Here is a 42,264-nt window from a genome sequence, read left to right as displayed (position 1 = left end):
AATCTGCCAAAGTAGTGCTAAAATCCGCACCCAATCCAGATCGATGCGTCGTTCCGAAGTCGAAATTTGTTGCGGTATTGACATGGTTCTCTGCTCCTTGACGGGACGGCAAACGCGGTTTTCGGGCCATGGCTGAGGGCCAAAATGCTCCCGAAACGGAGCGCGTCGAGACGGTTTGGGATCAGGACCGGGCGCGAGGGGATGAGGCGTCGCCCTCTGGGACGAGCGGTTGGCCCGGCGGGATCAATGGCGACTGGATGATGTTTGCTGCGATCGCAGCCGTCGCGTTCGCCATCGGCATCGTCAATGCGCTCTCCGGCGCACAAGACGCCGCCTGGCGTGGCGACAGCTATGACATTGGCCGGCGACTGTTCTGGGAGCTGTCGAGCATCATCGTCATCCTGCTGCTGGTGCCGATCCTGGCGCTGGCAGTCCGGCGCATCCGTCAGGCACGGGGCCTTGCGGCACGGATCGGAATCGCTGCGGCCGGCCTGCTCGGCTTCTCGGCCCTCCACATCACCGGCATGGTGGGTTTGCGGAAACTCCTGCTTTGGCTCGCGGGAGGCGCCTACGACTTCCACTTCTCACTGGCGACAGTCCTGTACGAGTTCCGCAAGGATGCCGTCACCGCTCTGCTGCTGGGAGCAACGCTCTGGCTGATCGAAAGCCGGCGTGAGCTGCGGAAGGCCGCGCGCGCGGCCGCGTCCATGCCGGCCGCTCCGCAGGAGCAACCATCCCCCGATCTGATCTGGCTCCGGGACGGCGGCAGCCGCATCCGCGTCGCGCCGCGTGACATCCTCTGGGTCGCCTCCGCCGGAAACTATATTGAATACATCCTCGCCAACGGCACCCAGCACCTGATCCGCGGCACGTTGGCCGCGACCGAAAGCGAGCTCGCCCGCTTCGCCATCGTGCGCGTGCATCGGACCAGGCTCGCCAATCTCGACCGGGTCAGCGGCGTGGACTTCAAGCCGTCAGGGGATTTCGAGCTCACATTCGACAATGGGCAAACACTTGGGGGCAGCCGCCGCTACCGGCCCGCGGTCGCCTCGCTTGGAGGGCGCACCGCGCCGGTGTGAATCGCTCGTCGGATCGCCCGGACGGTCGATAAACGATCGTGATTCCAATCAGTTGTCGCCACTAATGCGAGCCTGGCCATTGCCCCGCCCCACTCCGGCCGCCATGGGCATGACACCGCGATGACCAGCTAAGTTCTTGAGCACATTGGCAGATGTCGAAGATGCTTGCTTTTAGCCCCGCAGCCTATGTTAGAACGCGGCCGTCAAGTCACCGCGCGCCATTTGCGCATCACCGCGAGGCGCACGCCTTCTCGCCCTTCCATTCGCGCTCTCGCCGGCGTCGCTGCCGATGAGGCCACAATCGGTTGATTGCGGAGAACCGTCTCTCCAGGACATCAATCAAGAGATCATCCATGCCTGAAGTTATTTTCACTGGCCCCGCCGGCCGTCTCGAAGGCCGCTACCACCCGGCCAAGCAGAAGAACGCGCCGATCGCGATGGTCCTGCATCCGCATCCGCAGTTTCATGGCACGATGAATCATCAGATCATCTACCAATGCTACTACGCCTTCGCGCATCGCGGCTTCTCGGTGCTGCGCTTCAACTTCCGCGGCGTCGGCCGCAGCCAGGGCTCGTTCGACCACGGCACTGGCGAATTGTCGGATGCGGCGGCAGCGCTTGACTGGGCGCAGACCATCAATCCCGAGGCGCGCGCCTGCTGGGTCGCCGGCTTCTCCTTCGGCGCCTGGATCGGTATGCAGCTTCTGATGCGCCGCCCCGAGGTCGAGGGCTTCATCTCGATCGCGCCGCCGGCGAACCTTTACGACTTCTCGTTCCTTGCGCCCTGCCCGTCCTCCGGGCTCATCGTGCATGGCGAGAAGGACGCGGTGGTGCCGCCGAAGGACGTCAACACGCTGGTCGAGAAGCTGAAGACGCAGAAGGGCATCGTGATCGACCAGCAGGTCATCCCCGGCGCCAACCACTTCTTCGACGCCAAGCTCGAGCCGCTGATGGAAACCATCACGGCCTATCTCGACATGCGCCTCGCCAACGTGCGCTGAGATTGACATGACCGCGTTCGTAGCCCTGCTGCGCGCGGTCAATGTCGGAGGCACCGGCAAGCTGCCGATGAGCGAGCTCAAAGCGATGTGCGAAGAGCTCGGTTTCGGTGCCGTGCGCACCTACATCGCCAGCGGCAATGTGGTCTTTACCAGCCGCAAGTCGGAAGCTGCAATCAAGACCGCCCTCGAAAAGCGCCTGCACGCCTACGCCGGCGCGCCGGTTGGTGTGCTCGTGCGCAGCGCAGCCGAGATGGCGCAAATCTCGGCCGACAATCCTTTTCCAAAGGCTGCGCCCAACCGCACCGTCGCGATCTTCCTCGACAGCGCACTACCTAAAGACGCGCTTACCAGCATCCGCGGCCAGAACAACGAAGAGCTCCGCCTCGGCCGCCGCGAGATTTACGTGCACTATGGCGACGGCATGGGGACGTCGAAGCTCGTCATCCCCGCTGCCAAGACCGGTACCGCGCGCAATATGAATACCGTCGCAACGCTCGCGAAGATGGCCGCGGATATCTAGGCAAGCTTGAGCGCGGCGATCCCCATCAAGACGAGCGCGATGCCCGCAAGCTTAATCGCGCTCAAGGTCTCGCCGAACAACACGACGCCCATCACGAAGGTGCCGGCAGCGCCGATACCGGTCCACACCGAATAGGCGACGCCGACCTCGAGCACCTTCAACGCACGCCCGAGCAGGAAGACGAAGGCGGCGAGCAGCACCAGCGAAACGATGCTCCAACCGATGCGCGTGTAGCCTTCGGCGTATTTCATCGAGATCGCCCAGCCGACATCGAGTGCGCCGGCGATCATCAGCATCAGCCAGGCCACAGATGGCGACATAGCTCAGGCCGCGAGCTTGAGCAGATGCGCGTCGTGGCGCACGAGGAAGGCGCGCAGCAGTTGCGGATAGTCCGCGCCGACAGCCATGCGCACGCTCGGACGTTTCGCGAGCTCGCTCCGCCAAGCCCGCACCTTCGGCACATCGCGGAAGATGCCGTGCTCGGCCAGCTCATCGAACAGATCGAAATAGCGGAAGACCGGCGCAAACACTGCATCGACCAGACTGAACGCGTCGCCGGCGAAGAACGGGCCCGCGTTGAGTGCCGCCTCGACTCGCGCAAACTTGGTCACCAGCGCCTGGCGCTTGGTCTCGAATGTCGCGGGATCCGTCGTGGTCTCCAGGCCCCAGAGATCGCCGAGGATCGCCGAGCCGAACTCCATCCAGGCACGGTGTTCGGCTCGCTTCAACGCATCGCTCGGATGCAGCTTCGCGCCGGCTTGCGTCTCCTCGATGTACTCGCAGATCACGTTGCTCTCGAACAGCGCGACCTCGCCCTTGTCGGTTGTCACCACCAGCACCGGCACCTTGCCGAGCGGCGACAGCTTCAAGAACCAGTCCGGCTTGTTGGCGAGATCGATGTCGATCCGCTCGAACGGCACGCCCTTCTCTTTCAGCGCGATGACCGCGCGCTGCACGTAGGGGCAAAGCTTGTGGCTGATCAGTTTCAATGAAGTGGTCATGGCCATGATCCCGGCGGTTCGGTGCAACTGAATCTAAGATAGATGCAACTGCATGTACCCGTCAAGATCAATGCATCTGCATCAACCCACCGTGACCTCAGGCAGTCCTCTTTAGGGTCTGGCGATCACCCCGCCCGTCATCGGCATCGGCACGCCCGTGGTGGCCGGATAGGACAGCGGCAGGCCCTTTAGCCCGCGCGCGGCGAGGAAGCCGAAGGCCTGCGCCTCGATCGCGTCGGAGGCCCAGCCGAGAGCCTCGGCGGCCTCGACGGTGGCCGTGCCGACCCGCTCCCGCAGCATGCGCAGCATGGTGAGATTGCGGGCGCCGCCGCCGCAGACGATCCAGCTTCGGGGCCGCCGCGGCAGCAACGAAATGATGCGCGCGATCGCAGCCGCGGTGAAGGCGGTGAGCGTCGCGGCGCCGTCGGCCGGCAGCACATCGCCGAGCTTGAGCGCGGCAAAGTCGTTGCGGTCGAGCGATTTCGGCGGCGGGCTTGCGAAGAACGGCAGCTCCAGCGCCCGCGCGATCCAGGCCTCGTCGGCCTTGCCGAGCGCGGCGAACTTGCCTTCCGTGTCGAACGCCTGGTTCATGGTGCGGTACATGAAATCGTCGAGCAGCGCGTTGCCGGGCCCGGTATCGCAGGCGATCAGCGTGTCGTTGCCGTCGATATAGGTGATGTTGGAGACGCCGCCGATATTGACCACGACGATCGGCCCTTCGCGCTCCAGCGAATTGGCGAGTGCCCGATGGTAGACCGGCACGAACGGCGCGCCCTGCCCGCCAGCCTCGACGTCGGCGGCGCGGAAGTCGTGCATCACAGGGATATGGATGGCTTTGGCCAGCGCCGGCGCATCGCCGATCTGCACCGTCAGCCGCCGCTCGGGCCGGTGCAGCACGGTCTGGCCGTGGAAGCCAACGATGTCGATGTCTTCCGGCTTCATCCGGTTCTGGGCGATGAAGGCGGCAACCGCCTCGGCATGCGCCAGCGTCACCGCGCGCTCGGCCTCGGCCAGGATTCCCGGCCGGGCCTCGCGCTGCGACAGGTGCACTGCTTCGGACAGCGCCTGACGCAGCAGATTGCGCTCGGCCGGGCTATAGGGCCGGTAGCCGGACGGTCCGAACGCTTTGACCTGTTTTCCGTCGGTTTCGATCAGCGCGACGTCCACCCCGTCCAGCGAGGTGCCGCTCATCAAACCGAGTGCCGTCAACATCATGGATCAGCGTCCTCAGAACACCCCCTCCGGCATGCCGATCTTGTGCCAGAGGGACACATCTTATAATGCCACAGCGCCAAGTGGCGGGCAGCAATCGAGTTCCCAGAGAAGACCCTTAAATTGCTCCCAAAACAGTAAACCAAGAATTGTCAGGCATGCCGACAGATGACTGCATTTAAATCGGATTTCCTCAACACCCTGCAGGAACGTGGTTTCATCCACCAGTGCTCCGATTTCGAGGGGTTGGACGCCCTCGCCGCCAAGGGCGAGGCGATCGCCTATGTCGGCTACGATTGCACCGCTCCCTCGCTGCACATCGGCAATTACCTGACCATGATGCTGCTGCACTGGCTTCAGCAATCCGGCAACAAGCCGATCACGCTGATGGGCGGCGGCACCACCATGGTCGGCGATCCCTCCGGCAAGGACGAGACACGCGCAATCCGCACCGTCGCCGAGATCGAGGCCAACAAGGCTTCGATCCGCGGCGTGTTCGCAAAGGTGCTGCGCTATGGCGACGGCAAGAGCGACGCCATCATGCTCGACAATGCCGAGTGGCTGACCAAGCTCAACTGGATCGAGATGCTGCGCGACGTCGGCCGGCATTTCTCGGTCAACCGCATGCTGTCGATGGACTCCGTTCGCCTGCGCCTCGAGCGCGAGCAGGAGATGAGCTTCATCGAGTTCAACTACATGATCTGCCAGGCCTACGACTTCGTCGAATTGGCCAAGCGGACCGGCTGCCATTTGCAGATGGGCGGCTCCGACCAGTGGGGTAACATCATCATGGGCGTCGATCTCGGCCGCCGCATGGGCACGCATCAACTCTTCGCGCTGACCACGCCGCTGCTGACGACCGCGTCGGGCGCCAAGATGGGCAAGACCGCGCAAGGCGCGGTGTGGCTCAACGCCGACCAGTTCTCGCCGTATGATTTCTGGCAGTACTGGCGCAACACCGAGGACGCCGACGTCGGCAAATTCCTGAAACTGTTCACGACGCTGCCGATGAGCGAGATCAAGAAGCTCGAGGCGCTCGGCGGCTCGGAGATCAACGAGGCCAAGAAGGTGCTCGCCACCGAAGCGACCGCGCTGCTGCATGGTCGCGACGCCGCAAACGAAGCGGCCGAAACCGCACGCCGCACTTTTGAGGAAGGCGAACTCGCAGAGAGCCTGCCGACAGTGGAAATTCCGCGCGGCGAGCTGGAGGCCGGCATCGGCGTGCTCAACGCCTTCGTCAAGGCGGGCCTCGTCGCCTCCAATGGCGAGGCACGGCGTCAGATCAAGGGCGGCGGCCTGCGCGTCAACGACGAGGCCGTCACCGACGAGAAGATGGCGCTGTCAGCGGCCACTCTGACGCCGGAAGGCGTGATCAAGCTGTCCTTCGGCAAGAAGAAGCACGTCCTGCTCAAGCCTGCATAGGCGTATGAGCTTTTGATGCTTGTCAGGGCGCACTGAAGCGCGCTCCCTGACGGGCAATGGACCAGAACACGCCCAGGGAAACGGCTGCAACGCACCAAGGCGCGGTGCGGACTGCGCTCGTTGTGCTCGCACTGTGCTTCACGCTCGCTGTGCTCGGGCGGGGCTTAAGCGAAAGCTTCACCGTCTTCCTCAAGCCGATCTCCGAAAATTTTGGTTGGGACCGCGCACAGGTTGTTTCAATCTATTCGCTGACCTGGCTCATCAGCGGACTGACTGCGCCGCTGGTTGGCCGCCTGTTCGACCATTCCGGACCGCGCATCGTCTATGCGCTCGGCCTGTTGCTGCTCGGCTCGGCCTTTTTGATCGCAGGCCATGCGCAGGCGCTCTGGCAATTCCAGCTCTCGATCGGATTATGCGTCGGCATTGGCGTTGCCTTCATCGGCAACGTGCCGAACTCGATCCTGCTCGGCCGCTGGTTCGGGCCAAAGCTGCCGACCGCGATGGCGGTGGTTTATTCGGCAATGGGTGGCGGCGTACTGGCGCTGCTGCCGGCCTCGCAGCTCCTGATCGATCATCTCGGCTGGCGCGAGACCTACCAGCTGTTCGGCTTCACCACACTGGCCCTGCTGGTGCCGCTCATGCTGCTGCCGTGGCGGCTGTTCGCGACGGGCTCGCCGCATGTCGCCAAGAAGACCGATCCTGATTTCGTCGACCACGGCTGGACGCTCGTCAGCGCGATGCGTCACCACGCCTTCTGGGCGCTGTTCTCGACCTTCTTCTTCACCGCGGTCGGCATGTACTGTATCGCCGCGCAGATCGTGGCCTATCTAATCGACGCAGGCTTCCCGCCGCTGCAGGCCGCGACCGCCTGGGGCTTTTCGGGTGTCGTGCTGGTGTTCGGCATGATCGGCGTCTCCGCACTCGACGGGCTGATCGGGCGCCGGCCCTCAGTGCTGCTGAGCTACGCGATCTCGATCCTCGGAATCTGCCTGCTTTGGCTGCTTCAGTATTATCCGAATGTCATCCTGCTCACCGGCTTCGTCGTCTGCTTCGGCAGCATGATGGGCTCGCGCGGGCCGCTGATCACGGCAACGGCGATGAAGATCTTCAGGGGCAAGCGGGTCGGCACCATCTTCGGCACGATCTCGATCGGCAGCGGGCTCGGCTCGGCCTTCGGCTCCTGGAGCGGCGGCCTGATCCACGACGCCACTCATGGCTACAACGCGTTGCTTGTCTTCGCACTTGCAAACGTGATCCTCGGAATGATCCCGTTCCTGATCGTGCCCGCCTTGCGGCGCTAGGTTTCCCGGAGGTAACCTGCGCTCATTCGTGTCACCGGGGAATTACGGACGGAGGCGGCGTGAATGTGCGTAAAAAATGGGGTTGGCACGTGGCTCAAATCACGGCCTGCGGTGTTTTGTCCGACATGACAAAAATGTCAGCGCAAATTGGCCTGGCACAGCTTGCAGGGCGGAACCGAATGCGGTCCTAGTCGCAACATTGGATGGAGGGCACAAACCAATGAACTTTCCCTATCTCACTCGCTTTCAGCCGGTTCTCTTGAGCCTGTTTCGCTTCATCACTGGACTGCTGCTGTTCCAGTACGGTGTCGCCAAGCTGTTCAAGTTCCCGGTGCTCCCCTACTTCGCCGACATCCCGCCGCTGATCTATGTGGCCGGCACGCTCGAGCTGGTGCTCGGCGCGACGCTGATGCTCGGCCTGTTCACGCGGCTGACGGCGTTCATCCTGGCGGGTGAAATGGCCTTCGCCTACTTCATGGGCCACGTGATGAAGACCGGCACGCCGGTGCTGCTGCCGCTACTCAACGGCGGCACCGCCGCGATCCTGTTCTGCTTCGCCTGCCTCTACATCTCGGCAGCGGGCGGCGGCTCGGTCAGCGTCGATGCGCTGATAGGCAAGGAGAGCGACGCGCCGGGAGGCGCCTTCGCGCGGCGCTGACGCGCGCTCAACCGACCCGCAGACCGGCACTGGCGTTTCGCCGGTGCCGGTTCAGCGCAAGCCCAGCACGTTCCAGATGAGGACGAGGGCCGCCACGAGCAGCACGGACATGATGATGCGGTGAACGAATCGGTTCATCGCCCATCCAGCCAGGCTCGATCACCACCAAAGTCTGAGATCGTTCTCCTCCCGCAAGAATACGGGCGCACGGCATCGCATCGCGATTTGCCTGCACGATGGCGCATAAGGCTGCGACGAGTCGCGGACGCGGCAGGCCGCGGCATGCCTGTCTTCATGATTGGTAAGAAGTTCATGTTACGGATGATGACAATAACAACCATTTCGTAGGGGCTGTGATGACGCTGCTGAGCCACCTGAAAATCCGCACCAAGCTTGCCAGCATGGTCTGCCTCGCAGCTCTGACCGTCACAGCCATCATCGCGGTATCGACCGTCCTCAGCAAGAGCCGCATGCTGGACGACCGGGTCCAGCAGATGAAGGCCGCGGTCGATCTCGTCCACGGCCTCGCGCAGACTTTCCAGGATGACGCTGCCGCCGGCAAGATGACGGCGGACGACGCCAAGCTGCAGTTTCGCCAGCGTGCCCGCAACATGAAATTCGGCGGCGGCCAGGGCTATCCTGTCGTCTACAATTCCGACACGTCGATTCTGGTCAACGGCGCCAATCCGCAGCTCGAAGGCAAGATCACAGGCGCCACGGATTCCAATGGCATCCTGATTGCCGATGCCCAGCTCAACGCTGCCAGGCAGGCGCCGCAGGGCGGCGTCACATCCTATCTCTACCCGCGCCCCGGCCAGACCGAGCCCGTCCGCAAGACCGTGTTCGTCCGCCAGTTCACGCCCTGGAACGCCACGATCAGCTACGGCCTCTATGTCGACGATATCGACGCCGACGTACGCGCGCTCACGCTCGAGCTCGCCGCGATTGGCGCCGGCCTGATGCTGCTGATGGCGACGCTGTCCTGGCTGATTGCCCGCGACGTGCTCGGCGCACTCGACCGTCAGAAGACCCGCATGCAGGACATTGCCGACGGCGCCATCGGCAAGCCGGTCGAGGAGACCGATCGGGGCGACGAGATCGGTCGTATGGCGGAAACGCTCGAAGTGTTGCGGCAGGCCGCCTTGACGGCGCGCAAGCTGGAAGCCGAACAGGTCGCGGCCAAGGCCCGTGGCGAGCAGGAAAAGCGCGACGCTTTGATCTCCCTCGCCGATCGCTTCGATGCGTCCGTCGGCCAGCTCGTGGGCCTGATGGCCTCGGGCTCCGGCGAACTGGAAACCACGGCCAAGTCGATGTCGTCAACCGCCGAGGGCACCAACCGCCGCGCCGCCGTGGTCGGCTCGGCCGCGACCGAAGCCAGCCAGCGCGTTCAGACGGTGGCGGCTGCCGCCGAAGAGCTCTCCTCCTCCATCACCGAAATCAGCCGTCAGGTCGCGCAATCGGCCGAAGTCACCGGCCGCGCGGTCGAGAGCGCACGCCACACCGATACCATCGTGCGCGCGCTGTCGGACGGCGCCCACCAGATCGAGCACGTTGCCGAGCTGATCTCCAGCATCGCCGCGCAGACCAATCTGCTCGCGCTCAATGCCACCATCGAAGCCGCCCGCGCCGGTGAGGCCGGTCGCGGCTTCGCCGTCGTCGCCTCTGAAGTGAAATCGCTGGCGAGCCAGACCGCGGAAGCCACCCGCGAGATCGGCGACAAGATCGCCCAGATCCAGGGCGCGACCAAAGAAGCCGTGGACGCCATCGGGGGCATCACCGCCACCATCGAGGAGGTCAGCCGCATCGCCACCTCGATCGGCGCTGCGATCGAGCAGCAAGGCGCGGCCACCGCCGAGATCGCCCGCAGCGTCTCGCAAACCGCCGAGGCCACCAAGGAAGTCACCACCAACATCGGCGGCGTCAGCTCGGCGGCCAACGAGACCGGCAACGCCGCCGGCATGGTGCTCGCGGCCGCGTCGAACCTCTCCAAGCAGGCCGAGCAGCTCTCGGGCCAAGTCGGCACGTTCCTGGCGGGCGTGCGCGCGGCCTAAGCTGCGCAACTGCTGCCCCCTCCAGGTATTCACAAGAGGTCGTCATGCCCGGGCTTGTCCCGGGCATCCACGTTCTTTGTGCTGCAAGAGAAGGCGTGGATGGCCGTAACAAACCCGGCCATGACGCTGTGAGACGTCAGTGCCCGCCCCAAGAGAATAGAGACGGGCGTCGCCCTAGCGCCGCACCAGGCTGCAACCGCTCGACAACGGCCTTGCCGTTGCCGTCGGGCTGTCGCCGGACTGCGCCGACGGCAGCTCGTCGATCGGCGAGTTCTGCTTGCCGGTGTTGAACTCGAAGATCTTGCGGAACAGGCCCGGCGCCATCGCCGAGATCGGATTGACGCGCATCAACGGCGCCGCCGGCGTACCGACAACCTCGTAGGTCACGCCGATCAATCCCTCTTTGTCGCCGTTACCGAGGAAGAGGCCGAACAACGGAATCTGGCCGAAGATGTTGTTCACGCCGTACATCGGCACGAAGGTGCCGCTCATGCAGACCTGGTTGCCGGGAAAGTCGACCGAGCCTTCGATGGTGGCGCCGATCATCGGTCCCTTGACCACGCCGTCGCGGATCGTGAGCGCGCCGTTCTGTCGCGTGAACTCCGCGCGCAACGCCGTGAAGGTCACGCCGTTCTGCGCGCCGTTAGGGGCACCCGCCGCAACGCGATCAAGCTGATCCATTCCCCTGACCGCGAAGTCGCGCACATTGATCAGGCCTTCCCTCGTCGTGGGCTCTGACGTCGGCGGCTCCATCGCCACCACCATCTGGCCGCCGAAGACCTTGTTGGTCGTGTCGGTGAACTTCAGCAGCGATCCGGCATCGTTGGTCTGGAGATAGATCACCTCGCGGCTGCCCTGCGCGCGCCCGCCGCGCAGATCGGCCGCCACCGGGGTGTTTTGGCCGATCCTGCCGCTCAGCGAGAACGCCTTGATGGCCCCGCTGCGTTTCGACATCTTGGCATCGACGCTGCGCATCGTCTCGCCATTGAATCCGGCGACCGTGCCGAGCTTCACGTCGATGTCGAAATCGACGTTTTTCAGCTTGCTCTTGCTGTCATCCTTGGGATTGCCTGAGATCGCCGACTTCAGAAAGCCGCGGCCGTCGAACACGTCGCCGCGCATGGTCCCCCGGACCACGCCGTCCTGACCGCGCTCCACCTTCAGCGACGTCTTGTCGCCGTCGGACGGTGAGTAGGTCGGGAAGTTCGCATTCATCAGGTCGCCGTTCGGGTCGACTTCCAGCGAGCCCTTGATCGAGGCGCCGCCGCCTTCGATGACGATGTCCTCGAGGCGCGTCGATTGTGCCGTCGGCACCACCTTGAAGGTCGCCTTGCCCGCCTTGCCCGGCAGCTTGACCCAACCGGGAAGAATGTTGTCGAGCTTGACCGAGGTCAGGTCGGCCTCGATGCCAAGCTTCGTCGTCTGGTCGGGACCGCCGGCAATCTTGCCCGACACCTTGACCGGCACTGATCCGCTGACGGCGGGGCTGAGGTCGAAACCCAGGCGGGCACGGCTTGCGTCGTCCAGCGTCGTCTGCAGCTTGACGTCCGCATCGCCATCGGTCGCCTTGCGGTAGTCGAGCGAGGCCGCCTGTCCGTTGATCTTGACGTCGCCCTTGACCTGGTAGCCTTGGTTGTTGGCGACGATCTTGAGATTGTTGGCCTCTAGCTTCTGGTTCATCACCAGCTTGTCGGCGGCAAAGCCGTTGAGGTCGGCGGTGACGGCGTAGACGGTGTCCGCCTTGGTCAATCCACCCGTCACCGGCAGGCCGAGCTGGATGTTCGCCGTGAACGTGCCCTTGCTGGTGTTGGGATCGACGACGGTCGACGACAGATCGCTCAACCGGTCATTGGACAGCATTTCGGCCGCCGCCGGCACCGGACCATCGACACGGAAGCGGGTCCGCGAGGGCGAGGGCTTCGGCGCCATGTCCGGCACCTCGAAGGTGAAGTCGGAGATCGTGATCTTGCGGCCCGCGGGCGTATCGGCAATGCCCTGGGCGATATTCACGGTGGCGGTGCGTCCGGTGACGTGCGCCTTCAGATCGGCGTCGTGCACCACCGGCATGCCGTCAACCGGACGAACCGCGACGCCGCTTGCCACGATGTTGACCGACAGACCGTCATCGGGAATCGGCGGTCCCTTGCGCGGAAGATTCCGCGTCGGCGAGTTGATGCCGACCTCGATGCGCTGGAGCGTGCCACGCTCGATCCGCTCGATCACCCATTGGCGCAATTCGGGCACCACCAGCGTCGGCCACATCCGCTTCAGCGCGGAGGCCGACATCGGCGTCCCCGCAAAGCCCAGCGTCAGGCGCGGCTCGCCGGAATAGTCGATCGCACCAGTGCCGGCGACGCCGATTTCGCCGTTGGAGATGTCGGCCTGCGTCAGCACCATGCGCTTGTGATCGGTGTCGAAGCGGAATCCGATCGCGATACGGTTGAAAACGAGCGGCGGCTCGTTGTCGATGCCGCCGAGCAGGATCGAGCCGCCGCTGAAGCCGAGCTGCCAATCATTGGTGGTGCCGTTGGGCGGCTCGATATGGGCGAGTAGCGTCAGGCGATTGGCGCCGGAGAGGATCTTGAACGGTGCGACCAGCACTCGCCGTCCCGCGTCCCACTCGACGTTGATCTCGGCCGAGTCGATCGCCATCGGATAATCCGGCGTATCGGTGTCGATGATGTTGCCCGCACCGATCGTGACCTTGCCGCGGAAGAACGTCGGCACGCCGTCGCGGCCGAGCTCGCCCTTGAGCTCGCCGGTCAGAGGCAGATCGGCCGTATAGGTGAGGTCCTTGACGCGCAGCGCGAGCAGGATGTTGGCGGTCGACAGCTTGTCGGCGCGGATATCGATCGAGCGTACGCCATTCTCGCTCGGTCCAATCGTGGCGCGCAGCGACCACGGGCGCGCACCCTCTTCGCCGAAGCTGAGCGCGACGCCGCCATCGCTCGGCCGGCGCAGGCTGAGCGTGATGTTCTCAAACGTCCATTTGCTGCCGCGTTGCTGATCGTCGACGATCAGATTGCCGTTCTTGAGACCGATCTCGTTGAGGTTCTGTCCGTCGAGGCCGGTCAGGCTCAGGCTGTCGAGCCAGTCGAGGCCCTGAAGAATTCCACTCTGCGCGGCGGGTTGAGCTGTGGCCTGGGACGCGTCCGGAGTTGCAGGCCCTATCCCGAACGGTGGCGGCGGAACGCCGTTACGCGGGAATGTCGGCGGCAGGCCCGCTTCTCTCTTGGACGCGACGCCGGTTGCGAGCGGCTTCGCCGTGTCGCCGGCGGACACCGTGACGGTGCCGTCGGGTGCGATCCGGATCGCGAGCTCGGCATCGACGAGGTTGAGGCTTTCGGCGCGCAGGTGCCCGGTGAGCAGTGCTGCCCCCGACAGCCGCACTTCGGCCTTCGGCGCGCTGGCGACGATGGCATGGTCGTGATCGCGGACGATGATGTCGCGGATACGCACGGCAATCCGGACCCGCCCGGCGCGCTCGATCTGGGTGCCGCCGACCTCCACGGTGTTGCCGTGGCCGATATTGTCCTCGATCGCGGCGGCGAGCCAGGGCGTCGCCATGTCGAGGTTGATCGGACCGGCGCCGAGCCGCCACCACAGCGCGCCAAAACAGCCGACGAAGATGACGATCAATGCGCCGAGGACGACGGCCGTCCGGCGCACCCAGCGGCCACTCGGCAGCACCCGGCGAAACAAGGAGAAACCGTCACCGACCGGGATGCGCGAACTGGAACGCGACAGCAGGCGGCGTGCGCGATGACCCGCCTCCTCTTCCTGGTCTTGATCCCAGTCGGCTTCGTCCCATCCCGGCTGCTCGTGATGGCCGCCGTGCCGATCGAAGTCCCGATTGTGATCCTGGGGCGACTTATTCCTAGCCATTGCCTCTCGATACAGGCGCCCGTCGTAGGATTGAGCGCCGCCGGGACCGCAGCCGTCGACGGGAATCGACGCTCCCCGCCCCGGCATTGCCGCCATACCTCGAATGTTCCTGCTGTTCGTCATTTCGCCCCGGGAGCGCGTTCAACGAGCAGTGGGGTGGTGCGTGGAATTCCTTGTAACCATACTCCGTCGCCGCCAGAATTGCCCAGCCGAGGGCGCGAATCCGGCACACCGGACGAGAGCTGCAATACCGCTTTGGTTGACCCGCCGAAAGCGACGAAAGGAAGGCGTATGTCCAAGAAATCCCGAAAGAAATCGTCCAAAACGCCCTCCGGCAGTCCGACCGCTAAAAAGAAGCCCCAGAAAACACGGGCATCGACTCAAACACGTGGCGCGAAAACACAGCCGGCATCGGCAAGCAAATCAGGCAAAGCAGGCGCCAAGGAAGCATCGCATAAGGCCGCATCGAAACGGTTAACATCTTCTGAAAAGGCCTCTAAACCCGCAGCTGCAGCGTCCGCCGTTTCAGCAAAGTCGTTGTCAGCAAAGTCCTTGTCGTCGAAGTCCTTGTCATCGAAGTCCTTGGCCGAGGGCCAGACGGCGCCGGCCTTCCGCCTGCCCCGCGACGGCGGCAACGTCGTCACACTGTCGGACTATGCCGGCCAGAAGCTTGTCCTGTTCTTCTACCCCCGCGCCGACACGCCGGGCTGCACCCGCGAGGCAATCGACTTCACCCGGCTCAAGGACGCCTTTGCCGCTGCCGGCACCGCCGTGCTCGGCATTTCGGCCGATCCTTTAAAGGCCCAGGAGAAGTTCCGCGACAAGCACAGCCTCGGCATCCCCCTCGTCTCGGATGAGCAGCATGAGATGCTGGAGGCGTATGGCGCCTGGGGCGAAAAATCCATGTATGGCAAGAGCTTCCTCGGGATTCTTCGCACCACGGTGCTGATCGGGCCCGACGGCCAAGTGGCCAGGATCTGGCGCAACGTCCGGGTCGATGGCCATGCCGACGACGTGTTGCTAGCTGCAAGAAGTCTTTAACCAGCCCGTTAAAATCGAGCGCTCCCGTTTCCGGAAAATTAACCATGACAGGCCCAGATTGCCGCGGCAATTAGGCCGCAAGGAACCGTTCCGACCGGCGCGGGAGTGCCGATGTCGAAAAGTTCTGCCCAATATTCGCAGTACCCCCAGCATCATTCCCACGACCACGGACGGGCCTTCCATCGCCGTCCTGCCGCTGCTGCGGCAGCTGTTGCGATTCCCCTGCCCGACGCCGATGACGCCTACACCATCGTGCATCACGGCAAGCAGGTCCGTCTCGGGCCTGTGGTGTTCTGGATCGTGGTCGGCACCGTCGTCCTGCTCGGCCTGTGGTCGGCAGCGACCGGGACCTATTTCGCCTTCCGCGACGACGTCCTGACCCGGCTGATCGCGCGTCAGGCCGAGATGCAATACGCCTATGAGGACCGCATCGCCGAGCTGCGCGCCAAGGTCGACCGCACCACCAGCCGGCAATTGCTCGACCAGGAGCAGTTCGACCAGAAGCTCGACCAGATCATGAAGCGCCAGACGGCGCTGGAGTCCCGGGCGACGGCGCTGGGCGCCATGCCCGATGTCACCGGATCGATCCCCCGCTCGACGCCGCAGCGTGGCGACGCGAACCAGACGACGACGCAAGGCACACCCAAACCCTCGCCGATCAGCGACACCGTGATCTTCGTGGCGCCGCCTGACCGCGAAGCCCGGCTCGAATCGCGTGCGCCGGCCGTGATCGCCCCGCCGGTCAATCAATTCGCCAAGAACCAGGGCTTTGACAATGTCCTGGTCCGGCTGACGACATCGCTCGATCAGGTCGAGCGCCGCCAGGTTGCGGCGCTCAGCGCCGTCGAGGAAGGCATGGATTCGCGGATGCGGCGCATGCGCGGCGTGGTCAGCGACCTCGGCCTGAACATGGCCAGTCTCGAGGCCGCCGTGCCGCGCGCCGCGATGGGCGGTCCCTTCGTGCCGGTGAAGCTCACCGCCAATGCAAGCCCGTTCGAGAAGCAGCTCTATCGTATCAACGTCACCCGGGCCGACATGGAACGGCTCAACCGCACGCTGGCGCAGGTGCCCTATCGCAAGCCTGTCGTCGGCGAGGTCGAATTCACCTCCGGCTTCGGCGTGCGCAGCGATCCCTTCCTCGGCCGGCCCGCGATGCATACCGGCCTCGATTTTCGTGCAGCGACCGGCGATCCCGCGCGCGTCACCGCGAACGGCAAGGTGGTCTCGGCCGGCTGGTCCGGTGGTTATGGCCGCATGGTCGAGGTCGATCACGGCAACGGGCTGTCGACCCGCTACGGCCATCTCTCCGAGATCAACGTCAAGGTCGGCGAGATCGTGAAGATCGGCCAGGTCATCGGCCTCGTCGGCTCGACGGGACGTTCGACCGGCCCGCATCTGCACTACGAAACCCGCATCGATGGCGAAGCCGTCGACCCGCAGAAGTTCTTGCGCGCCGGCGTGCGGCTCAGCGCGGGCTAAAGCGTTTTCGAGCGAAGTGGATACCGGTTCGCGTCAAGAAAACGCGTCAAACCTAGGCCTGCCGGACGCGCCTGGCTGACAATCCTCGAAGCGAGAAATCGCAACATTCACGCGCGATTCGCGCGATCTGCCCGGCCAGCGGATCGACCGCATCCGCACGCGTCACGGCAAAATACCTGATCTGCGGGATCGCAGGCGACGTTCTGATCGTGCGCAGCAGGCCGATCTCGATTTCATGCCGGAAGTACTGTTCGGTGAGAAAGGTGATGCCGAGCCCGGCCACGGCCAGTGCCGAGAGAACGCTCAGGCTGTTGCACTTGACGACGCGATTGAGCTTGATTCCGCTCGCACCCAGCCAATCCAGAACGAGCTTCTGCAAGCCTGATCCTTCCCCTTGGGTCAGAATCGGATATCGGGCGATCTCATCCAGCGTAGCCTCGTCGGCCTTGGGGCCGACGCCGGGCGCCGACATCCATTGCAGCGTAGCGCTGTCGAGCGGCAGTGCGTTGAAGTCAGCATTGGCCGGCGGATCAAGACCAATGACAAGATCCAGGCGACGATCGGCGAGCTTGTCGAGAAGCACGACGCTGGATTCGACTTCGGGCTCCGGAATGACCGCCGGATAGGCCTCCTTCATGGCCACGATCAGTTTCGGGAGCCAGGTCAGCGCCACAAGCTCGGTGACGCCGAACCGGAAGGCACCACTGAAGGCCAGCGGCCCTGCTGCGACCTGGCGCATTCGCGCCTCAAGCTCCAACAGCTCAGCCGCGAGCTCGATCAGATTTTCGCCACTGCGCGTCAGGCTGATCGTTCGGCTGTTGCGATCAAACAGCGTGCTCCCGATCGCTGCTTCCAGCTCGGCGATGCGCTTGGAGATGGTCGATTGCGCCAGGTTCAGCCGCTCCGCGGCGTCAACCACCCCGCCCAATTCGGCAATCCAGTAGAAGGCTTCGACCTGCTTGAGTGTCAGGCTCACCATGGCTTCGATCCCTATCAATCGAAAAAAGCGATCCAATACGTAGAAAAATATTCACTTTTCTTCAAGCCAGTCGCAGGGCAGGCTTCGGGCGAAATCTGCGCTCCAGCACACAGCCCATCGGTTTTGCCCATGCTCCTGCCCGGTCATCGACTGCTTCCCTCTCCACCCTCGGTCCCACCAGCAATCATCGCCGATTTTGCCGCGGCGCAGGTCGCGATCGTGTCCGACAACATGAACCGGCTGCATGGGACACGCGCGCTCCGCCCGTTCCATGGCAACGCGCGCCTGATCGGCACCGCGATCACCGTCAAGACGCGGGCCGGCGACAATTTCATGCTGCACAAGGCGTATGAGCTGCTCCGACCGGGCGACGTGCTCGTGGTCGATGGCGGTGGCGATCTCAACCAGGCCCTCGTCGGCGAGATCATGATGACGCGCGCCAAGGCGATGGGAGTCGCCGGCTTCGTCATCGACGGCGCCGTCCGCGATGTCGCCGCGTTCGCTGATGCTGGCTTTCCCTGTTTTGCACGCGGCGTCACTCATCGCGGTCCCTACAAATCAGGTCCCGGAGAGATCAACGTGCCGGTCTCGATCGATGGCATGGTGGTGATGCCGGGCGACGTCATTCTCGGCGACGAGGATGGTGTCGTGGCCTTCGACCGATCCGTTGCCGCGGAGCTGCTCGACCGGGTCAGACAGCAGGAGGCGCGCGAAGCCGGCGCACTCGCAGCCATCCGCGAAGGCCGCGTCGACAATTCCTACATGGGTACCGGAAGCGCTCCTGCCCAAGGAGCAGCGTCGTGAGCAGCGCTGGTGCCATCGCCCTCGCCCCGAGGGTTCAACGGATCAAACCGTCGCCGAGCATGGTCGCGCGGGAACGGGTCCGTCAGCTCCAGGCCGAGGGACGTGACGTCATCGATCTCACGGCCGGCGAGCCTGATCTCGATACGCCCAAGCATATCCGCGACGCGGCTGCGGCCGCGCTCGAAGCGGGAGAGACGCGCTACACTCCGGTCAACGGAACGCCGGCGCTGCGCAAGGCGATCATCGCAAAGCTCGCCCGCGAGAACGGCGTTCGCTACGCCATGAACGAGATCTCCGTCGGTGGCGGCGCCAAGCAGGTCATCTACAACGCACTCGCTGCCACGCTCGGAGCCGGCGATGAGGTGATCGTCCCCGCACCCTATTGGGTCTCGTATCCCGACATGGTCGAGGCCTGCGACGGCACGCCGGTGATCGTGAGCTGCGGCGAGAACGCACGGTTCAAGCTGTCGGCCGAGGCTCTGGAGAAAGCGATCACGCCGAAGACCCGCTGGCTTATCCTGAACTCCCCGTGCAATCCCACCGGTGCGTTTTATTCCGCTGCCGAGATAGCCGTGCTCGCCGAGGTGCTGCTGCGGCACCCCCATGTCGCGGTCATGACCGACGACATCTACGAGCACATTCGCTTCGATGGCGAGGCAACTCCATGCATCGTTGCCGCCGAACCTCGGCTGAGGACGCGGACTCTACTGGTCAACGGCGTCTCCAAGACCTATGCGATGACCGGCTTCCGGCTCGGTTACGGAGCTGGGCCCTCAGAGCTCATCGCCGCCATGAACACGATCCAGTCGCAGTCGACGTCCTGCACGTCTGCGATCAGCCAGGCGGCGGCGACCGCAGCGCTTGAAGGCGATCAGGGTTTCGTCACCGAGGCCCGCGAGATGTATCGCCGCCGCCGCGATCGTGCGGTCGCCTTGCTGAACGACATTCCCGGCCTTTCCTGCCTTCCGCCCGACGGCGCCTTCTATGTGTTTCCCTCGTGTGCCGGCCTGATCGGCAAAACCACGCCCGAGGGCAAGATCCTGAAGACGGATATGGACGTCGTCATGCACTTTCTCGACGCCGCCGGCGTCGCAGTGATCGATGGCACGGCCTACGGCATGTCATCTTATCTGCGCATGTCCATCGCGACGTCGTTGCCGAAGATCGAGGAAGCCTGCACACGGCTCGCGCGAACCTGTGCGGCCTTGCGCTACGGATGAAGGGAAGAGCCATGAGATTGTTCCAGGTCGCCGCCGCCGGATTGCTGTTCCTGACCGGGGTCGTCGGCGCGGCAAAGGCCGACGAGCTTGCCGACGTGAGGGCGCGCGGCAAGCTGATCTGTGGGACGCTCGGCACGGCCGAGCCGTTCAGCTTCCAGGATCCGAAGACACGTGAAATCGTCGGATACGACATCGACATCTGCCGCAAGGTCGCGGACTCGCTCGGTGTTGCGCTCGAGATCAAGCCGATGGCCGTCGAGGCCCGTATCCCCGAGCTGATACAGGGCCGGGTCGACATCCTCGCTGCCAATCTCGGCTGGTCGAAAGAACGCGCGCTACAGATCGACTACAGCTACTCGTACTTTGTCAGCGAACAGAAGGTGCTGGTCTCTGCCGATTCCGGCATCGCGACGCTCGAGCAGCTCTCCGGCAAGCGGGTCAGCGCCCTCAAGGGATCGTCTTCGGAACAAGGCGTCAGGCGTGTCATACCAACGGCAGAAACTGTGACTTTTCAGGATTCGTCCTCGGCTTTCCTTGCGGTGGTTCAGGGAAAGGTCGACGGCTTCTGCGCCTCGGAGCTGATCCTGATGAAGCTCCGCAAACAGGCGCAGGCGTCCGCGCCGATGTCGATCATCGAGAAATCGGTCTTTCTCGAACCTTGGGGGTTAGGCGTCCGCAAGGGCGAAGCGGCTTTCAAGGAACAGGTCAACAAAGTGCTGGCCGATCTGGATGCATCGGGAGAAGCCGGCAAGATTTTTGCCAAGTGGTTCGGGCCGGGAACGGTCTATGACATGAAGCAGGATTTCAAGATCGAGGAGATCAAGGGCTGATTCCCTCGCATCAGTGCGAAACTGAACATCCGGAGTGCATGATCTTACGATGGGCTATGTCTTCGACCCAGCCGCAGTCCTGACCGGCCAATATCTGGACTGGTTCATCTGGGGACTGGCGACGACGATTGCGCTGACGGTCGCGGCCTGGCTGCTCGGAATGACGATCGGGATCATTCTGACGCTGGTCCGCATGCTTCCGTTCAGGTCGCTCGAATGGCTGGTCGCCGGTTACGTCGAATATCATCGCAACGTTCCGCTGCTGGTCCAGATCCTGGTCTGGTACTTCGGCGTTCCGCAACTGTTGCCTCGCGCCATCCGCATGTGGGTCAATAGCCACCACAGCGAGTTTCTCCTCGCGATGGTGGCGCTGGGCCTCGCCAGCGCGGCCTATATCACCGAGGATCTGCGCAGCGGAATTCGCTCGATCCCGAAGACGCAATATGAGGCGGCGCGATCAATCGGGTTCAACTACCTCCAGGCGATGAGCTACGTGATCCTGCCGCAGGCCCTGCGCATCGTGATCCCGCCGCTGATCAACCAGACCCTGCTGCTGTTCAAGAACACCAGCCTCGCCATGGCGATCGGCGTCGGTGAACTGACCTATCGCACACGCGAGGTCGACAGCTACACGTTCAAGACGTTCGAAGCGTTTGCCGTCGCGACCGTCCTTTATCTTGCAATTTCCTTCGCCATCATGGCGCTCGGCAGCTTCGCTGACCGGCGGCTGAAGCTCGAGATCCGCTGATGCTGGAGATCCTCGAGGACAACTGGCTTCTGTTTCTGATCGGGCAATATCCGCACGGCCCCGTCGGCGGCCTCGCCATGACGTTGTTCCTTGCCGTGGCTGGTTTATCTCTCAGTTTTCCCGTCGCAATCGCGCTCGCGCTGGCGCGCCTCAGTCCGCGTCGCTGGCTTCGCGGACCGGCGACCGCCGTGGTTTACGTCGTGCGCGGCCTGCCGCTGATCATGTTCATCTTCTGGACCTATTTCGCCCTGCCGCTATTGACTGGACATGCGGTCGGAGGCGTCGAGACGCTGCTCTTCGCGCTAGTCATCTACGAAGCGAGCTATCTGTCGGAGATCATCCGGGCCGGGATTGAAGGCCTGCCAAAGGGCCAGGCTGAGGCGGCAAAGGCGCTTGGCCTCGGCTACTTTCCGACCACCTTCAAGGTCATCCTGCCGCAAGTCCTGCACAACATGATGCCAAGCCTGGTCAGCCAGTTCGTCTCCACGATCAAGGAGACCTCGCTCGGCTACGTCATCAGCGCCAACGAGGTGACCTTTGCGGCGAGCCAGGTGAACAACCAGCTCATGACGCAACCGTTCGAGGTGTATGGCCTGCTCGCACTGACCTATTTCACGCTTTGCTTCACGCTGACATCGGCGGCGCGCTGGCTGGAACGCCGGCTGGCCGCCGAACGCGGTGGGCTCGGCGCCCAGCCGGCATGAGGGCAGTCATGATCCGCTTCGAGGCCGTCGAAAAATGGTTTGGCCAGCACCAGGTGCTGGCCGGCGTAACCGGCGAAGTGAAACGCGGCGAGGTCGTCACGCTGCTCGGCTCATCCGGCTCCGGAAAATCCACGCTCATTCGTACGGTGACGCGCCTGGAAGGCATTCAAGGCGGACAAGTGCTGTTCGAGGGCGTGGACGTCGCCGGGCGTGGCGTCGATATCAACCGTTTGCGCCAGCGCGTCGGCTTCGTGTTCCAGGCGTTCAACCTGTTTCCTCATCTCTCGGCGCTCGGCAACATCACACTGGGGCTGGAGCGTCTCCGCAAGATGCGCAAGGCGGCGGCCAGAGAGCGCGCCATGACCGAGCTCGACCGCGTCGGGCTGGCAGACAAGGCCGACGCCTTGCCGTCGCGCCTGTCCGGCGGACAGCGGCAACGCGTCGCGATCGCACGCGCACTGGCGATGGATCCGGACGTCATGCTGTTCGACGAGCCGACCAGCGCGCTCGATCCGGAAATGGTCAACGAGGTGCTGCGGGTGATGAGGACGCTGGCGCAGAATGGCATGACGATGGTCGTCGTCACGCACGAGATCGGCTTTGCGCGCGAAGTCGCTGACACAGTCTGGTTTCTGGACAAGGGCCAGATCGTCGAAAGCGGTCCACCGGCCGAGGTTCTTGATGATCCCCGTCACGACCGGCTGCGCTCATTTCTCTCAAGAGCGCGTTAGTTAGAGCGCTCTTCCCTAGCGCCGGCCGCCGCCCATCCCGCCTCCGGGACCGCCGAAGCCGCCACCACCCATTCCGCCTCCGGGGCCCATGGGTCCGCCGGGCGAGCCGAGACCGCCCGGACCTGACGGGCCGCTTGGTCCGGTCGGCGCGGAGCCGGGATTTGCACCGGGGCTCGATCCCGGCGCAGGCGCACCGGCCGGACCGGGCTGGCTGCCGTTCGGACTGGCCGTGCCGCGATCCGGATGCATGATCGAACCGCCGGGCGACCGGCCGGGACTGCCGCCGCCAGGCTGAGGCGTGCTCGGCCCCTGGCCAATCGCTTGCGCCGACTCGACCTGCAAGCCGCGCGAGCGATCGAACACGCCATTGACCACCATGCGCGCTTCGCCCGCCGCCGGGCCAAAGCGCGAGCTGTCACGGGCCACCAAGCCGGAGCCGAGCTGCAGGCTGGAGCCCGCACGCTGCACATAGGCTTCGATCGAGAGCCGGCTCGCGCCGACGAGATCCGAGAAATCGTCGATGCGCGTGCGCGCGGCCTGCATCGCGCCCTGGCTCGCGCTGCCCTCGATCTGGACGCGCTGGCCGACCAGCAAGGGATCGACGCCGCTCAACTTCAACCCGCCAATATGCAGCCCGTCGGGTCGGCGCTCGACCAGACCCGTGACGCGCTCAGTTGCGTCCTTGCGAGGTTCGACCAGGCTAGCAACGATCACACCGTCGGTCCGGCGCAGGCCGTAGACGGCGACCTGCGTGCCGGCGCGGAGCTTGCTCTCCTTGCTGCCAGCGACGATCTTCTGACCCAACACCGTCAGCTCATTGCCCTTGACCTGCTCGATCGGTCCGGAGACCTCGCTCGCGATCGCGATGTTGCGGGTGACGAGCGTGCCGTCAGCCTGCCGCGTCGCGACCACGCGGGCGAGCTGGCCGATGCGCAGCGCCTTCGGGCTCGCCGCCTCGCCGTCGATACGCACCGGCACGTCGCTGGCATAGGTCACGCGTTCGCCATTGACGTAGATGCTGCCGAAACGCTGGATCACGCCGACGATGCCGGTGCCGCCGATGCCATGATCGTCACCGCGGGTGATTCCGGTGCCGCCGATGCCTTGATCAGTGCCGCGCTTGACCTGCGCGCGCGCGATCGCCGTTCCGGCGAGCCAAAATCCGGTCAGCAGCAGACGGCGGGAGATCAGCGGCGGCCGGCTCATCAGGAGCTGCCCTCCTTGCCGTTGTCCTTGCCGTTTTCCTTGCCACCATCCTTGCTGACGTCCTTGGCCTCGCCCTCCTCATCGGCGTCTTCGCTGTAGATGTAGATGCCGAAATTCCAGCGGGCGTCGCCACCCTTGTCCTTGGCAAGCGCGCGATTGGCCTCGCGGTTGGCGGTCTTCAGCGCATCCATCGCGAGTTCGCGCGAGCGCGCCTCGAGGCGCTTCGCAAGCTTCGGCGAGATGTTGTTGTAATGCACCGCGCGTTCGAGGAAGCGCGGCGCCGGTCCTGACACGTTCTTGGCGGCGGCCGCGATATGGTCGTGCAGATTGCGGCCGAGATAGTGCCATTTGCTGTCGTCCGCGCCGCTCGGGACGAAAGCCGCCTCCACCAGCTCGATCTCGTCGGCCGCGTTGATGGTGACGAGCTGGCGGTCGACCCATTCGTCGAGCACCGCGCGCGGGCGCACATCCTTGGTGACGGAGGCCACGAGCTGCTCGAATGACGGCGCATCGCCCTCGGCCGTGCGCGGCAATGCCAGCGGCTCGCCGCTCGCATCGGTGAATTCAGGCGCGGCGAGCCAGCGCGCGATCACCGCGCTCGTCAGCGACAGCGCCGCCGGCGTTTCGTGCACGGGTGCGCCGGCCCCACGCAGCCGGGCCACCTCCTTGCGGTGGATGCCGGTGAGCAGGCTGACACGGCTGTCGGTCTGGTCTTTGCCCTCGAGCGCGAAATCATGCTCGGCAACGTTGACGAAGAGCTCGCGGAGGAGCTGCGCCAGGGCCGGAAAGGTCATGCCGCTGCGGATACAGAGCCGCACGAGCGGGCGCAGCAGCCGCGCCAGCGGCGCGTGCAGCTTTGCTGCGGCATTCGGCTCAGGAGCCGCCGCTTTGGGCCCGGACTTGGCATTCATGTCTAAATTGTAGCCATCTGCGGCGTGGGACACAATCCCACTTTTTCCGACTTCACGATTGACGTGGTAAATTTTCCCACATATACGAGACAGCACTGAGGGCGCGATTTGAAGGGACATCGACCATGGCCGACCGCTTGGCCCGTATTTCCAGTGCACCGCGTGCCGTTCCAATGCTCGACCACAGCCGTCACGACACTATCGCGCCGATGCTGCCGGCGCTGTTGCGCGGCGTGATCTTCATCTCGGTGCTGGCCGCACCGTTCGTCGCAGCACTGCTCGCAGGCTGACACCACCATGCATCACACCAGCTCTCCCCCGCGCCGCCCGTCGGTGCTGCACATCTTCAAGATCTACTATCCCGACCTGTTTGGCGGCACGCTCACGGTGATCCGTGACATCTGCGCCAGCCTGAAGGACGCCTTCGCCTCCTCGGTGCTGACCTGCTCGCGATCGGCCGACCGGCGCGAGATCATCGTCAACGACGTGCCGGTCGAGCGCGTCCGCTCGTTCGGCAATGTGATGTCGCTGCCGGCCGCGCCCGCCTATCCCTGGCGGCTGTGGCAGAAGATCGCCGAGCACGATCTGCTGGCGCTGCATGCGCCCTTCCCGCTCGCCGACCTCGTCTTCGCCCTCGGCTTCGGCCGCAACCGGCCGCTGGTGGTGCACTGGCACGCCGACATCGTCACCCATGCGGGCCTGCGCTGGTTCATCGAGCCCCTGATGCGGCGGACGCTGCGCCGCGCCAAGGCGATCATCGTCTCCGACCGCGTTCTGGTCGACGAGACGCCGCTGCTGCGGGAATTCGAAGACAAATGCCATGTCGTGCCGTTCGGCATCGACACGAGTGTCTATGACTGGCCGAAGATCGAGCCGCACCACGTCAACGATCGCGGCCGCCTCGTGCTCGCCTGCGGCCGGCTCGTGCCCTACAAGGGCTACGACGTGCTGATCCGCGCCGCCGTCAACCGCAAGTTCGAGGTCTGGATCATCGGCGAAGGCGCCGAGCGGCCCCGGCTCGAGCAACTGATCAGCGAGCTTGGCCTCGGCGACCGCGTTCGCCTGCTCGGCTCCGTCAACGATTGCGAGCGCATCAAGCTGATGTGCCTGGCCGACGTCTTCGTGATGCCATCCATCACCAATGCCGAGACCTTCGGCCTCTCCCAGCTCGAGGCCATGGCCGCCGGCCGCCCCGTGGTGAACACCGCGCTCGACACGGCAGTGCCGCGTGTCGCCCGTCACGGCATGGAGGCGATCACCGTGCCGCCGGGCGACGCCGAGAAGCTCGGTGAAGCCATCGACGCCCTGATCAGCGATCCCGAGCGCCGCCGCCGCATGGGGCTTTCGGCCCGGACCCGCGCCGTGAGCCGCTATTCCGCCATCGCCTTCAGGGAAGGCATGGAATCCGTCTACCGCGCCGCCATCACCGCGCCCTCCAATGAGGCCGCGCCCATCGCCGAGGCGCCGCGGCCAACGGGCTGGCTCGACAGCCTCCGGATCGCCGCAGCGCTGGCCTGGTCCGACATGCGCCACCGCTATGTGCGCTCGCTGCTGGGCCCGTTCTGGATGTCGCTCCAGATGGCGATCGTGGTCGCGGTGCTCGGCTCGGTGATCGGCCAGATGTCGAATGCCGACATGATGTCGCGCCTTCCCATGCTGGCGCTGTCGATGACGGCCTGGACCTTCCTCAACAGCGTGGTGCTCGATGCGACCACGGCGCTGCAGAACTCCGCGAGCCTGATCCGCGACCGGGCGCTGCCGCCGGTGATCTTCCTTCTGCAATGCACGTTCCGCCAGGGGCTGTTCGCCCTGCACAATGCCTGCGTCCCGCTCCTGCTCTGGCTGCTGCTGACGCCGCACGATCTCTCCGGCGCGCTCGCAGCGCTCCCTGGCCTGTCGCTGTTCGTGATCTGCACCTTCGGCCTGAGCCTCGTCCTCGGCGCGCTGGCGACACGGTATCGCGACCTCAAGCCGATCATCGAATCCACGCTGATGCTCGCCTTCCTCGCCTCGCCCGTGATCTGGTCTTCGGACATCATCAATCACCGCTCGACCGTGATGCGGCTCAACCCGCTGACCCATCTATTCGCGGTGTGGCGCGAGCCGCTTGTAGGCGGCCATGTCGATGCGGCCAGCATCATCTATGTCCTGGTCGCGCTGGCGCTGCTGCTCTGTGCGAGCGTGCTGACGCTGGTCCATTTGCGCAAAGCCGCGTTCTGGATCTGACCGATGGCCACGATCAGCCTGCGCAATGTCTGCCTCGATTATCCCCTCTACGGCGCCTACGACTTTTCGCTGAAGCGGCGGCTGCTCGGCCACCTCATCCGCGAGAAGGGCGAGATGCGGATCATCCGCGCCGTCGACAACGTGACCATCGAGGCCGAGGCCGGCGCGCGCATCGGGCTAGCCGGCCCCAACGGCTCCGGCAAGTCGACATTGCTGCGGCTGATCGCAGGGGTCTATCCACCGAGCAGCGGCCGCGTCGCGATCAGCGGGAATGTCGTGCCGCTGCTCGGCCTCAACGCCGGTGTGAACCTCGACTTCATCGCCGAGGACAACATCGCCCTGTTGCTGCGGATCAGCGGCCGCAAGCCGACCCGCGCCGTGATCGACGAGATCTGGGCGTTCACCGAGCTCGAAGAGCGCATGCAGCGGCTGCCGTTGCGGATGTTCTCCTCGGGCATGCTGATGCGCGTTCTGTTCGCGACCGCGACCGCCTTTCCGGCCGACATCCTCCTGCTCGACGAATGGCTGAGCGTGGTCGACGAGCACTTTGCCGAGAAGGCCGAGCAGCGGCTGCAGAACCTGGTCTCGCAGGCCGCGATCGTCATCATCGCCTCGCACGACCAGCCGCTGCTGCGCCGCACCTGCACCAGCATCATCAATCTCGACCACGGCCGCATCGCCTCGGCCGTCGCGGTCGAGCCGCCGTCGCCCCTGTCTTTCGAGCTCCGCGAGAAACGCGCATGAAGCAGAATATCCTTGTCGTCTCCGAGGCGCTCGGCGAGCCCAACCACAAGCGCGGCATCTTCCATTTCACCCGCGAATTGATGCGCTCGCTGGCCGCCGAGGGCCATGAGCTCACCCTGCTGGTCGAGACCACGCGGCGTTACCGCAAGCTGCGCCGGCGCGAGCGACGCACAAAGCTATTCCCGACGCAGTCGCGCAACATCGAACTGCTCGCCCTCTATCGTTTCCTCGACGAGATCAATATGGCCGAGCCGCTGGCGCGCAACGGCCTGCGGCGTACGCTCGACTGGCTGCGCCACAAGGTCACCATGTCGGTGTCGTGGGACTATACTCTCTGCTTCCTGCGTGCGATCGGCCTGCGCGGCCTGCATGCGCGGCTGATCGAGAACAGGACCGCGGCTCTCGAATACATCCCGCCGGACCTGCGTCACCTCGAACTGTTCCGCGACTTCCAGCTCGAGCCCGGATTCTACAGCTATCAGGACTCCTCGGCCTTTCTGTTGCTGCCGCCGCCGCGGATCGACGCACGCGACTACGACGTCATCGTCATCGACACGCCGACACGGGTCTCGGTGAAGCGCAGGCCGGATGCCAAGGTGATCTGCGTCGTGCACGATCTGCTGCCGCTCACCGATCTCAAGCTCAGCGACGTCGCAACGCGGTTGTTCCTGTCGCGGCTGCTCACCAGCCTGCGTCAGGCCGACGAGCTCGCCTTCGTTTCAAACTATAGCATGATGCGGTTCAGGGAACTGTTGCCGCAATTTGCGCACCTGCCGGCGCGGGTCGTGTATCCCCGCACCCGGTTCGACGCCCCGGATGTCCTGCACCTCCCAGCCCCTGCGGGGCGTCCGGGGCGGCCGAGCTTTGTCGTCATCGTGTCGAACGAGCCACGCAAGAACGTCACCACCGTCATTCGCGCATTCCGTAACATTCCCCAGGCCGATCTGGTGGTGATCGGCCTGGCCGGCCAGATCAGCAAGATGCGCAATCTTCCGCCAAACATTCGTTTCGCCGGCTATGTCGACGAGCACGAGAAGGCCGCTTTGATCGCGGACGCGCATGGCCTGATCATGCCGAGTTTCGCCGAAGGTTTTGGCGTTCCGATCATCGAGGCGCTGGCTGCGAACACGCCGGTGCTGTGCTCCGACATCGCCGTGTTCCGCGAGGTCGCGGGCGAGCTCGCCGATTATTTCGATCCGTTCGCGACCGAGTCGATCGTGGCCTCCGTCACCCGCGTGCTGGCGCGGCAGGAGGAATGTCGTGGCCGAATCCGGGCGCGCCGCTCCGAGCTTGCCGAGCGTTTCGGCTACCAGACCCAGGCCCGCGATTTCCTCGGACAATACATAGCCCCGGAACGCCTGGTCGCGGCGCAATAGGCATGACCGCCGAATCCGTGACGTACACGGGCGCCGCCACACCGCGGACCACGCAAGGCTCGACTGCATTGATCCGGGCCGCCGATGTGCTCGCCGCATTGATCGCGGCGTCGCTGCCGTGGTCGACCACGGCGCCTTCGATCTTCGTCGGTCTGTGGCTCGCCGTGGTGACGCCCACCATCGACTGGCGGGACTATGCACGCAGGCTGACGCAGCCTGCCTTCGCCCTGCCCTTCATCATCCTGCTGCTCGCACTTCTGGGGATGCTGTGGTCGGACGGCGCCTGGGCCGACCGGCTGCACGCCCTCAAGCCGGTCGCAAAGCTCGTGCTGATTCCGCCGCTGCTCTATCATTTCAGCCGATCGGAGCGTGGCTTCGAGGTTTGCGCCGCCTTTCTCGCTTCCTGTGCGCTGCTTGCGATGTTCTCCTGGATGGTGCTGCTCGATCCTGCCTTGAAGCTGACCGCAACTGCGTCTGCCGGCGTTCCCGTCAAGAACTACATTGACCAGAGCCAGGAGTTCACGTTGTGCGCCTTCGCGCTCGCGCTGCCGGCGCTGAGCTTCTGGCGCGGTGGAAGCATGATCGCAACGGCCGCGTGTCTTGCGCTGATCCTGCTGTTTTTGACCAACATGGTGTTCGTCGCCTCGGCCCGCACGGCGCTGCTCTGCATCGCAGTCCTGCTGGTGTTGTTCGCCTGGCGGCATCTGAGCCGGCGCGCAGCGCTGCTGCTGCTCACAGGCGCGGTGGCCGCAGGCGCGCTGGCCTGGGCAGCGTCGCCCTATCTGCGCCAGCGCGTCGCCGACATCGCCGTGGAATATCAGCACGGGCGCGAGGACATCAGCCACGCCTCGACCGCGCAGCGCCTGACCTATTGGCGCAAATCGGCCGCCGCCTTTGCCGAGGCGCCACTGTTCGGCCACGGCACCGGCTCGATCAAGCGGCAGTTCGAGCGCACCGCCTCGAACGAGAGCAGCCTCGACGCCGAGATCGTCAGCAATCCGCACAACCAGACCCTGCACGTCGCGGTGCAATGGGGGCTGTTGGGCGTCGTCCTGCTCTACGCCCTGTGGATCGCCCATCTGCGCCTGTTCACGGGCGAAGGTCTTGCCGCCTGGATCGGCATCGTCGTGGTCGTGCAGAACATTACGAGCTCACTTCTGAACTCGCATCTTTCCGATTTCCACGAGGGCTGGATCTACGTGCTCGGCGTCGGGGTTGCCGGCGGCATGGTCCTGAGAGCGAAGGCTAGAGCTTCCGTTCCGATGACATCGGAAGGGAAGCTCTAGATTCTCGTTTTAACGCGTTTTCTTTACGCGAACCGGTGTCCACTTCGCTTGAAAACGCTCTAGCCACCCGGCCCTGACTACTGGCTGCGTTCGTGGCCGACCTCGCCGGTGATGACGTCGCCGAACATCTCCCAGGCCTGCCCGTTGAAGCGCATCAGCTGCATCTGCTCGATCGGGAAGTAATCATCGGCCGAGGTGTTGACCATGATGCCGGGCAGCATCAGGTCGGTGTGGAAATTCTTCAGGTTTGCTGCCTGCTTCATGACATTGTCGCGCGTGAGATTGTCGCCGCACTGCTTCAGGACCTGCACCATCGCCTCGGCCTGCACGTATCCGTAGACGTTGTTGGCATTGGTCTTGTCGCCGTCAGGATAGTACTTGTCCATGAACTCGCGCCATTTCACGACCGCGGGATCCTTGTCCCAGGTCGGATCCGTCGGTTCCTTCAGATAGATGGTCGAGATGATGTCCTTGGAATAGTCGAGGCCGGCAGGCTTCAGGACCGAGGCGACCGAGGTCGCGGTGTTGGCCAGGAAGAACTTTGGCTTCCAGCCGAGTTCGCCGACCTTCCGGATCGCTTGCGCCGAGCCCTTTGGCGCGGCCCATGAGAAGAAGATGTCGGCGCCGGAATCACGCAAAGCGACGATCTGCGAGTCGATCGAGGGATCGCTGACCTCGTAGGATTTGTCGGCGATGATCATGCTGGCCTTGTCGCCGAGCCCGTCCTTCAGGCCCTTGAACTGGTCCTTGCCGGCATCGTCGTTCTGCCAGAACACCGCGATCTTGCCGTTAGGGAAGTTGTCGCGGATGTATTTTGCGTAGATGCGTCCCTCGCTCTGGTAGTTAGGCTGGAAGCCCATGGTCCACGGAAAGTTCTTGGGATCGCCGAACTTGGTGCCTCCGGAGGCAACGAACAGCTGAGGCACCTTCTTGGCGTTCATGTATTTCATGATCGCTGAATTCGAGGGCGTGCCGAGCGCCTGGAAGATCAGCAGCACCTCATCGCTCTCGACCAGCTTGCGCGCCTGCTCGATCGCCTTCGGCGGCGAATAGGCGTCGTCATAGCTGATGAAGTTGATCTTGCGGCCGTTGATGCCACCCTGATCGTTGATCATCCTGAAGAACGCGGCCTCGGTCTTGCCGATCACGCCATAGGACGACGCCGGTCCACTATAGGGCATGATGTTGCCAACCTTGATTTCGGTGTCGCTGGCGCCGGGATCGTATGTCTTCTGCGCCGAGGCCGGCGTCGTGGCCAACACTCCGGCAGCAAGCATGGCGAGGGCAGCAAGGTTTTCGCGACGACCCGGCATCGTTCTCTCCCCTGTATTTTGTCGTTTTTATTGTGAGCGAGTGTCGCAAGCAGGCCTGCCGCTGGCAAGCGGCAGGATTTTCCGCAAGGTGAAACGCGAAAGACAGGGACCTATGCGACGCGCTGCAGCATCCTCACCGCCCGCCCATCAATTACGAGCAATGCACTGCCGATGACGGTCGCACCCGCGATTTCGCGCGCAGAGATCGGCTCGCCCAGCACCAGCCATCCCAGCAGGATCGCGGTTACGGGAATGAGCAGGGTCACCAGCATGACATTGGTTGCGCCCGAACGTAGCAGGATCTGAAAGAACACGATGTAGGCCAGCGCGGTCGAAAGGCTGGCCAAACCAAGCACGGCAAGCCAGGTCCCAACGCCCGGCATCGGCAAACGCCACGGCTGCTCCATCGCGCCTGCGACGATCGCCATCATCACTGTGGAGGCCATCAGTTGGAACGTAGCAGTCCCAAGGGGCGGCGAGTCCTTCAGCAGCCGCCGCGCTGCCAGCGCCGCAAGGCCGTAACTGAAAGCGCCGCCGAGGCAGAGCAGGATGCCAAGCCCCTGCCCCGCGCGCGACTCGACGCCCCATCCCCTCAGGATAATCACGCCAACCAACCCCAGTGCGACGCCAGCCACGCGCCGCACCTGCAACGCCTCCTCTTTGGCCGCCGTCATCACCAGAACAGTGAACAACGGCGTGGTGGCATTGAGAATGGAGGCGAGCCCGCTCGGAATGAAGGTCTGGCCGATCACGATCAGAGAAAACGGAATGACGTTGTTGAGCAGCCCGATCGCAACGAACGGTTTCCAGCCAGCGAGACCCTTGGGAAAGTTGATCCCTTGCATGCGCAGCAGCGGCAGCAGAATGGCCGCGCCCAGTGCCACGCGCAGCAACACGAGGGTGAAAGGCGGCAATTCCCGCAACGCCGCACTATTGAAGAAGAACGACCCGCCCCAGAGGATCGAGAGGACGGCAAGCAGCGACCAGTCTCGCGCGTCGATCCGGTTATCATTTAAGGGCATGCGTCTTATCTCGGCGGTCGGGCCTGCGGCCTAGGCCAGCGCGACGCATCTCGCCACCCGATTTCCGATAACACGATACTCACGAAGATTGGCGCGAACGGGCGTCGCCCGCGATATCAGCGATCACCGCCCCGAGCACCAGCGCCCCGCCAATGAGCGCATGCACGGCAGGCACTTCGCCAAATCCGACCCAGATCCAGAACGCCATCAGCGGCGTCTCCAGCGTAGCGATCAGCGAGGCCTGCCCTGACGGCAGCAGGCGCGAGCCGAGCATGTAGAAGGTCAGGCCGAGCGCGACCTGGAGGCAGCCGAACATCGCGAGGATCGCAAGGCTGTGGCCGCTGACATGGGCGATGTCGTGAGCGAACGGCAGGCTGACGAGGCTGCCGATGAAGTTCGACAGTGCTGCCGCCGCGACCATCGAGGTCTCCCTGTGGCGCCTAACGACGACCGTCATGGCCGAGATCGCGAGCACCATCAGGCAGCTCAGGGCCACGCCGCCGATGTCGGCGCCGGCTCTGATGCCGCCGACGGTGATGACCACACCGGTCAAGGCGACGAGGCTCGCGATCAGGGTGCGCCATGCCGCGGCTTCGCCAAGCCACAGCCATGCCAGCGCCGCCGCCACGAACGGCTGGGTCGCGATCAGCACCGCGACATTCATGACATTGGTCATCTGAAGCGCGGGAATGAACGAGATCATGCCGAGCGCGGACAATGACGCCACGAGCAAGCCGCCGCGTCCCGGCACCACCAATTGCCTGAGCGCGCCCGGTCCCTGCATCAGGACGAGAAGCACTGAGATCAGGCTGCCGCCGAACAGGCCGCGCCAGAACAGGATAGTCCAGGGATCGAACGGCAAAAGCCGCGTGAAGAACGGCGCCGTGCTCCAGGCAATCGCCGCTGCGGCAACGAGGGCAATGCCGAGACCGCGTTCCGACCGAGGCTGCCCCATGTCGAATTCCAGTTAAGACGGCTTCTTCGGCCGCGACACCAGCTCGATCATCTTGCCTTCGTCGTCGTCGGGCATTGCGGCCTTGGCCTGCGCGTAAGCCTCGACCGCCGCACGCGAAACCAGGGGCTTGTCGGCCAGCAGGCTCTCCGCGAGCTTTACGGCGTAGGCCGCATCCTTGTGCCGCAGCGCGGCCGTGAACGTCGCGCCGCCGAAGTCGCGGGCGACCATGCGCTTGGAATGGCGCTGCACCTGGGGGCTCGCGGCAACGCCCGCCTGGATCGACTCCAGCACCAGCTTCATGTCGAGCCCGGCCTGCTCGGCGATCGCGAGGCCCTCGGCGAGGCCCGCGATCTGGATCGCACCCATGAGATTGTTGATGAGCTTGTAGACCGTGCCAGAGCCGACCGCGCCGAAATGGCGGATGGTCGAGCCGATCGGTTCGAGGAACGGTCGCGCCCGCTCGAGGTCGGCCGCATCCGCGCCGGCGAGCAGCGTCAGCTTTCCGGCCGCGGCCGCGTCCGGCAATCCCGTCACGGGGCAGTCGATGTAGATCAGCCCGCGCGCATTGAGCTCGCGGCCCATCTCGCGCGCATGGTCATAGGAAACGGTGGAGCACTCGATGGCGATGGTGCCGGCCTTGGCCGTCTTGGCCGCGCCGTTGGGCCCGAGCCACACGGCGCGCGACGCCTCGTCGTCGGCGACCATGGTCACGACCGCGTCGGCGTCGATCGCGGCATCCTCAGGCGACGTCGCCCATGTCGCGCCGCGCGCGATCAGGTCTTCTGCTTTCGCCTTGCTGCGATTCCACAGCGTCACCGTAAAGCCGGCATCCAGATAGCGGCCGGCCATGCCGTGGCCCATCCGCCCGAGGCCGATGAACGCAACACGCTGCATCAATCGACGTCCTCGATGTCAGCGCCGGGGGTGCCGAAGGCGCGCTGCGCCAGGGTCGCGGCCATGAAGTCGTCGAGTTCGCCGTCGAGCACGCCCGACGTGTCGGAGGTCTGCACGCCGGTGCGCAGATCCTTCACCATCTGATAGGGCTGCAGTACGTAGGAGCGAATCTGGTGACCCCAGCCGATATCGGTCTTGGCGGCCTGGTCGGCGGCGGCCTTCTCCTCGCGCCTCTTCAGCTCCATCTGATAGAGCCGCGCACGGAGCATGTCCCACGCTTGCGCCCGGTTCTTGTGCTGGGAGCGGCCGGCCTGACAGACCACCGCGACGCCGGTCGGAATATGCGTCAGGCGCACCGCGGATTCGGTCTTGTTGACGTGCTGGCCGCCCGCGCCGCCCGAGCGCATGGTGTCGGTGCGGACGTCGGATTCCTTGATGTCGATCTTGATGCTGTCGTCGATCACCGGGAACACGGCGACCGACGAGAACGAGGTGTGCCGCCGCGCATTGGAATCGAACGGCGAGATGCGTACTAGCCGGTGCACGCCGGCCTCGGTCTTCAGCCAGCCATAGGCATTATGGCCGGAGACCTGGATGGTCGCGGACTTGATGCCGGCCTCTTCGCCCTCGGACTCTTCGAGGAACTCGACCTTGAAGCCGTGAGTCTCGGCCCAGCGCGTGTACATGCGCAAGAGCATCTGCGCCCAGTCCTGGCTCTCGGTGCCGCCGGCCCCGGCATGCACCTCGAGATAGGAATCGAAACCGTCGGCTTCGCCCGACAGCAGCGCCTCGAGCTCGCGCCGCGCCACTTCCTTCTTGAGCGCTTTCAATGCGGCTTCAGCCTCGGCGACAACGCCCGTATCGCCCTCGGCCTCGCCGAGCTCGATCATCCCGATGTCGTCTTCGAGCTGCTGCTCGACCTTGCCGATGCCCGAGAGCGAGTCCTCCAGCGAGGTGCGCTCCTGCATCAGTTTCTGAGCTTTCTGGGGATCGTTCCAGAGGTTGGGATCTTCCGCGAGCTTGTTCAGCTCAGCGAGGCGCGCCGTCGATTTATCGACGTCAAAGATGCCTCCTCAGCAGCCCGACTGACTGCTTGATCTCTTCTACCAACCGTTCGATTTCGGCGCGCATGTCGTTCTCTGGTCTCGCGGAAACACCCGCGTGCAATTGAAATCGGGATGTAGCGGCGGCGGCTGCAAAGCGCAACCGCCACCGCAAAGAACGTCTGTCCTGTCCTAGGCCTTAGTACAGCCCGCCAGTGGCCGGCCGCATGAAGAAGCCGGAATCCGGCTGCTGCTGCTGCCCTCCCGGCGCGCCGCGCCCGTCGGCGTCGGCAACGCCAATCACCGAATAATTGTCCGGCGGCGCCGTACCCGGCTTGAAGGCTTCCAAAATGGTTCCACCGGTCTCGCCGGGACCGGCGCGCATGCCGGTTTTGGCGACGACGCGGATCAGCTTGATGCCGGCCGGCACCTTGAACGGAACGGCGGGCTTGTCGGCGAGCGCGAGCTTGAGGAAATCGCGCGCGATGGGCGCAGCCAGATGGCCGCCGGTCGCGGCGTTGCCTTTGCCGAGCGGACGCGGCTTGTCGTAGCCCATGTAGATGGCCACCGCGACATCAGGCGAGAAGCCGACGAACCAGGCGTCCTTGGCCTCGTTGGTCGTACCGGTCTTGCCGGCGATCGGCTTGCCGACTTCCCTCACGACGGTCGCCGTACCGGCCTGGACCACGCCTTCCAACAGCTCGGTGATCTGATAGGCGGTCATGGAATCCAGCACCTGCTCGCGGCGATCGATCAGCTGCGGCTCGTTCTGGTTCTTCCAGCCGCCGGGCGCGTCGCAGCCGCGGCATTCGCGCTGGTCGTGCTTGAAGATGGTGTGGCCGTAGCGGTCCTGGATACGGTCGATCAAGGTCGGCTTCACGCGGCGCCCGCCATTGGCGAGCATCGAGTAGGCCGTGACCATGCGCATCGCCGTGGTTTCGCCGGCGCCGAGTGCGTAGGAGAGATAGTTCGGCAATTCGTCATAGACGCCGAAGCGGCGGGCGTATTCGCCGATCAGGGGCATGCCGATATCCTGCGCGAGGCGCACCGTCACGGTGTTGAGCGACTGCCGCAGCGCGTTTCGCAGCGTTACGGGTCCCTGATACTTGTTCGCCGAGAAGTTTTCAGGCCGCCAGACGCCGGCGCCCTGGCCCTGGTCGATTTCGATCGGCGCGTCGAGCACGACGGTCGACGGCGTGTAGCCGTTGTCGAGCGCGGCCGAATAGACGATCGGCTTGAACGACGAACCCGGCTGCCGGTAGGCCTGCGTGGCGCGGTTGAACTGGCTCTGGTCGAACGAGAAGCCGCCGACCATCGCGAGCACGCGGCCGGTCCAGGGATCCATCACCACCATCGCGCCCGACACTTCGGGGATCTGGCGCAGACGGTACTGGCCTTCGACCGGTTGGCCTTCCTTGCTGTAGAGCGGATCGGCATAGATCACGTCGCCGGGCTGAAGCACCTGCGACACACCCGTGGCAGTCCTGCCCTTCGCAGCTCCTGACGCCGCCTTCGCCCATTTGACGCCATCGAGCGTGATCAGGCCGGTCTCGCGCTGCTTGCTGATTGCGCCGCCGAGCTCGCGGTTCGGCTGGAAGCCGATCCGCGCCGACTGGTCGCTGGTCTCCAGCACCACCGCCATGCGCCACGGCGAGATGTCGGAGAGCGACTTGATCTCGGCGAGCTTCACGCCCCAGTCGCCCGAAATATCGAGCTTGCTCATGGCGCCGCGATAGCCCTGCTGCTCGTCATAGTTCACGAGGCCGGCGACCATGGTCTTGCGCGCCATGACCTGGATCTTCGGATCGAGCGTGGTGCGCACCGACAGGCCGCCCTCATACAGCTTCTTCTCGCCATAGCGCTCGAAGATATCGCGGCGGACTTCCTCGGCGAAATATTCGCCGGCGAAGGTATGGGCACCGTTGGAACGGTTGGTGACGGCCAGCGGCTCCTTGCGCGCCTTCTCGGCGTCGGCCTGCTTGATCCAGCCGTTCTCCTGGAGGCGGTCGATCACGTAGTTGCGGCGCTCGATGGCGCGATCGCGGTTACGCACCGGATGCAGCGTCGCCGGCATCTTCGGCAGCGCCGCGAGGTAGGAGGCTTCCGCCACGGTGAGCTCGTTCACCGACTTGTCGAAATAGACCAGCGAAGCGGCTGCGATGCCGTAGGCGCCGAGGCCGAGATAGATTTCGTTGAGATACAGCTCGAGGATCTTGTCCTTCGAATAGGTCTTCTCGATGCGCATCGCGAGCAAGGCTTCCTTGATCTTGCGCGCGAAGGAAACCTCGTTGGTCAGAAGGAAGTTCTTCGCAACCTGCTGGGTGATCGTGGAAGCGCCCTGCGGACGACGGTTGGAGCCGTAGTTCTGGAGATAGACCAGGCCGGCACGCGCCATGCCGGTGTAGTCGATGCCGCCATGCTCGTAGAAATTCTTGTCTTCGGCGGCGAGGAACGCGTTGATCACGAGCTTCGGCACCGCCTGGATCGGCAGATAGAGCCGCCGCTCCTTGGCGTATTCGCCGAGCAGCGAACCGTCGACCGCGTGCACGCGGGTCATCACCGGCGGCTCGTAATCCTGAAGCTGAGAGTAGTCGGGCAAGTCCTTGGAGAAATGCCAGATCAGGCCTGCCACGGCACCGACACCGACAAGGAACATCACCGTTCCCGCAGCGAACAGGAAGCCCATGAACCGCACAAGCAAGCGCATTATGTGTTTATCCGTTTAATCCCTGGATCAGCCCAAAGTGCCCCAAACGGGCACCGTCCTCACGTCGCGAATTCACCGGCTTACTCAATACTATCAACGCCGGACCGAAAGACGCTTGCCGAACGGGATTCTCGTCGATTCCGGAACCCCCTGCGTCGTTTTTATAAAGCGTCCGCTGTGGCCAAACTAGGGCTTAACAACGGAACCGGCATTCCCTTCTTAATTCCCGGCCCCCGCCGTCGCCATCCGCTTGGCCAGGAACGTGTCGATCGCCTGGGCCATCGAGCCGACGGCCTTGGACCGCCAGCCCTCGGAGACGAGGTGCTCGAGGTCGCCCTTGTTGGAGACGTAGCCGATCTCGACCAGCACCGAGGGCACGTCGGGGGCTTTCAGCACCCTGAAACCGGCCGACTTCAGGGGATGCTTGTGCATCCGCACGGTCGACTTCATCTCGCCCATCAGCAAATGGGCGAAACGGTTTGAAAAGGTGCGGGTTTCCCGCTGCGTGAGGTCGATCAGGATATCGGCGACGTCGGTCGGCTCTTCCGCGAGATTGAAGCCGGCGATCGCGTCGGCGCGGTTTTCAGCATCGGCCAGGCGCTGGGCCTCGGCGTCGGAGGCCTTGTCCGAGAGCGTGTAGATGGTGGCGCCCTGCGCATCGCCCTCGGCCTTCGGCAGCGCGTCGGCGTGGATCGAGACGAACAGCGCGGCGTTCAGATTGCGGGCGATTTTGGAGCGATCATTGAGCGGAATGAAGGTATCGTCGTCCCGCGTCATCACCACCCGGTATTTGCCGGCCTTTTCCAGCCGGTCGCGCAGCGCCAGTCCAAAGGCGAGCACCAGATTCTTCTCGCTCTCGCCGCTCGACTGGGTGCCGTTGTCGATGCCGCCATGGCCGGGATCGATCACGACGACCGGACGGCCATCGGCCGGCTTCTGCGGCGCCGCTTCGGGCGCGGCAGGAATCGTTGCCGGCGGCGCGGCGGCAACCGACGGCCGCAGCTCGGGGCGATTCTCCGGGGCGGGCGTCTGCACAAAAGCCGAGCGGTCGACCTCCTCCAGCTCGAGCACCAGCCGGGCCGGCTGGCCGTTGGCCGCCTCGAGCACATAGGAATTGGTGATCTTGGCGGGCCCGGTCAGGTCGAACACGATTCGGGAGCCGCCGGGCATCACGAGCCCGTAGCGGAAGGCCTTGACCAGTCCTCGCCCGGCCCCGGTGCCCGGGCTCAGCTGAAAATTCACCTGGGGAACGTCGACCACGACCCGATAGGGATCGGCGAGCGTCGTGGCGCGGAAACTGACGGTCTGGTCGAGGTCGAGAATGAAGCGGGTCTGCTTGCCGTCGCCGGCTAGGCGCGCCGCCGTGGCAATCGGAAAATTCGCCGTTGCAACAGAGGGTTGCGATGGGCTTTCGGCCGCGCTCAGGCGCGAGGAATCGGCACACGGCAATGCCGCGGCGCACAGCAGCGCAACCCCCAGCAAAACCCGTTGATTTGTGCGGCTCGCCACCGAATCCGTGCCTCCGAGCAGCCCTCTTTAACGCAATAGAACCACAGGGTTAATCGATCCTTAATGACGGAAACGCGAAACTCTCTGACTGTGACCGGCGTGCGACGCTCCCTTGCACGGATGGCCCATTCCTCGTATGTACGGAGTGCTGACGGCCAATAATTTCCGGTTGTGTCGCATTCAGCCTCCCGGTGCAGCGCCGGAACTCCCAAGGTTTGGGAATTCCAGCGTTTTTCTGTTCCCCTCTAAGACCAGCGCGGTGCGCGGCAGCGAGGTGGAACAGGGCAAGCCCCGGCGGCGGACGGTTTCCGGTTACCACACTGTTTCCGGGACAGTTTTGACAGCGACGCGGCCAGTTACCCGGTCCCTTAATCCCAAGGGGGCGGTTCGTGATCCCAAGGCGAGCGCGCACGCGCCATGCCTGGCCAGCAGCAACTGATTACGGGCGGCCCCGCCGCCCAATGTTTCATACGGGCCGACGCTTGATGCGCCAGACTGTGCCGACGAATTCTGAAGGACCTTTCGCGACGCTGCGGAGTGACACTCCCGCGCGCCGCTTCGGTCCTCCGGCTTCCGATTCGGCGAGGCGCGAGAGACGGCGTTTCGGCCTTCCCCTCACCCCCGAATCAGGTGGACCGTCGCGTCACCCGGCAGCGCAACTCGCGCCCACGGTCGATCGCGCCCGCCGCCGCCAAGAGTTAAGACATGCCCAACAAGATGTTGATCGATGCCACCCACCCGGAAGAGACCCGGGTCGTCGTGGTCCGCGGCAATCGCGTCGAAGAGTTTGACTTCGAGACCGCGCAACGCAAGCAACTGCGCGGGAATATCTACCTCGCCAAGGTCACAAGGGTCGAACCCTCGCTCCAGGCCGCTTTCGTCGAATATGGCGGCAACCGCCACGGGTTCCTTGCCTTCAGTGAAATCCATCCCGACTACTACCAGATCCCGGTCGCCGACCGGCAGGCGCTGATCGAGGCCGAAGAGCAGGCCCATCGCGAAGCCGAGGAAGAGAGCGAGAACCGCTCCCACGGCCGCCGTCGCTCGCGCCACCGCAATGCCCGCCGCCGCGGCGGCCAAGGCGAACGCGTCCGCAGCGACATCGTCGAGGGTCTCGGCGCCGATCCGGCCGGCCAGCCGGTCGAGGGCCAGGCCCTGCCGGAGCACGCCGACGGCACTGCGCATGAGGGCGAGCACCCGCACGCCGATGCCGAGCATCACGGCGAGCACGAGGGTCACGACCACGATCATCATGACCATGATCACGGGCATGACGATCATGAGCACGATGATCACCACCATACCCATGATGGCGAGCACCATCACGCTCACGATCATGACGACCATGGCCATGACGACGAGCACGATCATCACGACCACGGTCATGCCGAGGAGACGCCCGCGCCCGTCGCAGCGATCGGCACCGAGCCCGTTGCCGAGCCGCAAGAGGCCGCCACCTTCGAAACGCACGGCGAGGCTTTTGCCGAAGCCGTGACCTTCGTCACCGAGCCGGCCGATGCCGTCTACGCTGCCGGTGAGAGCAGTGAAGCTTCGCATCATGACGCTGAAGCCAGGGCTGACGAAGACGACGAGGACGATGAAGACGGCGAGGAAGCCGAAGAGGAGCACGTCGAATCCGTCGGCGGTGACGACGTTCTCGAGGAAGTGCCGGAGCGCACCTTCCGCCCGCGCCGTCAGTACAAGATCCAGGAAGTCATCAAGCGCCGCCAGGTGATGCTGGTGCAGGTGGTCAAGGAAGAGCGCGGCAACAAGGGCGCGGCGCTGACGACCTACCTCTCGCTCGCCGGCCGCTATGCCGTGTTGATGCCGAACACCGCCCGTGGCGGCGGCATCAGCCGCAAGATTACCTCGGCCCAGGACCGTTCGCGCCTGAAGGAAGTGGTGCAGGATCTCGACGTGCCCGAGGGCATGGGCATCATCCTGCGCACTGCGGGTGCCGCCCGCACCAAGCCTGAGATCAAGCGCGACTTCGAATACCTGATCCGGATGTGGGAGACGGTGCGCGACCTGACGCTGAAGTCGCAGGCCCCGACGCTGGTCTACGAGGAAGGCTCGCTGATCAAGCGCTCGCTGCGCGACCTCTACAACAAGGAGATCGACGAGATCTCGGTCGCCGGTGACTCCGGCTACCGCGAAGCGCGCGACTTCATGAAGATGCTGATGCCCGCCAATGTCAGCGCGGTGAGGCAGTATCGCGACGGCCAGCCGCTGTTCTCGCGCATGGGCGTCGAAAGCCAGCTCGACGCGATGTTCTCGCCGACCGTGCAGTTGCGCTCCGGCGGCTACATCGTGATCAACCAGACCGAGGCGCTGGTCTCGATCGACGTCAACTCCGGACGATCGACGCGCGAGCACCATATCGAGGACACCGCGCTCAAGACCAAT

Annotated in this window: 36 protein-coding genes (1 of these 36 only partly in view); 21 read left to right on the top strand and 15 right to left on the bottom strand. The window is 64.5% G+C overall.

Going from position 1 to position 42,264, the window contains the following annotated elements; all coding sequences use genetic code 11:
* Positions 1-257 precede the first annotated feature (257 nt).
* The 3 genes from FXB40_RS01640 to FXB40_RS01630 all read left to right on the top strand — a co-directional run bounded on the left by FXB40_RS01640 (position 258) and on the right by FXB40_RS01630 (position 2,600).
* Positions 258-1,079, top strand: a complete 822-nt coding sequence (locus tag FXB40_RS01640) for a LytTR family DNA-binding domain-containing protein (RefSeq protein WP_246207274.1) — start codon at positions 258-260, stop codon at positions 1,077-1,079.
* A gap of 353 nt (positions 1,080-1,432) precedes the next feature.
* Positions 1,433-2,080, top strand: a complete 648-nt coding sequence (locus tag FXB40_RS01635) for an alpha/beta hydrolase (RefSeq protein ID WP_007591562.1) — start codon at positions 1,433-1,435, stop codon at positions 2,078-2,080.
* Positions 2,081-2,087: 7 nt separating this feature from the next.
* Complete coding sequence (locus FXB40_RS01630) at positions 2,088-2,600, top strand: DUF1697 domain-containing protein (protein ID WP_148770497.1); 513 nt, start codon at positions 2,088-2,090, stop codon at positions 2,598-2,600.
* Here the strand turns inward: FXB40_RS01630 and FXB40_RS01625 are convergent.
* The 3 genes from FXB40_RS01625 to FXB40_RS01615 form a co-directional block, all read right to left on the bottom strand.
* Positions 2,597-2,920 carry a DMT family transporter gene (locus FXB40_RS01625; RefSeq protein WP_148770496.1) on the bottom strand — a complete coding sequence of 108 codons (324 nt, stop codon included), beginning with the start codon at positions 2,918-2,920 and terminating at the stop codon, positions 2,597-2,599. The genes FXB40_RS01630 and FXB40_RS01625 overlap by 4 nt on opposite strands.
* Positions 2,921-2,923: 3 nt before the next feature.
* Entirely contained in the window at positions 2,924-3,601 is a 678-nt protein-coding gene (locus tag FXB40_RS01620) for a glutathione S-transferase family protein (RefSeq protein ID WP_148770495.1), read from the bottom strand.
* 111 nt (positions 3,602-3,712) lie between these two features.
* Positions 3,713-4,816 (bottom strand): anhydro-N-acetylmuramic acid kinase, encoded by a 1,104-nt coding sequence (locus tag FXB40_RS01615; RefSeq protein ID WP_148770494.1) that lies wholly within the window; start codon positions 4,814-4,816, stop codon positions 3,713-3,715.
* A gap of 165 nt (positions 4,817-4,981) precedes the next feature.
* On the opposite strand from FXB40_RS01615, the gene tyrS reads away from it, so the two are divergent.
* The 4 genes from tyrS to FXB40_RS01595 all read left to right on the top strand — a co-directional run bounded on the left by tyrS (position 4,982) and on the right by FXB40_RS01595 (position 10,245).
* Positions 4,982-6,235, top strand: a complete 1,254-nt coding sequence (gene tyrS, locus FXB40_RS01610; RefSeq protein WP_148770493.1) for a tyrosine--tRNA ligase — start codon at positions 4,982-4,984, stop codon at positions 6,233-6,235.
* A 56-nt stretch (positions 6,236-6,291) separates the two neighbouring features.
* Complete coding sequence (locus FXB40_RS01605; protein WP_148770490.1) at positions 6,292-7,536, top strand: MFS transporter; 1,245 nt, start codon at positions 6,292-6,294, stop codon at positions 7,534-7,536.
* A gap of 220 nt (positions 7,537-7,756) precedes the next feature.
* Positions 7,757-8,194, top strand: coding sequence for a DoxX family protein (locus FXB40_RS01600; RefSeq protein ID WP_148770488.1), 438 nt, complete (start codon positions 7,757-7,759; stop codon positions 8,192-8,194).
* 356 nt (positions 8,195-8,550) lie between these two features.
* On the top strand, positions 8,551-10,245 hold the full coding sequence (locus FXB40_RS01595; RefSeq protein ID WP_148770487.1) for a methyl-accepting chemotaxis protein: 1,695 nt from the start codon (positions 8,551-8,553) through the stop codon (positions 10,243-10,245).
* 174 nt (positions 10,246-10,419) lie between these two features.
* Here the strand turns inward: FXB40_RS01595 and FXB40_RS01585 are convergent, their stop codons facing one another.
* Positions 10,420-14,217 (bottom strand): YhdP family protein, encoded by a 3,798-nt coding sequence (locus FXB40_RS01585; RefSeq protein WP_187436597.1) that lies wholly within the window; start codon positions 14,215-14,217, stop codon positions 10,420-10,422.
* Between the two features lie 204 nt (positions 14,218-14,421).
* Here FXB40_RS01585 and FXB40_RS01580 point away from each other — a divergent pair, with 204 nt between their 5' ends.
* On the top strand, positions 14,422-15,171 hold the full coding sequence (locus FXB40_RS01580) for a peroxiredoxin (protein WP_148770481.1): 750 nt from the start codon (positions 14,422-14,424) through the stop codon (positions 15,169-15,171).
* Positions 15,172-15,282: 111 nt separating this feature from the next.
* Positions 15,283-16,650, top strand: a complete 1,368-nt coding sequence (locus tag FXB40_RS01575) for a M23 family metallopeptidase (protein ID WP_187436596.1) — start codon at positions 15,283-15,285, stop codon at positions 16,648-16,650.
* Between the two features lie 52 nt (positions 16,651-16,702).
* On the opposite strand, the gene FXB40_RS01570 is transcribed toward FXB40_RS01575, so the two are convergent.
* A complete protein-coding gene (locus tag FXB40_RS01570) occupies positions 16,703-17,629 on the bottom strand; it encodes a LysR family transcriptional regulator (RefSeq protein WP_148770477.1) in 927 nt (308 codons plus the stop codon).
* 129 nt (positions 17,630-17,758) lie between these two features.
* Between FXB40_RS01570 and FXB40_RS01565 the strand changes: the two genes are divergently transcribed.
* The 6 genes from FXB40_RS01565 to FXB40_RS01540 are packed head-to-tail and all read left to right on the top strand — an operon-like array spanning position 17,759 to position 22,666.
* On the top strand, positions 17,759-18,433 hold the full coding sequence (locus FXB40_RS01565) for an RraA family protein (protein ID WP_148770475.1): 675 nt from the start codon (positions 17,759-17,761) through the stop codon (positions 18,431-18,433).
* On the top strand, positions 18,430-19,653 hold the full coding sequence (locus FXB40_RS01560; RefSeq protein WP_283812864.1) for an aspartate transaminase: 1,224 nt from the start codon (positions 18,430-18,432) through the stop codon (positions 19,651-19,653). The genes FXB40_RS01565 and FXB40_RS01560 overlap by 4 nt, the downstream gene beginning before the upstream one ends.
* A gap of 11 nt (positions 19,654-19,664) precedes the next feature.
* Complete coding sequence (locus FXB40_RS01555) at positions 19,665-20,483, top strand: ABC transporter substrate-binding protein (protein WP_148770473.1); 819 nt, start codon at positions 19,665-19,667, stop codon at positions 20,481-20,483.
* Between the two features lie 34 nt (positions 20,484-20,517).
* Entirely contained in the window at positions 20,518-21,231 is a 714-nt protein-coding gene (locus FXB40_RS01550) for an amino acid ABC transporter permease (RefSeq protein WP_246207272.1), read from the top strand.
* Positions 21,231-21,935 (top strand): amino acid ABC transporter permease, encoded by a 705-nt coding sequence (locus FXB40_RS01545; RefSeq protein ID WP_148770471.1) that lies wholly within the window; start codon positions 21,231-21,233, stop codon positions 21,933-21,935. Before FXB40_RS01550 ends, FXB40_RS01545 begins: the two co-directional genes overlap by 1 nt.
* Positions 21,936-21,943: 8 nt before the next feature.
* Positions 21,944-22,666 (top strand): amino acid ABC transporter ATP-binding protein, encoded by a 723-nt coding sequence (locus FXB40_RS01540; protein WP_148770469.1) that lies wholly within the window; start codon positions 21,944-21,946, stop codon positions 22,664-22,666.
* Between the two features lie 15 nt (positions 22,667-22,681).
* Here FXB40_RS01540 and FXB40_RS01535 read toward each other — a convergent pair whose 3' ends face one another.
* Both FXB40_RS01535 and FXB40_RS01530 read right to left on the bottom strand, forming a co-directional pair.
* Complete coding sequence (locus tag FXB40_RS01535; protein WP_148770467.1) at positions 22,682-23,872, bottom strand: DUF5666 domain-containing protein; 1,191 nt, start codon at positions 23,870-23,872, stop codon at positions 22,682-22,684.
* A complete protein-coding gene (locus FXB40_RS01530) occupies positions 23,872-24,783 on the bottom strand; it encodes a DUF6502 family protein (protein ID WP_187436595.1) in 912 nt (303 codons plus the stop codon). The genes FXB40_RS01535 and FXB40_RS01530 overlap by 1 nt, the downstream gene beginning before the upstream one ends.
* Before the next feature lie 125 nt (positions 24,784-24,908).
* Here FXB40_RS01530 and FXB40_RS47570 point away from each other — a divergent pair, with 125 nt between their 5' ends.
* Genes FXB40_RS47570 through FXB40_RS01510 form a run of 5 tightly spaced genes read left to right on the top strand, consistent with a single transcriptional unit; the run spans position 24,909 to position 30,415 of the window.
* On the top strand, positions 24,909-25,073 hold the full coding sequence (locus FXB40_RS47570; RefSeq protein WP_187436594.1) for a hypothetical protein: 165 nt from the start codon (positions 24,909-24,911) through the stop codon (positions 25,071-25,073).
* A gap of 7 nt (positions 25,074-25,080) precedes the next feature.
* Positions 25,081-27,009: a glycosyltransferase gene (locus FXB40_RS01525; RefSeq protein WP_148770465.1), complete on the top strand. Its 1,929-nt coding sequence runs from the start codon at positions 25,081-25,083 to the stop codon at positions 27,007-27,009.
* Positions 27,010-27,012: 3 nt separating this feature from the next.
* Positions 27,013-27,753 carry an ABC transporter ATP-binding protein gene (locus tag FXB40_RS01520; protein WP_148770462.1) on the top strand — a complete coding sequence of 247 codons (741 nt, stop codon included), beginning with the start codon at positions 27,013-27,015 and terminating at the stop codon, positions 27,751-27,753.
* Positions 27,750-29,129: a glycosyltransferase family 4 protein gene (locus FXB40_RS01515; RefSeq protein WP_187436593.1), complete on the top strand. Its 1,380-nt coding sequence runs from the start codon at positions 27,750-27,752 to the stop codon at positions 29,127-29,129. The genes FXB40_RS01520 and FXB40_RS01515 overlap by 4 nt, the downstream gene beginning before the upstream one ends.
* Before the next feature lie 2 nt (positions 29,130-29,131).
* On the top strand, positions 29,132-30,415 hold the full coding sequence (locus FXB40_RS01510) for an O-antigen ligase family protein (protein ID WP_148770460.1): 1,284 nt from the start codon (positions 29,132-29,134) through the stop codon (positions 30,413-30,415).
* A 77-nt stretch (positions 30,416-30,492) separates the two neighbouring features.
* Here the strand turns inward: FXB40_RS01510 and FXB40_RS01505 are convergent, their stop codons facing one another.
* The 8 genes from FXB40_RS01505 to FXB40_RS49795 all read right to left on the bottom strand — a co-directional run bounded on the left by FXB40_RS01505 (position 30,493) and on the right by FXB40_RS49795 (position 41,418).
* Positions 30,493-31,728: an ABC transporter substrate-binding protein gene (locus FXB40_RS01505; protein ID WP_148770458.1), complete on the bottom strand. Its 1,236-nt coding sequence runs from the start codon at positions 31,726-31,728 to the stop codon at positions 30,493-30,495.
* A gap of 110 nt (positions 31,729-31,838) precedes the next feature.
* Positions 31,839-32,750, bottom strand: a complete 912-nt coding sequence (locus FXB40_RS01500; protein ID WP_148770456.1) for a DMT family transporter — start codon at positions 32,748-32,750, stop codon at positions 31,839-31,841.
* Positions 32,751-32,829: 79 nt separating this feature from the next.
* Complete coding sequence (locus FXB40_RS01495) at positions 32,830-33,705, bottom strand: DMT family transporter (protein ID WP_148770454.1); 876 nt, start codon at positions 33,703-33,705, stop codon at positions 32,830-32,832.
* Between the two features lie 12 nt (positions 33,706-33,717).
* On the bottom strand, positions 33,718-34,599 hold the full coding sequence (locus FXB40_RS01490) for an NAD(P)-dependent oxidoreductase (RefSeq protein ID WP_148770452.1): 882 nt from the start codon (positions 34,597-34,599) through the stop codon (positions 33,718-33,720).
* A protein-coding gene (prfB, locus tag FXB40_RS01485; RefSeq protein WP_148770450.1) for a peptide chain release factor 2 occupies positions 34,599-35,730 on the bottom strand; the annotation gives its coding sequence in 2 pieces (ribosomal slippage) (positions 34,599-35,660 and positions 35,662-35,730; 1,131 coding nt in all). The genes FXB40_RS01490 and prfB overlap by 1 nt, the downstream gene beginning before the upstream one ends.
* A 111-nt stretch (positions 35,731-35,841) precedes the next feature.
* The gene (locus FXB40_RS01480) at positions 35,842-38,349 is read right to left on the bottom strand and encodes a penicillin-binding protein 1A (RefSeq protein ID WP_148770448.1); all 2,508 of its coding nucleotides are present in this window, start codon (positions 38,347-38,349) and stop codon (positions 35,842-35,844) included.
* Between the two features lie 219 nt (positions 38,350-38,568).
* Positions 38,569-39,858, bottom strand: coding sequence for an N-acetylmuramoyl-L-alanine amidase (locus FXB40_RS01475; RefSeq protein ID WP_148770446.1), 1,290 nt, complete (start codon positions 39,856-39,858; stop codon positions 38,569-38,571).
* A gap of 615 nt (positions 39,859-40,473) precedes the next feature.
* Complete coding sequence (locus FXB40_RS49795; RefSeq protein WP_283812863.1) at positions 40,474-41,418, bottom strand: hypothetical protein; 945 nt, start codon at positions 41,416-41,418, stop codon at positions 40,474-40,476.
* Here FXB40_RS49795 and FXB40_RS01470 point away from each other — a divergent pair.
* Positions 41,350-42,264: the 5' portion of an Rne/Rng family ribonuclease gene (locus FXB40_RS01470; RefSeq protein ID WP_283812862.1), read on the top strand. Its footprint extends 1,389 nt past the window's final position; the window shows 915 of its 2,304 coding nt (coding positions 1-915); the start codon lies at positions 41,350-41,352; its stop codon lies beyond the right edge, outside the window. The two genes, FXB40_RS49795 and FXB40_RS01470, sit on opposite strands and share 69 nt — an antisense overlap.

The organism is Bradyrhizobium rifense (assembly GCF_008123425.1).
Classification (GTDB): domain Bacteria; phylum Pseudomonadota; class Alphaproteobacteria; order Rhizobiales; family Xanthobacteraceae; genus Bradyrhizobium; species Bradyrhizobium rifense.
Note: the sequence above shows the minus strand (reverse complement) of the source record. Positions and strands in the feature narration are given on the sequence as shown.

Excerpts from the sequence above, each read along its gene's own strand:
- FXB40_RS01545 (WP_148770471.1), top strand. The coding sequence starts at position 21,231 with ATGCTGGAGATCCTCGAGGACAACTGGCTTCTGTTTCTGATCGGGCAA.
- FXB40_RS01565 (WP_148770475.1), top strand. The coding sequence starts at position 17,759 with ATGCTCCTGCCCGGTCATCGACTGCTTCCCTCTCCACCCTCGGTCCCA.
- FXB40_RS01570 (WP_148770477.1), bottom strand. The coding sequence starts at position 17,629 with ATGGTGAGCCTGACACTCAAGCAGGTCGAAGCCTTCTACTGGATTGCC.
- FXB40_RS01555 (WP_148770473.1), top strand. The coding sequence starts at position 19,665 with ATGAGATTGTTCCAGGTCGCCGCCGCCGGATTGCTGTTCCTGACCGGG.
- FXB40_RS01605 (WP_148770490.1), top strand. The coding sequence starts at position 6,292 with ATGGACCAGAACACGCCCAGGGAAACGGCTGCAACGCACCAAGGCGCG.
- FXB40_RS01520 (WP_148770462.1), top strand. The coding sequence starts at position 27,013 with ATGGCCACGATCAGCCTGCGCAATGTCTGCCTCGATTATCCCCTCTAC.
- FXB40_RS01575 (WP_187436596.1), top strand. The coding sequence starts at position 15,283 with ATGTCGAAAAGTTCTGCCCAATATTCGCAGTACCCCCAGCATCATTCC.
- FXB40_RS01640 (WP_246207274.1), top strand. The coding sequence starts at position 258 with ATGATGTTTGCTGCGATCGCAGCCGTCGCGTTCGCCATCGGCATCGTC.
- FXB40_RS01625 (WP_148770496.1), bottom strand. The coding sequence starts at position 2,920 with ATGTCGCCATCTGTGGCCTGGCTGATGCTGATGATCGCCGGCGCACTC.
- FXB40_RS47570 (WP_187436594.1), top strand. The coding sequence starts at position 24,909 with ATGGCCGACCGCTTGGCCCGTATTTCCAGTGCACCGCGTGCCGTTCCA.
- FXB40_RS49795 (WP_283812863.1), bottom strand. The coding sequence starts at position 41,418 with ATGATGCGAAGCTTCACTGCTCTCACCGGCAGCGTAGACGGCATCGGC.
- FXB40_RS01495 (WP_148770454.1), bottom strand. The coding sequence starts at position 33,705 with ATGGGGCAGCCTCGGTCGGAACGCGGTCTCGGCATTGCCCTCGTTGCC.
- FXB40_RS01580 (WP_148770481.1), top strand. The coding sequence starts at position 14,422 with ATGTCCAAGAAATCCCGAAAGAAATCGTCCAAAACGCCCTCCGGCAGT.
- FXB40_RS01635 (WP_007591562.1), top strand. The coding sequence starts at position 1,433 with ATGCCTGAAGTTATTTTCACTGGCCCCGCCGGCCGTCTCGAAGGCCGC.
- FXB40_RS01620 (WP_148770495.1), bottom strand. The coding sequence starts at position 3,601 with ATGACCACTTCATTGAAACTGATCAGCCACAAGCTTTGCCCCTACGTG.
- FXB40_RS01515 (WP_187436593.1), top strand. The coding sequence starts at position 27,750 with ATGAAGCAGAATATCCTTGTCGTCTCCGAGGCGCTCGGCGAGCCCAAC.
- FXB40_RS01505 (WP_148770458.1), bottom strand. The coding sequence starts at position 31,728 with ATGCCGGGTCGTCGCGAAAACCTTGCTGCCCTCGCCATGCTTGCTGCC.
- FXB40_RS01615 (WP_148770494.1), bottom strand. The coding sequence starts at position 4,816 with ATGATGTTGACGGCACTCGGTTTGATGAGCGGCACCTCGCTGGACGGG.
- FXB40_RS01480 (WP_148770448.1), bottom strand. The coding sequence starts at position 38,349 with ATGCGCTTGCTTGTGCGGTTCATGGGCTTCCTGTTCGCTGCGGGAACG.
- tyrS (WP_148770493.1), top strand. The coding sequence starts at position 4,982 with ATGACTGCATTTAAATCGGATTTCCTCAACACCCTGCAGGAACGTGGT.
- FXB40_RS01525 (WP_148770465.1), top strand. The coding sequence starts at position 25,081 with ATGCATCACACCAGCTCTCCCCCGCGCCGCCCGTCGGTGCTGCACATC.
- FXB40_RS01595 (WP_148770487.1), top strand. The coding sequence starts at position 8,551 with ATGACGCTGCTGAGCCACCTGAAAATCCGCACCAAGCTTGCCAGCATG.
- FXB40_RS01585 (WP_187436597.1), bottom strand. The coding sequence starts at position 14,217 with ATGCCGGGGCGGGGAGCGTCGATTCCCGTCGACGGCTGCGGTCCCGGC.
- FXB40_RS01510 (WP_148770460.1), top strand. The coding sequence starts at position 29,132 with ATGACCGCCGAATCCGTGACGTACACGGGCGCCGCCACACCGCGGACC.
- FXB40_RS01540 (WP_148770469.1), top strand. The coding sequence starts at position 21,944 with ATGATCCGCTTCGAGGCCGTCGAAAAATGGTTTGGCCAGCACCAGGTG.
- FXB40_RS01535 (WP_148770467.1), bottom strand. The coding sequence starts at position 23,872 with ATGAGCCGGCCGCCGCTGATCTCCCGCCGTCTGCTGCTGACCGGATTT.
- FXB40_RS01530 (WP_187436595.1), bottom strand. The coding sequence starts at position 24,783 with ATGAATGCCAAGTCCGGGCCCAAAGCGGCGGCTCCTGAGCCGAATGCC.
- FXB40_RS01500 (WP_148770456.1), bottom strand. The coding sequence starts at position 32,750 with ATGCCCTTAAATGATAACCGGATCGACGCGCGAGACTGGTCGCTGCTT.
- FXB40_RS01600 (WP_148770488.1), top strand. The coding sequence starts at position 7,757 with ATGAACTTTCCCTATCTCACTCGCTTTCAGCCGGTTCTCTTGAGCCTG.
- FXB40_RS01630 (WP_148770497.1), top strand. The coding sequence starts at position 2,088 with ATGACCGCGTTCGTAGCCCTGCTGCGCGCGGTCAATGTCGGAGGCACC.
- FXB40_RS01490 (WP_148770452.1), bottom strand. The coding sequence starts at position 34,599 with ATGCAGCGTGTTGCGTTCATCGGCCTCGGGCGGATGGGCCACGGCATG.